46 protein-coding genes and 1 riboswitch are annotated in these 43680 nt (G+C 72.3%); of the genes, 17 read left to right on the forward strand and 29 right to left on the reverse strand.

The features are described 5' to 3' along the window. Window positions 1-49: 49 nt before the first annotated feature. The gene (locus tag AB0B01_RS24320; RefSeq protein ID WP_078904414.1) at window positions 50-502 is read right to left on the reverse strand and encodes a DUF4442 domain-containing protein; all 453 of its coding nucleotides are present in this window, start codon (window positions 500-502) and stop codon (window positions 50-52) included. A 97-nt stretch (window positions 503-599) separates the two neighbouring features. Here AB0B01_RS24320 and AB0B01_RS24325 point away from each other — a divergent pair, with 97 nt between their 5' ends. Together AB0B01_RS24325 and AB0B01_RS24330 are read left to right on the forward strand one after the other, a co-directional pair. Continuing rightward, complete coding sequence (locus AB0B01_RS24325; RefSeq protein WP_361722826.1) at window positions 600-1637, forward strand: hypothetical protein; 1038 nt, start codon at window positions 600-602, stop codon at window positions 1635-1637. A gap of 77 nt (window positions 1638-1714) precedes the next feature. Then, complete coding sequence (locus AB0B01_RS24330) at window positions 1715-3055, forward strand: MFS transporter (RefSeq protein WP_361722829.1); 1341 nt, start codon at window positions 1715-1717, stop codon at window positions 3053-3055. 54 nt (window positions 3056-3109) lie between these two features. Here AB0B01_RS24330 and AB0B01_RS24335 read toward each other — a convergent pair whose 3' ends face one another. The 3 genes from AB0B01_RS24335 to tuf form a co-directional block, all read right to left on the reverse strand. Beyond that, window positions 3110-3901, reverse strand: coding sequence for a fused MFS/spermidine synthase (locus tag AB0B01_RS24335; protein WP_361722943.1), 792 nt, complete (start codon window positions 3899-3901; stop codon window positions 3110-3112). Window positions 3902-4070: 169 nt separating this feature from the next. Then, window positions 4071-4916 (reverse strand): patatin-like phospholipase family protein, encoded by an 846-nt coding sequence (locus AB0B01_RS24340; RefSeq protein ID WP_361722832.1) that lies wholly within the window; start codon window positions 4914-4916, stop codon window positions 4071-4073. 92 nt (window positions 4917-5008) lie between these two features. Further along, the gene (gene tuf, locus AB0B01_RS24345) at window positions 5009-6187 is read right to left on the reverse strand and encodes an elongation factor Tu (protein WP_361722835.1); all 1179 of its coding nucleotides are present in this window, start codon (window positions 6185-6187) and stop codon (window positions 5009-5011) included. 489 nt (window positions 6188-6676) lie between these two features. Between tuf and AB0B01_RS24350 the strand changes: the two genes are divergently transcribed. The 5 genes from AB0B01_RS24350 (at window position 6677) to lnt (ending at window position 10869) form a co-directional block, all read left to right on the forward strand. Next, a complete protein-coding gene (locus tag AB0B01_RS24350; protein WP_361722838.1) occupies window positions 6677-7426 on the forward strand; it encodes a TVP38/TMEM64 family protein in 750 nt (249 codons plus the stop codon). A gap of 47 nt (window positions 7427-7473) precedes the next feature. Continuing rightward, on the forward strand, window positions 7474-8346 hold the full coding sequence (locus tag AB0B01_RS24355; protein ID WP_361722841.1) for an undecaprenyl-diphosphate phosphatase: 873 nt from the start codon (window positions 7474-7476) through the stop codon (window positions 8344-8346). Between the two features lie 134 nt (window positions 8347-8480). Beyond that, entirely contained in the window at window positions 8481-8657 is a 177-nt protein-coding gene (locus AB0B01_RS24360) for a hypothetical protein (protein ID WP_361722844.1), read from the forward strand. A gap of 67 nt (window positions 8658-8724) precedes the next feature. Continuing rightward, window positions 8725-9195 (forward strand): nuclear transport factor 2 family protein, encoded by a 471-nt coding sequence (locus AB0B01_RS24365; protein WP_361722847.1) that lies wholly within the window; start codon window positions 8725-8727, stop codon window positions 9193-9195. Between the two features lie 48 nt (window positions 9196-9243). Continuing rightward, window positions 9244-10869, forward strand: coding sequence for an apolipoprotein N-acyltransferase (lnt, locus tag AB0B01_RS24370; protein ID WP_361722850.1), 1626 nt, complete (start codon window positions 9244-9246; stop codon window positions 10867-10869). On the opposite strand, the gene AB0B01_RS24375 is transcribed toward lnt, so the two are convergent. Further along, window positions 10814-11719 (reverse strand): Gfo/Idh/MocA family oxidoreductase, encoded by a 906-nt coding sequence (locus AB0B01_RS24375; RefSeq protein ID WP_361722853.1) that lies wholly within the window; start codon window positions 11717-11719, stop codon window positions 10814-10816. The two genes, lnt and AB0B01_RS24375, sit on opposite strands and share 56 nt — an antisense overlap. An 84-nt stretch (window positions 11720-11803) precedes the next feature. Between AB0B01_RS24375 and AB0B01_RS24380 the strand changes: the two genes are divergently transcribed. Further along, a complete protein-coding gene (locus AB0B01_RS24380) occupies window positions 11804-12325 on the forward strand; it encodes a DinB family protein (RefSeq protein WP_361722856.1) in 522 nt (173 codons plus the stop codon). A gap of 118 nt (window positions 12326-12443) precedes the next feature. Further along, window positions 12444-12998: a hypothetical protein gene (locus tag AB0B01_RS24385; RefSeq protein WP_361722859.1), complete on the forward strand. Its 555-nt coding sequence runs from the start codon at window positions 12444-12446 to the stop codon at window positions 12996-12998. A gap of 63 nt (window positions 12999-13061) precedes the next feature. Here AB0B01_RS24385 and AB0B01_RS24390 read toward each other — a convergent pair whose 3' ends face one another. The 8 genes from AB0B01_RS24390 to AB0B01_RS24425 form a co-directional block, all read right to left on the reverse strand. Then, entirely contained in the window at window positions 13062-13631 is a 570-nt protein-coding gene (locus AB0B01_RS24390; protein ID WP_361722862.1) for a hypothetical protein, read from the reverse strand. A gap of 49 nt (window positions 13632-13680) precedes the next feature. Then, window positions 13681-14349, reverse strand: coding sequence for a uracil-DNA glycosylase (locus tag AB0B01_RS24395; RefSeq protein WP_361722946.1), 669 nt, complete (start codon window positions 14347-14349; stop codon window positions 13681-13683). A 112-nt stretch (window positions 14350-14461) separates the two neighbouring features. Next, window positions 14462-16045, reverse strand: a complete 1584-nt coding sequence (locus AB0B01_RS24400; RefSeq protein ID WP_361722865.1) for an ABC transporter substrate-binding protein — start codon at window positions 16043-16045, stop codon at window positions 14462-14464. Between the two features lie 152 nt (window positions 16046-16197). Next, window positions 16198-16959, reverse strand: a complete 762-nt coding sequence (locus AB0B01_RS24405) for an SDR family oxidoreductase (protein WP_361722868.1) — start codon at window positions 16957-16959, stop codon at window positions 16198-16200. 20 nt (window positions 16960-16979) lie between these two features. Continuing rightward, window positions 16980-17741, reverse strand: coding sequence for a 3-oxoacyl-ACP reductase FabG (fabG, locus tag AB0B01_RS24410; protein WP_361722871.1), 762 nt, complete (start codon window positions 17739-17741; stop codon window positions 16980-16982). 144 nt (window positions 17742-17885) lie between these two features. After that, the gene (locus tag AB0B01_RS24415) at window positions 17886-18269 is read right to left on the reverse strand and encodes a DUF3037 domain-containing protein (RefSeq protein WP_361722873.1); all 384 of its coding nucleotides are present in this window, start codon (window positions 18267-18269) and stop codon (window positions 17886-17888) included. Next, window positions 18266-19105: a HipA family kinase gene (locus AB0B01_RS24420; RefSeq protein ID WP_361722875.1), complete on the reverse strand. Its 840-nt coding sequence runs from the start codon at window positions 19103-19105 to the stop codon at window positions 18266-18268. Before AB0B01_RS24420 ends, AB0B01_RS24415 begins: the two co-directional genes overlap by 4 nt. 18 nt (window positions 19106-19123) lie before the next feature. Then, window positions 19124-19738, reverse strand: coding sequence for a cysteine hydrolase (locus tag AB0B01_RS24425; protein ID WP_361722877.1), 615 nt, complete (start codon window positions 19736-19738; stop codon window positions 19124-19126). Window positions 19739-19813: 75 nt separating this feature from the next. Between AB0B01_RS24425 and AB0B01_RS24430 the strand changes: the two genes are divergently transcribed. Continuing rightward, window positions 19814-20272: a pyridoxamine 5'-phosphate oxidase family protein gene (locus AB0B01_RS24430; protein WP_361722880.1), complete on the forward strand. Its 459-nt coding sequence runs from the start codon at window positions 19814-19816 to the stop codon at window positions 20270-20272. Window positions 20273-20287: 15 nt separating this feature from the next. Here the strand turns inward: AB0B01_RS24430 and AB0B01_RS24435 are convergent, their stop codons facing one another. Next, window positions 20288-21187 carry a LysR substrate-binding domain-containing protein gene (locus AB0B01_RS24435; RefSeq protein WP_361722883.1) on the reverse strand — a complete coding sequence of 300 codons (900 nt, stop codon included), beginning with the start codon at window positions 21185-21187 and terminating at the stop codon, window positions 20288-20290. Window positions 21188-21225: 38 nt separating this feature from the next. Here AB0B01_RS24435 and AB0B01_RS24440 point away from each other — a divergent pair, with 38 nt between their 5' ends. Further along, window positions 21226-22263 carry a DMT family transporter gene (locus AB0B01_RS24440; RefSeq protein WP_361722886.1) on the forward strand — a complete coding sequence of 346 codons (1038 nt, stop codon included), beginning with the start codon at window positions 21226-21228 and terminating at the stop codon, window positions 22261-22263. A gap of 85 nt (window positions 22264-22348) precedes the next feature. Here AB0B01_RS24440 and AB0B01_RS24445 read toward each other — a convergent pair whose 3' ends face one another. Further along, window positions 22349-23680 (reverse strand): aminotransferase class I/II-fold pyridoxal phosphate-dependent enzyme, encoded by a 1332-nt coding sequence (locus AB0B01_RS24445; protein WP_361722889.1) that lies wholly within the window; start codon window positions 23678-23680, stop codon window positions 22349-22351. A 37-nt stretch (window positions 23681-23717) separates the two neighbouring features. Between AB0B01_RS24445 and AB0B01_RS24450 the strand changes: the two genes are divergently transcribed. Then, window positions 23718-24428, forward strand: coding sequence for a pyridoxamine 5'-phosphate oxidase family protein (locus tag AB0B01_RS24450; RefSeq protein ID WP_361722892.1), 711 nt, complete (start codon window positions 23718-23720; stop codon window positions 24426-24428). On the opposite strand, the gene AB0B01_RS24455 is transcribed toward AB0B01_RS24450, so the two are convergent. Both AB0B01_RS24455 and AB0B01_RS24460 read right to left on the reverse strand, forming a co-directional pair. Next, window positions 24410-25453, reverse strand: coding sequence for an EamA family transporter (locus tag AB0B01_RS24455; protein ID WP_361722895.1), 1044 nt, complete (start codon window positions 25451-25453; stop codon window positions 24410-24412). The two genes, AB0B01_RS24450 and AB0B01_RS24455, sit on opposite strands and share 19 nt — an antisense overlap. A 149-nt stretch (window positions 25454-25602) precedes the next feature. Then, window positions 25603-26565 carry an EamA family transporter gene (locus tag AB0B01_RS24460; RefSeq protein ID WP_361722898.1) on the reverse strand — a complete coding sequence of 321 codons (963 nt, stop codon included), beginning with the start codon at window positions 26563-26565 and terminating at the stop codon, window positions 25603-25605. 171 nt (window positions 26566-26736) lie between these two features. Here AB0B01_RS24460 and AB0B01_RS24465 point away from each other — a divergent pair, with 171 nt between their 5' ends. Then, entirely contained in the window at window positions 26737-27165 is a 429-nt protein-coding gene (locus AB0B01_RS24465; RefSeq protein WP_361722901.1) for an SRPBCC family protein, read from the forward strand. Between the two features lie 85 nt (window positions 27166-27250). Here AB0B01_RS24465 and AB0B01_RS24470 read toward each other — a convergent pair whose 3' ends face one another. Beyond that, entirely contained in the window at window positions 27251-27871 is a 621-nt protein-coding gene (locus AB0B01_RS24470; RefSeq protein WP_361722904.1) for a PadR family transcriptional regulator, read from the reverse strand. Between the two features lie 201 nt (window positions 27872-28072). Between AB0B01_RS24470 and AB0B01_RS24475 the strand changes: the two genes are divergently transcribed. Continuing rightward, window positions 28073-28891, forward strand: a complete 819-nt coding sequence (locus tag AB0B01_RS24475; protein ID WP_361722907.1) for a PhzF family phenazine biosynthesis isomerase — start codon at window positions 28073-28075, stop codon at window positions 28889-28891. Between the two features lie 16 nt (window positions 28892-28907). Here the strand turns inward: AB0B01_RS24475 and AB0B01_RS24480 are convergent, their stop codons facing one another. Together AB0B01_RS24480 and AB0B01_RS24485 are read right to left on the reverse strand one after the other, a co-directional pair. After that, a complete protein-coding gene (locus AB0B01_RS24480; protein WP_361722910.1) occupies window positions 28908-29726 on the reverse strand; it encodes a type II CAAX endopeptidase family protein in 819 nt (272 codons plus the stop codon). 75 nt (window positions 29727-29801) lie between these two features. Further along, the gene (locus AB0B01_RS24485) at window positions 29802-31337 is read right to left on the reverse strand and encodes a glutamate-cysteine ligase family protein (RefSeq protein WP_361722913.1); all 1536 of its coding nucleotides are present in this window, start codon (window positions 31335-31337) and stop codon (window positions 29802-29804) included. Window positions 31338-31831: 494 nt separating this feature from the next. On the opposite strand from AB0B01_RS24485, the gene AB0B01_RS24490 reads away from it, so the two are divergent. Together AB0B01_RS24490 and AB0B01_RS24495 are read left to right on the forward strand one after the other, a co-directional pair. After that, window positions 31832-32452: a hypothetical protein gene (locus AB0B01_RS24490; protein WP_361722916.1), complete on the forward strand. Its 621-nt coding sequence runs from the start codon at window positions 31832-31834 to the stop codon at window positions 32450-32452. A 279-nt stretch (window positions 32453-32731) separates the two neighbouring features. Beyond that, entirely contained in the window at window positions 32732-32938 is a 207-nt protein-coding gene (locus AB0B01_RS24495) for a DUF5999 family protein (RefSeq protein WP_356852505.1), read from the forward strand. Window positions 32939-33109: 171 nt separating this feature from the next. Here AB0B01_RS24495 and gcvP read toward each other — a convergent pair whose 3' ends face one another. After that, entirely contained in the window at window positions 33110-35995 is a 2886-nt protein-coding gene (gene gcvP / locus AB0B01_RS24500; protein WP_361722920.1) for an aminomethyl-transferring glycine dehydrogenase, read from the reverse strand. A gap of 199 nt (window positions 35996-36194) precedes the next feature. Further along, window positions 36195-36293, reverse strand: a riboswitch (glycine riboswitch). A 113-nt stretch (window positions 36294-36406) separates the two neighbouring features. On the opposite strand from gcvP, the gene AB0B01_RS24505 reads away from it, so the two are divergent. After that, on the forward strand, window positions 36407-36811 hold the full coding sequence (locus AB0B01_RS24505; protein WP_361722923.1) for a PRC-barrel domain-containing protein: 405 nt from the start codon (window positions 36407-36409) through the stop codon (window positions 36809-36811). On the opposite strand, the gene AB0B01_RS24510 is transcribed toward AB0B01_RS24505, so the two are convergent. The 8 genes from AB0B01_RS24510 to AB0B01_RS24545 all read right to left on the reverse strand — a co-directional run bounded on the left by AB0B01_RS24510 (window position 36808) and on the right by AB0B01_RS24545 (window position 43554). Further along, window positions 36808-38214 (reverse strand): DNA polymerase IV, encoded by a 1407-nt coding sequence (locus AB0B01_RS24510; protein WP_361722926.1) that lies wholly within the window; start codon window positions 38212-38214, stop codon window positions 36808-36810. The two genes, AB0B01_RS24505 and AB0B01_RS24510, sit on opposite strands and share 4 nt — an antisense overlap. Before the next feature lie 79 nt (window positions 38215-38293). Further along, a complete protein-coding gene (locus tag AB0B01_RS24515; protein WP_361722929.1) occupies window positions 38294-38932 on the reverse strand; it encodes a MerR family transcriptional regulator in 639 nt (212 codons plus the stop codon). 189 nt (window positions 38933-39121) lie between these two features. Next, window positions 39122-39595, reverse strand: coding sequence for a bifunctional nuclease family protein (locus tag AB0B01_RS24520; RefSeq protein WP_030009777.1), 474 nt, complete (start codon window positions 39593-39595; stop codon window positions 39122-39124). A gap of 52 nt (window positions 39596-39647) precedes the next feature. Then, on the reverse strand, window positions 39648-40412 hold the full coding sequence (locus AB0B01_RS24525) for a MerR family transcriptional regulator (protein ID WP_361722933.1): 765 nt from the start codon (window positions 40410-40412) through the stop codon (window positions 39648-39650). Between the two features lie 68 nt (window positions 40413-40480). Continuing rightward, a complete protein-coding gene (locus tag AB0B01_RS24530) occupies window positions 40481-41422 on the reverse strand; it encodes an FHA domain-containing protein (RefSeq protein ID WP_361722949.1) in 942 nt (313 codons plus the stop codon). Between the two features lie 82 nt (window positions 41423-41504). Beyond that, window positions 41505-42314: a DUF881 domain-containing protein gene (locus AB0B01_RS24535; RefSeq protein ID WP_361722936.1), complete on the reverse strand. Its 810-nt coding sequence runs from the start codon at window positions 42312-42314 to the stop codon at window positions 41505-41507. A 5-nt stretch (window positions 42315-42319) separates the two neighbouring features. After that, on the reverse strand, window positions 42320-42652 hold the full coding sequence (locus AB0B01_RS24540) for a small basic family protein (protein WP_030158423.1): 333 nt from the start codon (window positions 42650-42652) through the stop codon (window positions 42320-42322). Further along, a complete protein-coding gene (locus AB0B01_RS24545) occupies window positions 42649-43554 on the reverse strand; it encodes a DUF881 domain-containing protein (protein ID WP_361722940.1) in 906 nt (301 codons plus the stop codon). The genes AB0B01_RS24540 and AB0B01_RS24545 overlap by 4 nt, the downstream gene beginning before the upstream one ends. Between the last annotated feature and the right edge of the window lie 126 nt (window positions 43555-43680).

A 43680-nucleotide genomic window follows, 5' to 3' on the forward strand; every position in this document is an offset into this window, starting at 1 on the left:
GCCGCGCCCGGCGGGCGCGGCCCCCACAAGTGCCGCCGGTGCGGCTCGGCTACGCGTTGGGGCGCAGCGTCCAGACCACGGTCATCTCGCCCGTCACGGCCTCGTCCTCGCGCTGGATCGCGATGGTGACGGGGAACTCGGGGCGGCCGCCCGCGTCGAGTTCGGCGACGACCTCGGCGGCCGGGCGGCCGAGGGTGGCGGTGGCCGTGACGACGCCCTTGGCGAGCTTCTTGTAGCCGATCTCGGCCTTCACCGCCAGCGGCACGGCACGCGAGAGCTGGTCGCCGAAGGCGGCGAGGACGATGGCGCCGCTCGCGGACTCGGCGAGGGTGAACATGGCGCCGGCGTGCGGGCCGCCCACGTGGTTGTGGAAGTCCGGCTGGTCCGGCAACCGGACGACCGCGCGCTCGGGGGTGGTCTCAAGGAACTGGAGGTTCAGGGTCCGGGCCATCGGCACGGTCGCGGCGAGCAGTTCGCCCACGTTCATCTGATCTGCGCTCATGAGGGGCGATGTTACCCGCGGGTAGATACGCTTGGCCAGACCCGACGCCGGGGGCGGCCGTGACCATCCGGGCCCGCTCCCACTATCGTTACCGGCCATGTGGCCAGGACAGCAGCAGCCGCCCGGGGGACAGCCGAACCCTCAGGACGCGCAACAGAACCCGTACCAGCAGCAGCCGGGACAGCCGGGGCAGCCGAACCCGTACCAGCAGCAGCCGGGCTACGGGTACCCGCAGGCGGGCTACCAGACCCCTCCGCCGGTGCAGCCGTGGGGGCAGCAGCCCCCCACCGCGCCCCTGCAGGCCGCGGCGCCGCAGGGCGGTGGCGGGAGCCCGTACGCCACCAAGACCGTGGCCATCGTCGCGGCGGCCGCCGTCGTCGTCGTGGCGGCCGCGACCGGCGCGTTCGTCCTGACCCGGGACGACAAGAAGGACGACCGGGCCGAGGACAAGCCCGCCGCCGCCTCCTCGGCGCCGGCCTCCTCCTCCGCCGCGCCCGCGTCTCCGGGCACCAACCCGCGTGCGGGCGGCGACGCCAAGCCGCTGATCCCGGGCTGGAAGGTCGTCGTCAACCCGAACCACGGCACGGCCTTCGACGTCCCGCCGGAGTGGAACGTCGCGAGCGCCGGCGTCATGACGGGCTTCGAGGACGAGAAGAAGCACGACGGGTCGACCGTCGTCATGATGTCCGCACCGGCCTACCTCAAGGAGGACTGGTGCAAGGTCGACTCCAACAAGGACGGCCGCGAGGAGACGACCTCGCTGGCCGGGACCGGCACCAAGGGCGCCCAGGGCGCCAAGGACACCGCGGAGGCGGCGACCAACGCGGCCGACTCCTGGGCGTTCGCGGCGTACGCGCAGAGGGCACCCAACCCGCGGGAGGCGGTCAAGTCCACGCCGCCCAAGGACTTCACCACCTCGTCCGGCCTGAAGGGCAGCATGGCGACGGCGACCGTGTCGGGTCTGCCGAAGGCGAGCAAGTGCGACTCGGACGGGAAGGCCGTCGCGTTCAGCTTCAAGAACGCCAAGGGTGACTTCGCGACCTGGGTCCTCTACGGCGCCGCCGGCGTCCAGGGCGAGGTCACGCAGGAGACCTACGAGAAGATCATGAGCACGGTACGCCTCAGCACCGGCTGACCGGCCCCCCTCGCCGTCCACGCCCCGGTCCGGATATCCGTTTGGATTCTCGGGCCGGGGCGTGAATAGTCCCGGGGGTGAGCCCCTCCCCCACCGCCCCGCCGCGTACGTCCGCACGCCGTGGCCGGCCCGCCTGGGCCGGCCGCAACTACACCCTGCTGACGAGCGCCGCGGTCGTCACGAACCTCGGCAGTCACGGAGCGCTCATCGCGGCGGCCTTCGCCGTCCTGGAGTCCGGCGGCTCCGGCGGGGACGTCGGCCTGGTGGCGGCGGCCCGTACGCTGCCGCTCGTCGCCTTCCTGCTGATCGGCGGCGCCCTCGCCGACCGGCTGCCGCGCCACCGCGTGATGGTCGCGGCGAACGCCCTCAACTGCCTCTCCCAGGCGGCTTTCGCGGTGCTCGTCCTCGCCGGGGACCCGCAGCTGTGGCAGATGATGCTGCTCACCGCGCTCTGCGGCACCGGTACGGCCTTCTTCAACCCGGCGGCCGAGGGCATGCTGCTCTCCAGCGTCTCCGGGGAGCACTCCAACCGCGCCTTCGCCCTGTTCCGGATGGCGATGAACGGCGCGGGCATCGGCGGGGCCGCCCTCGGCGGAGCCATGATCGCCGCGATCGGCCCCGGCTGGGTCCTGGCGGTGGACGCGGCGGCGTTCGCCCTGGCGGGCGTGCTGCGCGCCTTCCTCGACGTCGGCCACGCCGGCGACCGGGCTCCCGGCGGCGGCCTGCTGGCCGACCTGCGGGAGGGCTGGGTCGAGTTCCGGACCCGTCCCTGGCTGTGGAGCATCGTGCTCCAGTTTTCGGTGGTCGTCGCCGTCGTCGGCGCCGCCGAATCCGTCTACGGTCCGCTCGTGGCCCGCGACCAACTGGGCGGGCCCGCCCCCTGGGGCCTGGCGCTGGCCTTCTTCGGCATCGGCACGATCGCCGGAGCGGTCCTGATGATGATCTGGAAACCACGCCGCCTGCTGCTGGTCGGCACCCTGTGCGTGTTCCCCTTGGCGCTGCCGTCGGCGGGCCTGGCGGTGCCGCTGCCGGTGTGGGGCCTGTGCGCGGTGATGCTCGTGAGCGGCGCGGCCATCGAGGTGTTCGGGGTGAACTGGATGACGACCATGCACCAGGAGATCCCGGAGGAGAAGTTCTCCCGGGTCTCCGCGTACGACTGGTTCGGCTCGGTGTCGATGCTGCCGCTGGCCACCGCCGTGGCGGGTCCGGTGGAGTCGGCCTTCGGGCGCACCTCCGCCCTGTGGGGCTGCGCGACGCTGGTCGTCCTGGTCACGGCGGCGGTCCTGGCCGTGCCGGACGTCCGCCGCCTCACCCGCAGGACACCACCCCCGAAGGCCGTCTCCCTCCCCGCCGCGGCCGCTCCCCTCGCCGCTGCCCCCGCAGGTCCGGCCGTCGCCTCCGGTCCCGCCGACGGGTGAGGCCTGGTGCCGCCGGCAACGGCGGCGGGCGCGAGGGCGGGGCCCAACTCCAGCTCAACCCAGGCTGAACGCGCCCTCCGGAGGCTCCGGCGAAGCCACGGCCTGCGCGTCGGAGACGGGCACCGCACCCCGCATGAACCGGGCCAGTGCGGGCCCGTCCTCCACCCTGGCGGGGAACGCGTCCGCCGCGCACCGCCGCGCCAGGACCGCCGCCGGCAAGGGCTCGTCCGAGGCCAGCAGCACCGCGTTCCCGAACCGCCGCCCGCGCAGCACCCCCGGCTCCGCGATCAGTGCCAGCTCCGCGAACACCGTGCCGAAGTTGGCGAGCTGCGCCCGCAGGAAGCCGAAGGGGGCGCCGTCCGCCAGGTTGGCGGCGTACACCCCGCCCGGCCGCAGCACGCGCGCCGCCTCCCGTGCGTACTCCACCGACGTCAGCGGGGCCGGTACCCGCGAGCCGCCGAACACGTCGGCCACCACCAGGTCGGCGCTCGCCGGCTCCGCGCCCGCCAGCCAGGCCCGCGCATCGGCGGTGTGCACGGTGACGTCGGCCCCGGCGGGCAGCGGAAGGTGCTCCGCGACCAGCTCCACCAGTCCGGCGTCGAACTCCACCACGGTCTGCCGGGACCCCGGACGGGTCGCCGCCGCGTAGCGCGGCAGCGTCAGGGCGCCCCCGCCGAGGTGCAGCAGGTCCAGCGGGATGCCCGGTTCCGCCGCGCAGTCCAGGACGTGCGCGAGCCTGCGTGCGTACTCGAACTCCAGGTGCTCCGGATCGTCGAGGTCCACGTACGACTGCGGGGCCCCGTCCACGGTGAGCAGCCAGGCCCGCTCCCGGTCCACGTCCGGCATCAGCTTGGCGGTGCCCTGGCCCACGTCGCGGACCACAGGGATCTGTTCGTCGCTCACCGGACCATTGTCCGGCAGGCGGGACGGCCGGACCGCCGCCGCCAGGGCAACCGCCATGGTCGGGGCAACCGCCATGGTCGGGGCGACCGCCGCGTCAGGAGGACCGCCGCCGTCAGGAGGACCAGACGGCGGCCGCCTCGGCCACGTGCTCCGCCGCCTGCACGAGCCCCGCTCGCGCCGCCGGATCCCGCCGCGCCGGGTCCAGCACGTTGCGGCCGAACACCTTGCGGGCCTGGGGGGACGGGGTGATGAGCAGCACCCGCGCCCCCGCCTTGCGCAGTCGGGCCGCCTGCACGGCCGGCGAGGGAACGAGCCCGGAGCCGAGCGACATGGGGGCGAGGATGACCACCCGGGCGTAGCCGGAGGCGAGGTCGGCGTTGGTGGCGGAGCGGATCCCGCCGTCGATGAACCGCCGCTGCCCGACGGTCACGGGCGGCCACACCCCCGGCACCGCGCAGCTCGCCGACACCGCGTCGACCAGCCCGGCCCCGCTCTCCCGGTCGAAGGCGGCCAGTTCACCGCTCAGGGCGTCGACGGCGGTGACGACGAGCTTCCGCTCCGGCCAGGTGTGCGAGACGAGTCGGGCCGCCAGCACCTCGCGCCGCTCGGCCTCCGCGGCGGTCTCGGCGGCCAGCGCGAGCGCGCCGACCCGCCTGCGGTAGCTCTCCGCGTCCCGCGAGCGGATCATCGCCGCGGCGTACCGGGCGACGAGCCCCGCTCCGAGCCGGGCAGCGGTTTCCCCGGCCGGATCGCCGAGCTGGCGCTCGTACAGCTCGCGCGGGGTGAGCAGCCCGGAGGTGAGCTGGGCGCCGACGACCGAGCCCGCCGAGGTGCCGACGACGAGGTCGGCGGTGCCGAGGTCCACGCCCGCCTGCGCGAGGCCGTAGAGGATCCCGGTCTCCCATCCGATGCCGGTCAGGCCCCCGCCGCCGAGCACCAGTGCCGTGTCGCCGCCCATGCCGGCCCCTCTTCTCGCCCGTGGTGAGGGCAGTCTCGCTCAAGCGGACTGCCGACACCACGGCGGGGTGCGTCCGGCGACCCGGCGGGGGCTCAGTCGAGCACGGTCGTCACCGTTCCCGCGCCGACGGTCCGGCCGCCCTCGCGGATCGCGAAGCCGAGCCCCGCCTCCAGCGGGACGTCCCGGCCGAGCTCCACGGTCATGGTGACCGTCTCCCCCGGCCGGGCCACCCCGGCCCCGCCCAGGTCCACGTCGCCCACCACGTCGGCGGTACGGATGTAGAACTGCGGCCGGTAGCCCGACACGACCGGTGTGCTGCGCCCGCCCTCCCGCGCGGCCAGCACGTAGACCTGCGCCGTGAAGCGCCGCCTGGGCACGACGCTGCCGGGCGCGGCGACGACGTGGCCGCGGCGGACCCCGTCGCGCGGCACCCCGCGCAGCAGCAGTGCCACGTTGTCCCCGGCCTCGGCGGACTCCATCGGCTTGCCGAAGGTCTCCAGGCCGGTCACCACGGTCTCCGCGGCCTCGTCGCCGCCGAGCAGGCAGACCCGGTCGCCCAGCCGGACGCTGCCGCGCTCGACCGCGCCGGTCACGACGGTCCCGCGTCCGGTGATGGTGAGCACGTTCTCCACCGGCAGCAGGAACGGCGCGTCCGTGTACCGCACCGGCATCGGGACGTACGTGTCCACCGCGTCGAGCAGCGCCTCGATCGCCGCGGTCCACCGCGGGTCGCCCTCCAGCGCCCCGAGCCCGGAGACCCGTACGACCGGCGCGGCGTCACCGCCGTAGCCGTGGGCGGTGAGCAGCTCGCGTACCTCCAGCTCGACCAGGTCGGTCAGTTCCGGATCCCCCGCGTCGGCCTTGTTCAGGGCCACCACGATGTGGTCGACGCCGACCTGCCGGGCGAGGAGCACGTGCTCGGCGGTCTGCGGCATGACCCCGTCGAGCGCGGAGACGACGAGGATGGCCCCGTCGAGCTGGGCGGCGCCCGTGACCATGTTCTTGATGTAGTCGGCGTGGCCCGGCATGTCCACGTGGGCGTAGTGCCGGGTGTCGGTCTCGTACTCGACGTGCGTGAGGTTGATGGTGATGCCGCGCCGGGCCTCCTCGGGGGCCCGGTCGATGCGGTCGAACGGCACGAAGGAGGCGCCGCCGCGCTCGGCGAGGACCTTGGTGATGGCGGCGGTGAGAGTGGTCTTGCCGTGGTCGACGTGACCCATGGTGCCGATGTTGAGGTGCGGCTTGGTCCGCACGAAGGCCGTCTTGGCCATGATGTCTTTTCCCGTGGCTCGAAGCAGATCGGGACCCCTGGAACGAGCCGACCCTCCCCCTGCGGGGTCCGCCGGACTGTCCGGGAAGGGTCAGCTTCGTGCGCCGTCGAATGCGGCGGAGGCGTATGCCTCGAAGGGCAGGACGGCAGCCTTCGGCGCGTCCGCGACTGCGGACGGCGCTGCGGGGAAGGCGTACCGGGACATGCCGACGATCCTGCCGGACGGGCCGCTGGTCGTCGACCGAATTTCCGTCCGGGCCGGGCCTCTTGACTCCCCCGGCCACCGCGGGAGGTGCCGCGGCCGGCGGAGGGGGCGTCCCGCTGCGCTGCGCTCAGGGCGCCGGCCGCGCCCGGGTCCGCCTCGGCAGCGCCACGGCACCTGGACCGCCGCCCGCGGCCGGCGGCGACCCCGCGGCCCGCCCGCAGGCCGTGGGGCCGGGCGAGGCGGGCGTCACGGCACGCGTGCGCCTGCGTCGGTTAGTCTCCCGGAATGTCCCTCCTCCTCGCGCCGTGGACCCGGCTGTCGCTGCTGGCCGTGCTGCTCGCGGCGGCCGGCGTCTGCGTGCTGCTGTACGAGCCGCAGCGCATCCTCTCGGAGGGCTGGCCCCCGGGCCTTCCCGTGGGCACGGCGGCCTTGCTCTTCGCCGCCGCGTACGGGCTCTGCACGGCCGCGCTGGTGCCCCGCCCGCTGCTGAACCTCGCGGCGGGGGCCCTGTTCGGTGCCCCGCTCGGGCTGGCCGCGGCGGTGGCGGGCTCGGTCCTCGGCGCCGGTATCTCCTTCGGCCTGGGCCGGCTGATGGGCCGGGACGCGCTGCGGCCCCTGATGCGGGGCCGCTGGCTCAAGGCCGCGGACAACCAGCTGGCCCGGCACGGGTTCCGCTCGATGCTGGCGGTGCGGATTTTCCCCGGCCTGCCTTTCGCGGTGGCCAACTACGGCGCCGCGGTGTCGCGCTGCCGCTGGGTGCCCTTCCTGCTCGCCACCGCGATCGGCATCGTCCCGAACACGGCCGCGTACGTCGTCGCGGGTTCCAGCGCCGCCTCCCCCGGCTCCCCCGCGTTCCTGGTGTCGTTCGGGTTCATCGCCGTCTCGGCGGTGGCGGCCGCGGTGGTCGGATGGCGCAAACGGCACCGGCTGGCGCCTGCGCCGGAGCCCGTACACGCGCTCGAACCGGCGCCTGACATGCGCCGGGCGACCCCTCAGCACCCCCCTGTGGTCAGCGCCGCTTCCCACGGGCCCTAGCATCGGAGCGAACTGCCCGACGATCACAAGGACGAGCGCACCCCGACATGAGCTGGTTCGAATCCCTAATCCTCGGTCTCGTCCAGGGGCTTACGGAGTTCCTCCCGATCTCCTCCAGCGCCCACCTCCGGCTGACTGCGGCATTCGCCGGCTGGGAGGACCCGGGCGCGGCCTTCACCGCGATCACCCAGATCGGCACCGAGGCGGCCGTGCTGATCTACTTCCGCAAGGACATTGCGCGGATCATCTCCACCTGGTTCCGCTCCCTCTACACCAAGGCGCTGCGTTCCGACCAGGACGCGAAGATGGGCTGGCTGGTCATCGTCGGCTCGATCCCGATCGGTGTGCTGGGCATCACGCTCAAGGACCAGATCGAGGGCCCGTTCCGGGATCTGCGGCTGACCGCCACCATGCTCGTCGTGATGGGCGTCGTGCTCGGCATCGCCGACCGTCTGGCCGCGCGCGACGAGGAGGGCGGCCGGCACCGCGCCATCCGCGAGCGCAAGACGCTCAGGGAGCTGGGCGTCAAGGACGGTCTGATCTTCGGTCTGTGCCAGGCGATGGCGCTGGTCCCGGGCGTCTCCCGGTCCGGTGCGACGATCTCCGGCGGTCTGCTGATGGGCTTCACCCGCGAGGCGGCGGCCCGTTACTCCTTCCTGCTCGCCATTCCGGCCGTACTGGCCTCGGGCGGCATGGAGTTGAAGGACCTGGGCGAGGGCCACGTCTCCTGGGGCCCGACGATCTTCGCCACGGTCATCGCCTTCGTGGTCGGCTACGTGGTGATCGCCTGGTTCATGAAGTTCATTTCCAGCAAGAGCTTCATGCCCTTCGTGGTCTACCGGATCCTGCTCGGCATCCTGCTGTTCGTCCTGGTCGGCATGGGTGTGCTCAGCCCCCACGCCGCCGAGTCGGCCGGGTAGCCGCGCCGCCGTCACCGCTTCGCGTGAATCGGAGGCCGTTCGGGAACGTTCCCGGGCGGCCTCCGCGTCGTTGTGCCTGAAGAGACCTGTAGGAGACCTGAAGAGACCTGAAGGCGAGCAGCAGGGGGTGTCCCATGAGCCGAGTGGTGTTGGAGCGGTTCCCGGCCGGGAGTCCGAGGGGAAGCTGGCCGGCCGAGGAGTACGCCGCCCAGCAGATGCGCGACGGCGTGCCGGCCGAGGTGGTGATGGATCTGGCCACCGACGCGTTCCTGGTGGTGGTCAGACAGCGGGAGGCGCATTCCGGTCACTGACGCCCTCCGGTGGATCCGGCCGCGCACGCCCCTTGGCCTCGCGGCCCGGCGCCCCCACACTGTCCCGATGACGCAGCGTGTGGATCTCGCGACGGTCATGGACCGGATGGCGATCGACGAGGTGGTCTCGGGGTACGCGGTGGCCGTGGACGACGGCGACTGGGCGGCCTACCGCGCGCTCTTCACCGCGTCCGGGCGCGCCGACTACCGCTCGGCGGGCGGCATCGAGGGTCCGGCGGCCGAGGTCGCGGACTGGCTCGCGCAGACCATGGCGCTGTTCCCCGTGCGCCAACACCTCATCGTCAACCGGCTGGTCCGGCTGGCGGCCGGGTCCGGCTGGCCCGCCGAATCCGCGGAGGTCCGGGCGGACTTCCTGAATCCCATGCGCCTCGCGGGTCCCGAGTTCGACGGGTCGGTCACCGCACCCAATTTCGTCGCGGCCGGGCGTTACACCTTCGCGCTCGCCCGCACCGCCCGGGACGGCTGGCGGCTGAGCCGGGTCACGGTGCACGAGAAGTGGCGGCACGTGTCCGCCTGAGCGAGCCGGTGGTCCGGCCCTGTCCCACACTGGAAGCGGAGGCGCGTCATGCTGCTCGCGAAGCGGACCCCGTGGTGGCGTGCCGCGGCGGCGGTCGCCGCGGGAACTCTGCCCTGCCTGGCCTTCCCCGCCCCCGCCCTCTGGTGGTTCGCCTACGCCGCGCTCGTGCCCTGGATGCTGCTGCTGAGGTCGGCCCCCACCGGGCGGCGGGCCGCTCTGGAGGGCTGGCTCGGCGGCTGCGGGCTCATCCTCGCCGTCCACCACTGGCTGCTGCCCAGCCTGCACGTGTTCCTGGTGCCGCTGGCGGCGCTGCTGGGCCTGCTGTGGATCCCCTGGGCGCTGCTGGTGCGGGAGTTCCTCGGCGGAACGCCCGCGGGGAGCCGGGCGGGCGCCGCGCTGGTCCTCGTCCCGGCGGGCTGGCTGCTGGCGGAGCAGGCGCGCTCCTGGCAGGGGTTGGGCGGGCCGTGGGGGCTCCTGGGGGCCAGCCAGTGGCAGGTGACGCCCGCGCTGCGTCTGGCCTCGGTGGGCGGGGTGTGGCTGGTGAGCCTGGTGGTGGTGGCGGTCAACTGTGCGCTGGTCCTGCTGGTCGCCGTGCCCGGGGCCCGGGTGCCCGCCGTCGCGGGGATGACGGGGTGCGCGGTGCTGACGGGGGTGGTGTGGCTGTGGGTGCCCCGGCCGGAGGTGTCCGGGACGCTCCGTGTGGCCGTCGTGCAGCCCGGACTGGTGGCGGACGGGCCGGACAGCGCGGACCGGCGGTTCGCCGTCGGCGAGCGGCTGACGCGGGAGCTGACCGGACAGCCGGTGGACCTGGTGGTGTGGGGCGAGAGCAGCGTGGGCGCCGACCTTGTGGCGCAGCCGGACCTGGCCCGGCGGCTGGCGGCACTCTCCGCGGAGGTCGGGGCTCCGCTGATGGTGAACGTGGACGCCCGGCGCCCGGGCGGCGCGGGCGCGGGCACGAGCACGGGCCCGGAGGCGGAGGCGGCCGCGCCGGCAGGAGCGGCGGCGGGTGGCAGCGGCGGCATCTACAAGAGCTCGGTGCTCGTCGGCCCCGGCGGCCCGACCGGCGACCGGTACGACAAGATGCGGCTGGTCCCCTTCGGGGAGTACATACCGGCCCGGCCGCTGCTCGGCTGGGCCACCTCGGTCGGCCGGGCCGCCGGCGAGGACCGCCGCGGCGGTGCTAGCCCGGTCCTCATGGACCTGCCCGGACGCGCAGGCATCCGCCTGGGGCCGCTGGTCTGCTTCGAGTCGGCCTTTCCGGACATGAGCCGCCACCTCACCCGTGAGGGCGCCTCCCTGCTCCTCGCCCAGTCGGCGACCTCCACCTTCCAGAACAGCTGGGCCCCCGCACAGCACGCCTCGCTGGCCGCCCTGCGTGCCGCGGAGGACGGCCGCCCGGTGGTGCACGCGACCCTGACCGGCATCAGCGAGGTGCACGGTCCCTCGGGCGAGCGGATCGGCCCGGCGCTCGCCACCTCGGAGAGCCGGGCGCAGGTGTACGAGGTCCCGCTCGCCCGGGGAACGACCTTCTACGTGCGCTTCGGGGACTGGCCGGTGGGCGCGGCGCTCGCCCTGCTGGCGGCGTACTGCACGGCCGAGGGCTCCCGCTCGCTCGGGCTCAGGAAGCCTGCCCCAGAGCCGACAGCACCACCCGCTCGCACAGCTCGTGGGTGAGCAGCGCGTCGCGGGCGCTGAGGGTCCGCCCGGCCTCGACGGCCTCCAGGAAGGCGTCCACGACCTGTTCGATTCCGCGCTGGCGGGCGACGGAGACCCAGTCCCCGCGGCGGCGCACGGTCGGCTGGCCGCGGTGGTCGATGACCTCGGCGAGGTTGACGACCTGCCGCTTGGTGTCCTGACCGGAGACCTCCAGGATCTCCTCGGTGGAGCCGGACAGGCGGTTCATGATGCCGAGCGCGGTGAAACCGGGGCCCGAGAGCTGGAGCACCACCTGGTACATGAGGCCCTCGCGCAGCTGGGCCCGGACGTCGACGTGGTCGGCTTCGCCGGGCAGCAGGAAGCGCAGGGTGTCGACGACGTGGATGAAGTCGTCGAGGACGAAGGTCCGCGGATCCTCGGGCAGGCCGACCCGGTTCTTCTGCATGACGATCAGCTCGCGCGGGTGGTCGGCGCACTGCGAGTAGCCGGGCGCGTGGCGGCGGTTGAAGCCCACGGCGAGTGAGACCGCGCGCGCCTCGGCCAGTTCCACCAGCCGTCGGGAGTCGACGAGTTCGTAGGCGAGGGGCTTGTCCACGTACGTCGGCACACCCTCCTCCAACAGCCGCGTGACGATCTCGGGGTGCACGGTGGTCGGGGCGTGCACGAACGCCGCGTCCAGGCCCTGGGCGAGGAGCCCGTCGAGCGTGGCGTGCCGGCGGTCGGCCGGGATGTGGTGAACCTCGCCGATCCGCTCCAGCGTGGCGGGGGTGCGGGTCTGCAGGTGCAGCTCGACGCCGGGGCGGGTGGTGAGGACGGGCAGGTACGCCTTCTGGGCGATGTCGCCGAGTCCGATGACGCCGACCTTCACCGAGGGCCTCCAGGTGTGCTGCTTGCAGGACGCCCGCAGCTTAATCCCTGGTGGCGGGCGCCCGGTTCGCCGAGGATGTCGACCATGACCACTTCGGGATCACACCGCACGGAACCGTCCACCTCCGCGAACGAGCGGGACATGCTCGACGGCTGGCTCGACTACCACCGGGCCACCCTCGCCTGGAAGTGCGAGGGGCTCACCGACGAGCAGCTGCGCCGCAGCCCGCTCGCTCCCTCGGAACTGAGTCTGCTGGGCCTCGTACGGCACATGGCGGAAGTCGAACGCTACTGGTTCCGCGAGGTGATGCTGGGCGAGGAGCTGCCCGAGCTGTACTGCACGCAGGAAGACCCGGACGGGGACTTCCACTTCACCGACAAGGCCACCTGGGCCCAGGCGGAGCAGGTGTGGCAGACCGAGGTCGAGCTGGCGCGCCAGGCTGCCGCAGGCCGTTCGCTGGACCTGATGTCACGGCCCGAGAGCCACCACCGGGGCGAGGCGTTCAGCCTCCGCTGGGTCTACACGCACATGATCGAGGAGTACGCGCGCCACAACGGGCACGCGGACCTGCTGCGCGAGCAGATCGACGGCGCCACCGGCGACTGATGTCCCGGGGCGCGCGGGCGGGCGCGGGCCGGTGTCCGGCGGATCCGCGTCACCCGTGCGGGGTCAATATCGGCTCCCGGTTTTCACAAGGGGGTCCTCGCACAGCAGAGTTGCGCGGGTGCACCCAACCCGAACCACGACGAAGCTGCTGCTCGGAGTCGCCTGCGCCGTTTCGGCCGTCTCCGGCTGTGTGACTGTGACCCCCGCCCCGATGCAGCCGGCGGGCGGCCCCGGCGCTGCGGGGGCCGCGCCGCGCCACGAGCCGCGCGGCGGTCCGGGGGCCACCGCGGTGGAGGTCCGGGCGCCCGCGCTGGAGGCCCTCAAGGCGGTACCGGAGCAGAGCGGCCGGCCGGTGTCCTCCGCGGCCCCGGCCGGCCGGCCGGCCGCTGCGCAGGGCACGGCGGGGGCGGCCGGTACGGCGGCGGAAGGCGGTGGCTCGGAGGCCGTGCCTCCGGTGCCGGACATCCCGGAGCCCCGCAAGCCCGCCGGACGCGCACCGGCGGGCAGAGGCGGGCGTCACGACCCGAAGGAGGCGGGAGCCGAGGTGCCGCGCGAACTGATGCGGGAGCTGCCGGTCCGCCCGGCCGACGTGTGCGCCCTGGGCCGCCGCCACGGCCGCTGGCAGCCGGACAGCCCGGAGGCCCGGATCTGCGCGGGCGTCCACGGCGGCTGAGGCACCCCCGGCGTCCACGGGCGGCTGAGGCCCCTGTGGGCGTACGCGCCCGGTGCGGCCCCCTTACGGATACTGCTCCGGGAAGCGTCGGGGCGGCTCGGCCGGCTCTGCGGCCAGGTGCCGCTCCAGCCGGGCGATGGCGGCGCGCACGCCGTTGCCGTAGCCGTCGTCGGACAGCGCCCCGGCGGCGGCCCTGGCCCGCGCCAGGTGGGCGCGCGCCGCCTCGCCGCGCCGTAGTTTGGCGTAGTCGGCGGCCAGGTTGAGGTGCAGGGACGGGTAGAAGACGCGCACCGCCGGATGCGGCTCCTGCTGGGCGGGCCGCCCGTCCCGCCGGCCGGGCCGCAGTGTGTCGGCGGCGGCCAGGGCCCGCAGGTCCCAGGCCAGTTCGTCGGCGGGATCGTCCTGGGCGTCGGCCAGGTAGTGCGCGAGCGTGCACCGGTGGAGCATGTCGCCGTCCTCGCCGATCTCGTTCCAGAGCTCGCCGAGGCGGTTGCGGGCCTCCTCGCGGTCACCGGCGTGCAGCAGGATGACCGCCTGGCCGATCCTCGTCATGACGGCGTCCTCCGACGCCTCCTGCTGCTCGGTCACGGCGGCCTCCGGCTTGCTCTGCCAGACCTGCTCCGGTCTGATCATCAAACGCTAGCCGGAGCCACCGGCAATGGCGCCGAGGCGCGGTGGGGCGTCAGCCGAGGTCCGGGATCCGCCAGTCGATCGGCGCATGGCCCTGCGCGGCGACCGCCTCGTTGATCTGCGTGAAGGGGCGGGAGCCGAAGAACTTCTTCGCCGAGAGCGGGGACGGGTGGGCGCCCTTGACGACCGCGTGCCGCTCCTCGTCGATCAGCGGCAGCTTCTTCTGGGCGTAGGCGCCCCACAGGACGAAGACGGCCGGGTCGGGGCGCTCGGCGACCGCGCGGATCACCGCGTCGGTGAACCGCTCCCAGCCCTTGCCCTTGTGCGAGTTGGGCTCGCCCTCGCGGACGGTGAGGACCGCGTTGAGCAACAGGACGCCCTGCTCGGCCCACGGCATCAGATAACCGTTGTCCGGGATCGGCGTGCCCAGCTCGGCGTGCATCTCCTTGTAGATGTTGCGCAGGGAGGGCGGGGTCTTGATCCCGGGCCGCACGGAGAAGCACAGCCCGTGCCCCTGGCCGGCGCCGTGGTAGGGGTCCTGGCCGAGGACCAGGACCTTCACCTGGTCGAAGGGAGTGGCCTCCAGAGCCGCGAAGACCTGCTCGCGGGGCGGATAGACCGGCCCGTTCGCCCGCTCCTTCTCGACGAACTCGGTGAGCTCTTTGAAGTAGGGCTGGTCCAGCTCCCCGCCGAGGACGGGGAGCCAGGACTCGGGCAGCATCTGGGTCACGTCGACAACCTCCGGTACAAGTGTGCGCAACTGCGTGGTGCAGTGCTCAGAACCTACCGGGGGCCACTGACAGCGCCCCATCCGCCCGGCTCCGCGCGGGCGGTCACCAGCTGGTTTTGCGGTACAGCTCCCACATCTGGAAGACGGTCTGCGGGTCCAGGGCCCGCTCGCCGCCCGCGATGTCCTCCCGCGCGGCGACGTACAGCTTGCCCTGCCACAGCGGCAGCAGCCGGACGTCGTCGGCGAAGATCTGCTGCGCCCGCTCGAACTCGCGCACGCCCGCGGCACGGTCGCCCTCGCGGCGGGACTTGGGCAGCAGGTCGCCCAGGATATCGGCGTTCTCGTACGGGGTGCCGACCGCGTTCTCCTTGCCCACGAAGGGCGCGATGAAGTTGTCGGGGTCCGGGAAGTCGGGGAACCAGCCTCGGCCGAAGACGGGGTACTCGCCGTTCTTGTAGCCCTCCTGGAACGCCTTCCAGGGCTGGCCGCGCAGGGTGACCTTGAAGAGGTTGGTCTCGTCCAGCTGGCGCTTGATCTCGGTGAACTCGTCCGCGGTGGAGGCGCCGTACCGGTCCGTGGTGTACCAGAAGGTCAGCTCCACCTGCTGGGTGATGCCGGCGCTCTTGAGGATCTTCCTGGCCTTCTCGACGTCCGGCTGGCCGTAGGTGTCGTAGAAGGGCGTCTTGTGGCCGACCACGCCCTTGGGGACCATCGAGTACAGCGGCTCGGCGGTGCCCTGGTAGACCTTGGAGACGAGTGCGCCGCGGTCGAGGATCTGCGCGATGGCCTGGCGGACCGGAAGCTTGTTGACCGCCGGGTCCTTGGGGTTGAAGACGAGGTAGCGGATCTCGGCGCCGGTGTTCTCGACGACCTGGACGCCCTGCGCGTGCGAGGCGGGGGTCTGGAGGTCCTTGATCTGGGGAGCCGACAGACCGCGGTAGGTGGCGTCGATCTCCTTGTCCTTCAGCGCGGCGACCATCTTGCCGGCGTCCGCGAAGTAGCGGATGGTCACGCCGTCGTTACGGCGGTTCGCGAAGCCGTTGTAGCTGCCGTTCTTGTTGAGCACCGCCTCCTTGCCCTCGTCGTACGAGTCGAGCACGAAGGGGCCGGAGCCGGTGACCTTGCCGTCCTCGCGCACCTTGTCCGCGGGGTAGTCCTTGGGCGCGACCAGGGAGGCGGCGGGCGAGCCGAGGACGAAGGGGAAGGTCGCGTCGGGGGTCTTCAGGTGGAAGACGACCGTCAGGGGGTCCGGGGTCTCGATCTTGTCCAGGGTGCCGAAGAGGTCCTTGGGGCCGGTCTTGGAGCCGATGGTCCGGATCCGGTCGAGGGAGTGCTTGACGGCCTTGGCGTCGAGCACCTCGCCGTTGGAGAACTTGAGGCCCTTGCGCAGGGTGCAGCGGTAGGACTCGTTGGCCGAGTCGGTGAACTCGCAGTTCTGTGCGGCGTCGGGCTGGGGCTTGGTGGAGCCCGTGGGGAAGGCCAGCAGGGTCTGGTAGACGTTCCGGTACAGCTCCCAGGAGCCGTCCCAGGCCGCGGCGGGATCGAGGGTGGACGGTGCGCTCGTCGTGCCGACGACGATTCTCTTCGCGGCGTCACTGCTGTCGTCCGAAAGCAGACCGCATCCGGCGAGCAGGGATATGGACGCAAGGGCCGCAGTGATCTGCAGGCATCTGGTCCGGTTGAACACGTGCACGCTCCTCGATCAGCCAGGGGTGCGGCAGACCCTACCGCAGTGCATCACAAAACCAATGGGCAGGTTTCATGAGGCACTTGACCGATTACGTGCACATTAGGTACGCATTTGCCTCCCTTCTGGAGGCAAATGCGTCCGATTATCGGTCAGTGGACTCCGGCATTGAGGAACATTCCTCCGTCAACGACCAGGGTTTGACCGGTGATCCATTCCGCTTGTGCAGATGTAAGAAAAGCCGCAGCTCCGCCGATGTCCTCCGGGACCCCCAGCCGGCCGAGCGGATAGGCCGCCGAGGCCTCCTGCTCCCGGCCCTCGTAGAGCGCCTGGGCGAATTTGGTCTTGACCACCGCGGGGGCGATCGCATTGACCCGGACCCCGGGCGCCATCTCGTGGGCGAGCTGCAGCGTCAGATTGATCATGGCTGCCTTGCTCATCCCGTACGCCCCGATGAAGGGCGAGGCGGAGACGCCGGCGATGGAGGCGATGTTCACGATCGCCCCGCCGTTGTCCTTCTGCCAGGCGTGCCAGGTCCGCTGGGCGAAGCCGAGCGCCGAGATCACATTGGTCTCGAAGACCTTGCGCGCCACCCCCAGGTCCAGGTCCGCGATCGGCCCGAAGACCGGATTGGTGCCCGCGTTGTTGATCAGGAAGTCGACGCGCCCGAAGGCCTCCATCGTGCGCTCTACCGCAGCGGCCTGATGGCCCTCGTCGTGCGCCTTGCCCGCGACACCGATCACCCGGTCCGCGCCGAGTGCCTCGACGGCCTCCTTGAGGGCGTCCTCGCTCCTCCCGGTGATGCACACCCGGTCGCCCCGGGCGACCAGCGCCTCCGCGATGCCGTAGCCGATGCCCCGGCTCGCGCCGGTGATCAGCGCGACCTTCCCGCTGTCCGTTCCCTCGTACGCCATGACGTGGAACCTTCCTCTCGTCAGTTGAGCGGGCCGCCGGCCACGTACAGGACCTGGCCGGAGACGAAGCCGGCGGCCTCGCCCGTGAAGAAGGCGATCGCGTTCGCGATGTCGTCCGGACGGCCGACGCGCTGCACCGGGATCTGGGTGGCCGCGGCGGCCTGGAACTCCTCGAAGCCCATGCCGACGCGGGCGGCCGTCTGGGCCGTCATCTCCGTGACGATGAAGCCCGGGGCGACGGCGTTGGCGGTGACGCCGAACTTGCCCAGCTCGATGGCCAGGGTCTTGGTGAAGCCCTGGAGGCCGGCCTTGGCGGCGGAGTAGTTGACCTGGCCGCGGTTGCCCAGCGCCGAGCTGCTGGAGAGGTTGACGATGCGGCCGAACTTCGCGTCCACCATGTGCTTCTGACACGCCTTCGACATCAGGAACGCGCCGCGCAGGTGCACGTTCATGACGGTGTCCCAGTCGTTCTCGCTCATCTTGAAGAGCAGGTTGTCGCGCAGCACGCCCGCGTTGTTGACCAGGATGGTCGGCGCGCCGAGGGTGTTCGCGACCCGCTCGACGGCCGCCTCCACCTGCGCCGCGTCGGATACGTCGCAGCCGACGGCCAGGGCCGTGCCGCCGGCCGCCGTGATGGCCTCGACGGTGTCCTTGCAGGCCGCCTCGTCAAGGTCGAGTACGGCCACGGCGCGGCCCTCGGCGGCCAGGCGTACGGCGGTGGCCGCGCCGATGCCCCGGGCCGCCCCGGTCACGATCGCGACGCGCTGCTCGGTGGTGGACATGGTGGATCTCCTCGCCCTCGGAATCCTGGGTCGGCGGTGCCCGGTAGGTGAGCAACCGCTTAGTAGCTTCAGCTGAGGAGACGCTAGGAGCCCTGGCACCCGGTGTCAACGGCACCGGGCCCCAGGGCCCCCAGGTCGTACGGATCAGCGCACCAGCAGGTCGAGCAGGCGTTCCACTTCGGCCTCCGGATCGGCCGTCAGGCCGGTGTGCACCGGACCCGGCTGGACCACCGTGCTGCGCGGTGCGATCAGCCAGCGGAAGCGGCGCCCGGCGTCGTCACCCGCCGCCTGGCCCGCCTGGTCGCCGCCCGTGCACACGCCCTCCACCCCGTGCAGCGCCGCCCGTACGCCGGTCACATCGGCCTCCGGGTCCAGTGCGAGGAGCTTCGCCTCGTCGAGGTGGGTGCGCGCGGCCACGTACGAACGCGCCCGGCAGTAGACGATCACTCCCGCGTTGAAGCACTCGCCGCGCTCCACCCGGGGCACCACGCGCACCAGCGCGTACTCGAACACATCCCGCTTGGTCACTCGCTGTCGCTCTTCTTCTTCCGGGGCTGGGGGGCGAGGCGTTCGGCCAGCCAGCCGGGCGGACCGGACCGGGCCTTCACCGCGGCCTCCATCGAGATCCTCTCGTGGATCGCCGCCGCGCGCGGCAGCAGCACGTCCACGTACGCCTGGCGGAGGGCGTCCGTCGAGTCGAAGCCCGGCTCGTCCACCAGCCACTCGTCGGGTACGTCGGCGGCCACTTCGGTGAGCAGTTCCCGGGTGACCAGGGGCGCGAGCTCCTGCGCGGCCGCCGCGACGTCCGGGCCGAAGGGGGCCAGCACGTGGTCGGAGGCGTTGTAGGGCTTGGCGGCGGCGGCCTCGGCGGTGGGCCAGTTGTGGTGCCAGATCATGGTGGCGCCGTGGTCGATGAGCCAGAGGTCACCGTGCCAGACCAGCATGTTCGGGTTGCGCCAGGACCGGTCGACGTTGTTGATCAGGGCGTCGAACCAGACCACGCGCCCGGCCTCGGCCGGATCCACCTGGTACGCGAGCGGGTCGAAGCCGATCGAGCCGGGCAGGTAGTCCATCCCGAGGTTGAGCCCGCCGCTGGCCTTCAGCAGCTCCTGGACCTCCTGGTCTGGCTCACCGAGCCCGATCACGGGGTCGAGCTGCATCTGCACCAGCCTCGGCACCCGCAGGCCGAGCCGCTGGGCGAGGCGGCCGCAGATGACCTCGGCCACGAGCGTCTTGCGCCCCTGGCCGGCTCCGGTGAACTTCATGACGTAGGTACCGAGGTCGTCGGCCTCGACGATTCCCGGGAGCGAGCCGCCCTCACGCAAAGGCGTGACGTAACGGGTCGCGATCACTTCGGACAGCATCCGGCCAGGTTACGGGGGTCAGCGCGCGGAAGCCCACTGAGTAAGGAGGGCTTCGGTCGTGGTGATGGCCGCGACCAGCGCGAGGGAGTTGCGGATCACCTCGGCGGTGTAGGCGGCGGGCACACCGGTGACGGCGTCGGAGGGGACCACCACGTCGTAGCCGAGGTTCACGGCGTCGAAGACGGCGTTGGGGATCGCGATGTTCGAGGAGACCCCGGTGACGACGAGCGTGCGGATCCCGAGGTTGCGCAGCAGGGCGTCGACATCGGTGCCGGCGATCGGTGAGAGCCCGTGCAGCCGGCGGACCACCAGGTCGCGGCCGCCCACCACGATGGGCGCCGCCACCTCGACCGCCCTGCTCCCCGTCAGCTGCCGCACCGGCAGCTTCCCGGCCGCCCGGAACAGGCGCGCGTTGGCGTTCGCGCCGAGGCCGTCGGGCCGCCGCTCGGCGACCGCGTGCAGCACCTGCACGCCGGCCCGGTGCGCGGCGTCGACCAGGGCGGCCACCCGTCCGAGCATGCCCGAGTCGCGGGCCTCCTTGGCGAGTTCGGGCAGGGCGCTCTCCTCGCCGACGACACCGTTCTGGCATTCGACGGTGAGCAGCGCGGTGGTGGCGGGATCGAGGTGCGGCATGACTCCCCCTGGTGTGACGGCCCAAGAGGCCGCATGATTCCTGACACACAGTCAGATGTGAAGGGGTGCGAACGGATGGACGGCACACAGCGGCGGGGCCGCCGCATCATGATGACCGGCGAGGAAGTGGACGCCTTCCTGCGCGAGCAGCGCACCTGCCGGGTGGCCACGGTCTCCACGAACGGCGGTCCGCACGTGGGCGCCCTGTGGTTCGCCTGGGACGGCAGCTCGCTGTGGCTGTACTCGATCACCCGCAGCCGCCGCTGGTCCGATCTGCGCAAGGACCCGCGGATCTCGGTGGTCGTGGACGCGGGTGAGGCGTACGGCGAACTGCGCGGGGTCGAGCTGTCCGGCAGCGCCGTCTTCGTGGGCGAGGCGCCGCGCACGGGCGAGCCGTGCGCGGAACTGGAGGAGGTGGAGCGCCTCTTTCCGGCCAAGAACTTCGGCATCGCGGAGATGACCCACGACGGGCGGCACGCCTGGATCCGGCTGACACCCGACTCGGTCGTCTCCTGGGACTTCCGCAAGCTGTAGGAGATCCGGGCCGCTTCAGAGCTGCGCGGCGACCTGCCTGAGGGCCGTGACGGCGGCCCGGATCGAGGGCCGACGGTCGGCGTCCGCCCGCCATACGGCGTACACGTGGCGGCGGACGGCGTCGCTCACCGGCAGCAGCCGCACCCCGGCCGGCACCGGGCCGCGCCCGAGCCGCGGCGTCACGCACACCCCGAGCCCGGCCTCGACGAAGGCGAGCTGGGTGTGGTGCTCCTCCGCGATGTGCGCGATGCGGGGCTCGATGCCGATGCCGCGCAGGGTGAAGACCAGCCACTCGTGGCAGAACTGGCCCTCGTTCCAGGAAATCCATTCGTCCTCGGCGAACTCGGCCAGGGAGATCTTCTCCCGGTTGGCGAGCGGGTGCCCGTCCGGGACGGCGATGTCGCAGGAGTCGTCCAGCAGGTGCGCGCGCGTGAGCTCGACGGGCACCGGCATACGCTTGTTGTGCCAGTCGATGGCCAGCGCCAGGTCGAGGTCGCCGCGTACGACCGCCGCCATGCTCTCCTCGGGCTCCTGCTCCCGCACGTGGGGGCGCAGCTCGGGGTGTTCACCGCGCAGCGCGTTCAGCGCCTGGGGCAGCAGTCCCCGCATTGCGGTGGGGAAGGCCCCAATGCGCAGCGCACCGACCGCGCAGCCCCGCTGGGCCTCAACGTCGGCCTGGGCGAGTTCCACCTGGGAGATGATCCTGGCCGCGTGGTCGGCCAGCAGCCGGCCGGCGTCCGTGAGTCGGACGCCCCGCCCGTTCTTGGCCAGGAGGGGCTGGCCGACCTCGCGCTCCAGCTTGGCCATCTGCTGGGACACCGCGGAGGTGGTCACGTGCAGCCCGTCGGCCGCGCCGCTGACGGAGCCGTGGCGGGCGAGGGCGTCGAGGGTGCGCAGGCGCTCCAGGTTCAACATGTAAGCGATGCTACGCCGTCACCGTGAAGAAATCTCGCTTGCCCTACGAAGTCATGCGGAGCAGAGTACACCCCATGAGCGCACCCACCCTGCCCCGCACCGCCCTCCCGCCCACTGCCTCCGCCTCCCGGACGACCCGCCTCGACTGGCGGCTGCGGTTCGCCTTCCTCTCGGTGATCTGGGGCTTCAGCTTTCTTCTGATCAAGGTGGGCACGCAGGGGTACGCACCCTTCCAGGTCGCCCTGGGGCGGGTCCTGTTCGGGGCGCTCGCCCTGCTCACCGTGCTGCTGGTGCGCCGCGAGCCGCTCCCCCGCGGTCGGCGCATCTGGGGCCACCTCGCGGTGGCGGCGCTCCTGCTGAACACGGCCCCGTTCTCCCTCTTCTCGTACGCCGAACTGAGCATCCCCTCCAGCCTGGCCGGCATCTGCAACGCCACCTCGCCGCTGTGGGGCATGGCGCTGTCGCTGGTCGCGCTGTCCGAGGACCGCCCCACCCGCCGCCGGTTCGCCGGGCTGGGCCTGGGCTTCCTCGGGGTGCTGACCGTCCTCGGCGCCTGGCAGGGCTTCTCCGGCATCGACCCCAAGGGCACCGCGCTCGCCCTGCTGGCCTCGCTCTGCTACCCCGTCGGCTGGATCTACGTCCGCCGTACCCTGGCCGCGACGCCGAGCTCGCCGGTGGCGCTGACCGGCGCGCAGCTCCTGCTCTCCACGGGCCAGCTGCTCCTCGTCAGCGCGGTGTTCACCACCGCCCCCGCGTCCTTCCCGCTGTGGCCGACCCTCTCGGTCGTGGCCCTGGGCGCCCTCGGTACGGGTCTGGCCCTGCAGATGCAGTACGGACTGGTGGCGGAGGTGGGTCCGACCACGGCCCAGATGGTCACGTACTTCATCCCCGTCATCGCCACCACGGCGGGTGTCCTGCTCCTCGGCGAGCACCTCCACTGGAACACCCCGCTGGGCGCGGCGATCGTCCTGGCGGGCGCGGCCCTCAGCCAGACCCGGCCGAGCGGGTCGCCGGAGCGGCGCCGGGCGGACCGGCCGAAGCTGCCGGGCCGGTTCCGCCGGCGGGTGCAAGGCTGAGCCCCCTCCGGCTCGGGGCTCCGGGACCGGCCCCGGCCTCCGGGTTCCGGGGCCGGGCGCCGGGCGCCGGGCGCCGGGCGCCGGTTCAGTCGAAGCGGCGTCCCGGGGACGGGCGGACCGCCGCGGCCACGGCGTCGGCGAGGGAGGCCACCTCGCCGATCCCGATCCCCGACACCGTCACGCGTACGCCCGGCCCCGACTCCACGCGGAACCGGCCGCCGGGAGCCACCGCCCAGCCCGCCGCCAGCAGCCGCGTCACCACCGCCGTCTCGTCCACGACCGGCACCCACACGTTCATCCCGCTCCGCCCGTGCGCCCGCACCCCCCGCTCCCGCAGCGCTGCGACCAGCCCGTCGCGCCGTTCCCCGTAGGACCGCGCCACCGCCGCCCGGTCCACAGCGCCCGAGGTCCACAGCTCGATCACGGCGTACTGGAGCAGCCGGCTCACCCAGCCCGGGCCCAGCCGCTGCCGGCCCCGCACCCGGTCCAGCGTCACGGAGTCACCGGTCAGCACCGCGAGGCGCAGGTCCGGCCCGTACGCCTTCGCCGTCGACCGCACCAGCACCCAGTGCCGGGTCACCCCGCCCAGCGGATGCAGGGGGAGGTCGACGATGCCGTGCCCGTGGTCGTCGTCGATGACCAGCACCTCGGGATGGCGGGCGAGCACCTCCCGCAGCTCCCGCGCCCTGGGCCCGCTCACCGCCGCGCCGGTCGGGTTCTGCGCCCGCGCCGTCACCACGAGCGCCCGCGCACCCTCGTCCAACGCCCGCTCCACCGCCCCGACCAGCGGGCCGTCGTCGTCGACCGCCACCGGCAGCACGCGTAGGCCGAGCGCCGCCACCAGGTCCAGCGCGCTCCCCCACCCGGGGTCCTCGACGGCCACGGCGTCCCCCGGCCGCAGATGCGCGGCCAGCACCCGCTCGATCGCATCGAGCGCGCCGGAGGTCACCGCCAGCGGCCCGGCCGGCACCCCGTCCGCGTCCAGGTCCGCCCGGGCCAGCTCCGCGAGCTGCGGCACCACCGGGTCCTCCCCGTACAGGGTCGGCGCCTGGGCGGCACGCCGCGCGGCCGCGGCCAGGGCCCCGTCCAGCGGCGGCAGCAGCCCGAGATCCGGATTGCCCTCCTGCACGTCCCGTACGCCCGCCGGCACCGCCACCCGCAGCGCATCGCGCGGGGCCGTGGCGGGCCGGGCCAGGACCCGGCTGCCGCGCCGCCCGTCCGTCTCGATGACCCCGCGCTCGCGCAGCGTCCGGTACGCGGCGGCCACGGTGTTCGGGTTCACCCCGAGCAGTCCCGCGAGCTCGCGCATCGGCGGCAGCAGCGCCCCCGGCGCGAGGGCGCCCGATCCGACGCCCGCTTCGACGCTGGCCGCGATTTCCGATGCGCGACGTCCTACGATCCGATACTCTCCTAGCACAAAGCCAATTATGCACTAGTACAACGGAGCTCGCACCATGACCGCCACGACCGAGACGCACGAGACGAACGGGCCAGACGGGACCCCCGAGGCGGCCGCCGCCTACGAGCCCACCGACCGGACCGTCCCGACCCGCTCGCGCGAGCGGGCGAGCTACGACCGCGAGACGGTCCACGCGATACTCGACCAGGCCTACGTCTGCCACCTCGGCTTCGTCCGCGACGGCGCCCCGGTGGTCCTGCCGACCCTCTACGGCCGCGTCGGTGAGACCCTCTACGTCCACGGCTCGACAGGCTCGCGCCCCCTGCGCGCGGCGGGCCAGGCGGACCCCGGGCTGCCCGTCTGCCTGACCGTGACGCATGTCGACGGCCTGGTGCTCGCCCGCTCGGCCTTCCACCACTCGATCAACTACCGCTCGGTCGTGGTGCACGGCACGGCCTACCAGGTGACCGACGAGGACGAGCGCCGGATGGCCCTCGACGCCCTCGTCGACCACGTGGTCCCGGGCCGCTCGGCCGACTCGCGGCCCGCCAACGCCAAGGAACTCGCCGCCACCGCGGTGATCCGCCTCGACCTGGCCGAGGTGTCCGCGAAGATCCGCACCGGCGGCCCCAACGACGAGCCCGAGGACATGGACCTGCCCTACTGGTCGGGCGTGGTCCCGGTCGCGCCGGTGCACGGAACTCCGGTCCCGGCCGACGACCTGGCCCCCGGGATCGCCACGCCGGACTACCTCGCGGCGCTCTGAGCCGGCGCGGCGGCGGGCCTGTCCTCGGGCCCGCCGCCCGCAGACCCGCCGGCCGCCGGCCCGCCGGCCGCGGGCCCGCTCCCGGCCGGCCTGCCCGCCTCGGCCGCGATGAGCGCTCCGACCGAGCTCAGCAGGAGCACGGTGCCCAGCACCACCGAGCCCGTCAGTCGCTCGCCCAGCAGCAGAACGGCCAGCACCGCCGCACTGACCGGCTCGATCAGCATGATCACCGACACGGTCGCGGCCCGTACGGCGGCGGCCCCGGTGAAGTACAGCGCGTACGCCAGCGCCGTCGGGACGGTGGCGACGTACACCAGCAGCCACAGCACCCGCCCCGGTTCGGCGGTGTGCGGCAGCAGCCCCTCCAACGCGGCGAGCGGCAGCAGGCACACGGCGCCGACCGCGACCGACCAGGCGGTGGTGACCAGCGGATCGCCGCCCGCCCCGCGCCGCCCGAGCAGGCGGGCCCGCAGGGTCATCCCGGCGTACCCGGCGGCCGACAGCAGCGCCAGGCCGACCCCGAGCGGCCGCACCTCACCGCCCCCGCCGCCGAGCACCAGGACCGCGAGCCCGGCGAGCGCGCCGGCGACGGCGGTCACCCCGCCCCGGCCGAGCCGCTCGCCCATCCAGTACCGCGCCCCGAGCGCGATCAGCACGGGACCCGCCCCGAGGGTGACGACCGTGCCGACCGCGAGGCCGGTCTCGTGCACGGAGCCGAAGTACGCGGACTGGAACAGCGTGAACATGAGGCCGGTCCCGATGAGCGATCCCACCGAGGGCCGCTCCCGCTCCCGGCCCTGCCCCCCGCGCCGGCCCGGCCGGCGTACGGCGAGCACCCCGAGCAGCACCACCAGCCCGCCCGCGCAACGCCAGAACGACAGGGCGAGGGGGCCGAGGTCACTGGCCAGGAAGAGGAGGGAGGCGGCCGCCCCGGCGGTGCCCCAGGCGGCTCCGGCGACGACGAGATACAGCAGACTGCGCCCGGCAGCGGGCGAATGGTTCGACACGAGAAGTGCTCCGCGCATGCGTGTGAAGGATGAAAGAGGCAGGTCATCGCTTCGCGGGCAGCACGAACCAACCCGGGGTCCGCCCGGGCCGGGTCTTGGCTTGGTGGCAGCCGCCCGCGCTACGCGGCGGGAGGCGGAAGCACAGCGGTCGAAGGCATGCCGCCACCCTAGGCGGTGGTCGTCTCCCGGTCCAACGCGGGGGCGGCGGGGTCGCCGGCCCCCGGCGGAGTCTGCCGCGAGGACTGCGCGATGAAGGCCCCGCCCAGCACCAGCGCGCCGCCGACGATCTGCGGGGTCGAGAGGTGCTCGTTCAGCAGCACCCACGCGAACACGGTGGCCACGACCGCTTCGAGGCAGGCCACCACACCGGCGACCTGAGGCGAGAGCCTGCGCACCGAGACCACGCCGGTCAGGTACGCGAAGACGGTCGCGACCAGCACCACCCAGCCGAGCAGCAGCAGCGCGGGCACCGTCAGAGCGCCCATCCGGGCCGGACCGCCCAGCACCTGCCAGTCGATCCGCCACGGCCGGGCGATCACCGTCATCACCAGCGCGCCGACGAGCATGCCGTACGCGATGACGCCGAGCGGGTCGGGCACGTCCTCGCCGTCGGCGCCCTGGTCGGCGAAGACGAAGTAGAAGGCCTGGCAGCAGGCGGCGGCGAGGCCGAGCAGCACCCCGAGGGGGTCCAGGCTCAGCCCGGACCAGATCTCCACCACGCAGGCCAGCCCCACGACGGCCACGGCGGCCCCGGTTGCGGCCGCCCGCGTCACCGGCTTGCGCTGCACGAACCGGATCCAGCCGAGAAGGAGGGCCGGGCCGAGGTACTCCAGCAACAGGGCCACGCCGACCGGGATCCGGGACAGGGAGGCGAAGTAGAAGGCCTGCACGCCCGCGACGGCGACCAGGCCGAATCCGGCCAGCAGCAGGGGCTTGCGGAAGACGAGGTCGCGGTGGCGCCAGGCCAGCGGGGACAGCACCAGCGCCGCCCCGGCCACCCTGAGCCACACCATGTGCAGCGGATCCAGACCCGCTTCGATGAGCGGCTTGGCCGCCACTCCCGAACCGCCGAACGCGACCGCCGAGACCAGCGCGAGGCCCAGTCCGGCGTTTTTCCCTGAGGCTTGCATCCGGCCATCATGACAGGGCTCGTCAGGACCGTCACAGCGGTGACGCCTGTTGAGACGCACCCGGTACCCGCCATGACCGGGCCGACGGTTTCTGACAGGTCGTCAGTATTGAATGTTCCACCCGCCGGGGCTACGTTCCGCCGCACGTACCCGACGAGAAGGGGTGGTCGCATGGCTGAAGTCACCGCGGAATCACGCATCGAGGCGCCCGCCGCGAAGATCTGGGCCCAGCTGACGGACTGGGCGGCGTACGGACAGTGGAGCATGACCCACACCAGCTTCCCGAACGGCGGCCCCGAGACCCTCGCGGTCGGCGCCACCTTCGCGGAGAACATGAAGATGATGGGCTTCCCGGCCGAGGTCGTCTGGACCGTGTCGGAGCTGGAGGACGAGCGGCTCTTCGCCATCACGGGCAAGGGCCCGATGGGCGTGGCCGTCCTCACCCGCTACACCCTGGTTCCCGACGGCGCCGCCACCACCGTGCGCATCGACGGGGAGTTCACCGGGGCGGCCGTCTCCCTGATGGCGGGCAAGCTCAAGGACTCGGCCACCGCCGCACTGAACGAGTCGCTGCGCAAGCTGGCCGGCCTGGTCGCCTGACCCCTCCGAGCGCGTCCGTACGTACGCCGGCGTGCCCCGCGGGATGACTCGCGGGGCGCGCTGCGACGCGGTGGGAGCGGCCGGCTCAGTGCTCGTCGGCCAGGATCAGGTAGAGCTTCTTGCGGGCGTCGTTGATGACGGCGAGGGCCTTCTCGCGCTGCTCGGGCGAGCCGGTCTTGAAGACCTGCCCGAAGGCCTCCATCAGGCCGAACCCGGCCGTCCGGATCTCGTGCATCGCCTCGAAGTCGAAGCCGCGGCCGGCCTCGGCCCACGGGGCACCGGAGCCCGACTCGGCCTCCGTGCGGCCCGCGTCCGTGAGCGTGAACAGCTTCTTGCCGCCCTCGCTCTCGCTGGTGATCAGACCCTCGTCCTCCAGCAGCTGGAGGGTGGGGTACACCGAGCCGGGGCTGGGCTTCCAGGCCCCGCCACTGCGTTCGCCGATCTCCTGGATCATCTCGTAGCCGTGCATCGGGCGGTCCTTGAGCAGCGCCAGGATCGAGGCGCGCACATCGCCTCGCCGGGCCCGGCCGCGCGGTCCGCCGCGTCCGCCCCGCCCGCCGAAGGGTCCGCCTCCGAAGGGCGGCCCGAAGGGGCCGAAGGCGGCACGCAGCCCCCTGAACTCCTCCCGACGATCGGGCCCGCAGTGGCCGTGGCCCCGTCCGTGCTCATGTCCGTGGCCGTGTCCGTGCTGTCCGTGTGAACGCATGACTGCGCTCCTTTCGCCTGTGTCGTCTCGTCTGTGGTGGTCGTCGCCCCGGCGGTCGCCGTTGCGATGCCTCAACTATCGTTGATCCATCGCGATGCGTCAACGATATATCGGAAACTCGTACCGAACACAGGGCTGACCAGGCCAGTCCTCACGCATTGGCCTTTGTCGACAATCACAACCGGCCCCTACGGTCGGGGCATGCGCCTCCGAATCGTCGACGCCTTCACCGACCGCCCCTTCGGCGGCAACCCCGCCGGAGTCCTCCTCCTCGACGGCGCGTTCCCGCCGGACGCCTGGCTGCGACAGGTCGCAGCCGAGGTCAACCTCTCCGAGACGGCCTTCGCGCTTCCCCTGCCGGCCGGCGAGGACGCCGACTGGGCGCTGCGCTGGTTCACCCCGACCGCCGAGGTCGACATGTGCGGCCACGCGACCCTCGCCACCGCCCACGTCCTCACGGCCGCCGGCCTGGCCCGGGGCCTCATCCGGTTCAGGGCGCGGTGCGGCATCCTCACGGCGGAGGCCGCCGCGGACGGCACGATCACCCTGGACTTCCCGACGTCCTCCCTGACGCCGGTGGCGACGGTCCCTGCGGTGCAGCACGCCCTGGGCGCCGACATCGTGTCCGTCCACGACACCTCGGCGCACATCGGCGACCTGGTGGTCGAGCTGGCGGACGAGCGGACCGTACGGGAGCTGCGCCCCGACTTCGCCGCCCTGCGCGGCTACGCCCGGCGCGGGGTGATCGTCACGGCGGCCGCCGAGGACCCCTCCCGCGGGTACGACTTCGTCTCCCGCGGCTTCTTCCCGGCCCTCGGGATCGACGAGGACCCGGTCACCGGCAGCGCCCACACGGCGCTCGCCCCGTTCTGGGCTGCCCGCCTGGGCCGTACCGGGCTGACGGGCCTGCAGGGCGGGGACCGTACGGGCCTGGTCCGGGTCACCCTGTCCGGCGAGCGCACCCTGCTGACCGGCCACGCGGTCACGGTCGTCGACGGGGAACTCCTGGCGCGTCCCTGAGCCGGACGGCCCGCCTCTAGGGGGTCGGGAGCCAGCCCACCTTGCCCGCGAGCAGCGCGTACCCGCCGAAGGCCACGATGTCGAGCAGGGCGTGCGCGACGACGAGGGGTCCGACCCGGCCCCAGCGGCGGTAGGCCAGCACGAAGACGACGCCCATCACCACGTTGCCCAGGAACCCTCCGATCCCCTGGTAGAGGTGGTAGGAGCCGCGCAGCACCGAGCTGGCCACCAGCGCTCCCGTCGGCGACCAGCCCAGCTGGTCGAGCCGGCGCAGCAGGTAGGCCAGCACGATGACCTCCTCCACCACGGAGTTCTGCACCGCGGAGAGGACCAGTACGGGGAACTTCCACCACACGTCGGGCAGCGCCTCCGGCACCACCGTCAGGTTGAAGCCGCCCGCCCGCGCCGCCAGGTAGAAGGCCAGCCCCGCGCTGCCGATCCCGGCCGCGACCACGGCGCCCCGGCCCAGGTCCCAGGCCCGCCGGGTCCGGTCGAGGCCGAGGACCCGCAGGCCCGGCGCCCCCTCCCGGGTCAGCAGGTGGGCGACCAGCAGCACCGGAACCAGCGCGGTGGCGATCCCGAACAGCTGCCAGGCCAGGTCCAGCCAGGGCCGGCCCGGGGCGTACGAACCGTTCAGCGTGGCGGCCTGGTCCTTGAGGCCGCCGGGCTTGGTCAGCGAGCCGGTGAAGCTGATCAGCGCGGAGACGGCGCTCGCGCCCAGCGACAGCGCCAGCACGAGCAGCGTCTCGGCGCGCAGTACCCCTCGCCCGCTGCCTGGCGCCGCCTCGACCACCGGCTCCGGCTCAGCCCGCACGTCCGCCTCCCGTCCCGCCATCCCGTTCCGACCACCCCATACTGCCTCTTCACCGGGGGAACGGGATCACGGGCCTCGCGCGCCGGGCGGCCCGGCTCAGCGCCGGAGCGGCAGCGGGGCGTCCACCTCCTCCTCCACCAGCCCGACGGGCCAGGTGTGCACCGGTTCGCCCCGGTGGCTGAGCTCGCTGTAGCGGCGGGTGATCGCGGCCAGCGCGGCGTCCCGCTCCATCCCTGACGCGAGCGCCCGGTGATAGGTGTCCACCTGCCAGGTCGCCCCGTTCACCCGCCGCTGGCAGCGCTCCTCGATGATGCCGAGGTAGCGGTCCCGGTCGGCGGGCTCGATGCCCCAGGCGTCCAGCCCGGCCGCCGCCATCGGCAGCAGCTCGTCCAGGACGAGGCGTACGGCGGACACGCCGGCCAGCCCGCCGCCCCGGCCGCGGCGCGGCCACCTCAGCCGCGCGTCGATCCCGTACCGGCACGCCGCGTCGAAGTTGGCCTCCGCCTCGGCGAACGGCAGCCGGGTCCACACCGGCCGCGGCTCGTCGGCGAGGGTGCGGACGAGCCCGTAGTAGAACGCGGCGTTCGCCACCACGTCGGCGACGGTCGGCCCCGCCGGCAGCACCCGGTTCTCCACCCGCAGGTGCGGCACCCCGTCGGCGACCCCGTACACGGGCCGGTTCCAGCGGTAGACGGTGCCGTTGTGCAGGACCAGCTCCTGCAGGCTCGGCACCCCGCCCTCCGCCAGGACGCGCAGCGGCTCCTCCTCGTCGCAGATCGGCAGGAGCGCGGGGAAGTAGCGGACGTTCTCCGCGAAGAGCTCGTACGCCGACTCCACCCAGCGCTCACCGAACCAGGTCCGCGGCCGCACCCCCTGCGCCTGCAGTTCCGGCGGGCGGGTGTCGGTGGCCTGGGTGAACAGCGGCGGCCGCGACTCCCGCCAGAGCTCGCGCCCGAACAGGAACGGCGAATTGGCGCCGACGGCTATCTGCACGGCGGTCACCGCCTGCGCCGCGTTCCACACGTCGGCGAAGCGGCCCGGTGTCACCTGCAGGTGCAGTTGTACGGAGGTGCACGCGGCCTCGGGGACGATCGAGCCGGTGCTCCACGTCAGCCGCTCGACGCCGTCGATGTCCAGCCGGAAGTCCTCGCCGCGCATCATCAGGATCTGCTCGTTCAGCAGCGAGTAGCGGTCCACCGCCGACAGGTTGGCGGTGACGAGGTCGGAGCGGGTGATCGTCGGCAGGATGCCGATCATCACCACTCCGGCGTCGATGTCCGCGGCCTGCCGGTGAGCATAGGCGAGCCCCGTGCTCAGCTCCTCGGCGAGCTGGTCGAATACGCGGCCGCCGAGCCGGTGCGGAAGTACGTTTACCTCCAGGTTGAACATTCCGAGTTCGGTTTGGAAATCAGTGCTCGCAATCCTCTCCAGCACCTGCGCATTCACCATGCGCGGCAACCCGTCGGCGCCCGCGAGATTCAGCTCGATCTCCAACCCCATCATGTTCTTGGGTCGATCGAACCTCTTCTCTGCCAGAAGCCGCTCCAGCCCCTCCAGGCACTCGTGGAGCTTCCTGCGGTACCGATGCCGATCGGACAGGTCGAATCCGCCCGCCACGACCTTCTCCCCCATCGAAGCGTCCCCTCCTCAAGTGGCCTGGCCCCGCACACCCAGGCCCGCGTGTACGGTCGATGATGCCCCGCGGTCGTGATCCATAACGCCGGGGCGGCGTGCGTGGCGGGGAGCGTGCGCCGGTTTGGCCGACGGGCGCTATGGCACATTCACCTGGCATGCCGTCGACTGCAAATTCCGCGTCGGTTTTGCCGGTTCCGGATTATGGGCGCTTTCCAGCCGAGCCCCTTTCCGGTAGCCTCCGAGGTCAGCGCGACTTGTTCGCGGCTATCCGACATGAAAGCCATCGCAGCGGGACCGGTAAGCGCCTTGTCCGCAATAGGTGGGACAGCTAGCCGAAACACTGGGTGAACACATGTCGTATAAACTCCGCAAACGAGGCAGAGAGTTGGCGCGCGGCCATTGCCCCTCAGCCCCCCTCTGGCCCCAGAATGCGACAGCGCCGTCCGCACCTGCCCCGTTCCACAGGTCTCCCAAGTGAGAGGCGACCCACCATGCCGCTGCATGTCCCTCCGGCTCCCGCGCCCGCCCTGCGCAGCGTCCTCGCGGCACTCGGTTCCCCCACCGCCGTGCACGAGGCGCACACCCCGTCCCTGCGCGCGCTGCAGGGGCCGCTGACCGCCGAACTGCCCTTGCCGGTCCACGTCCTCGACCGGCTGAACATCTCCCAGCTCGCTGCGGGAGGCCGCCCGCCCCGCACCCGGCTGACCGGCTGGCGGTTCCTGATCCGCAGCGGCGACCGCTACGTCGCCGCCGCGGACACCCGGCTGACGCCGGACGGGTGGGCCTTCTCCCATTTCTTCGAGGGCCCCTATGTGGCAGCCACCGAACGCGCCCTGCGCCAGGCGGAGTCGCTCGGCAAGAGCTACCAGCCGCGGCTGCTGTCCGTACCCGAGCTGTACATGCTGACCCTGTGGCTGCACGGGGCGGTGGGCGCGGACGCCTCCGCCGGCCTGCCGGCCGCCGCGGATCTGCTGGTGCCGCTGGCGCCGGCGCCGCCCGGCATCGCCGCGTACCGGCCGCATCCCGTGTCCGAACTGCTGCCGGTGCTGACCCACCGGCTGACTCCGCCCGCCCCGCCGCTCCCGCCGTCGGTGGCCGCACCGGCCGCCTGAGCAGGCCTGATACGGGCACTGACCCGAACGACCCATTCGGTCTAGCCCACTCGGGCCACCTGCGAACCACCCGAAATGACAGGGGAGTTGACCTGAACCGCCCGCACGAGTGATGCGTCATCAATCTATGAGGACAGCTGCCGGGAAATCCCTGCGGACTCCGGTCCGGAGGGCAACACTGGGATCCTGACCAAACCAAGACGTTGAAAACGGGGGGCGGCCATGAACAAGGCATCGAGCCGCAGCACACAGACCACACCGCAGCGAAAGAACGCATCCATGTGCCAGCACCAGCCAGCATGCCCGTCAGCCGACTCCGCCGACCGGGAGGCCGCCAAGCCGGTGGCAAACCACCCGGAGCAGGGCTGGAGCCTGCTGTGCAACGGTGTCCTGCTCTTCGAGGACACCGGTGAGCTGCTGCCGGACGGCCAGATCATCGCACCGCACCGTCCGCTCGCGGCGGCGCACGTGGTGAAGGCGGCCTGATCGGCGACCGCACGCAAGAGCACCACGCAACCGCACGGAACCGCAGGGAACAGCACGGAACCGAGAAGGGGCCGGCCCGGGATTCATCATCCCGGACCGGCCCCTTCTTCATACGGTCATGTCATACGAATATGTCAGGTCGCCGTACGGCAACCCGCTCCGGCATGCCGCTCAGTTGTCGTACTCGTCCAGCGGCGGGCAGGAGCAGACCAGGTTGCGGTCGCCGAAGGCACCGTCGATACGGCGCACCGGCGGCCAGTACTTCTCCGCGGCCGTGACCCCGCCGGGGAAGACGGCCTCGTCACGGGTGTACGGGTGCTTCCACTCCCCGCCCAGCGCGGCCGCCGTGTGGGGGGCGTTCGCCAGCGGGTTGTCGTCCACCGGCCACTCGCCGCCCGCGACCCGCTCGATCTCGCCGCGGATCGCGATCATCGCGTCGCAGAAGCGGTCGATCTCGGTGAGGTCCTCCGACTCGGTCGGCTCGATCATCAGCGTGCCGGCCACCGGGAAGGACATGGTCGGCGCGTGGAAGCCGTAGTCGATCAGACGCTTGGCGATGTCGTCCACGCTCACGCCCGTCGCCTTCGACAGCGGGCGCAGGTCGATGATGCACTCGTGCGCGACCAGGTTGCCCGGGCCGGTGTAGAGCACCGGGTAGTGCGGCTCCAGGCGCTTGGCGATGTAGTTCGCGCCGAGCACCGCCACCTGCGTGGCGCGCTTGAGGCCCTCGCCGCCCATGAGGCGCACGTACGACCAGGAGATCGGCAGGATGCCGGCCGAACCCCACGGCGCGGCCGAGATCGGGCCCACGCCCGTCTCGGGACCGGCCGTCGGCTGCAGCGGGTGGTTCGGCAGGTACGGGGCCAGGTGCGCCCGGACACCGACCGGGCCGACGCCCGGACCGCCGCCGCCGTGCGGGATGCAGAAGGTCTTGTGCAGGTTCAGGTGCGAGACGTCGCCGCCGAAGTGACCCGGCTTGGCCAGGCCCACCAGGGCGTTGAGGTTGGCGCCGTCCACGTAGACCTGGCCGCCGGCCTCGTGCACCTGGGCGCAGATGTCGGCGACGTGCTCCTCGAACACGCCGTGCGTCGAGGGGTACGTGATCATCAGCACCGCGAGCTCGTCGCGGTACTGCTCGATCTTGGCGCGCAGGTCGTCGGTGTCGACCTCGCCGTCGTCGGCGGTCTTCACCACGACCACCTTCATGCCGGCCATCACGGCGCTGGCGGCGTTGGTGCCGTGCGCGGAGGACGGGATGAGGCAGACGGTGCGCTGCTCGTCGCCGTTCGCCCGGTGGTAGGCGCGCACGGCCAGCAGACCGGCGAGCTCGCCCTGGGAGCCGGCGTTCGGCTGGATGGAGACCTTGTCGTAGCCCGTGACCTCGCAGAGACGTTCCTCCAGCTCGGTGATGAGCGTGAGGTACCCCTCGGCCTGGTCGACCGGGGCGAACGGGTGCAGCTGGCCGAACTCGGGCCAGGTGACCGGCTCCATCTCGGTGGTCGCGTTGAGCTTCATGGTGCAGGAGCCCAGCGGGATCATGCCGCGGTCCAGCGCGTAGTCCTTGTCCGCGAGCTTGCGCAGGTAGCGCAGCATCGCGGTCTCGGAGCGGTGCTGGTGGAAGACCGGGTGCGCGAGGTAGTCGTCGGAGCGCAGCAGGCCCTCGGGCAGCGCGTCGGCGGTGGTCCCGTCCAGGGCCTCGATGTCGGCGCTGACGCCGAAGGCGGCCCAGACGGCCTCGATGTCGGCGCGCAGCGTCGTCTCGTCGCAGGACAGGGAGACGTGGTCGGCGTCGACCTGGAAGAGGTTGACCCCGCCCTCGCGGGCGGCGGCGACGACCTCGGCGGCCTTGCCGGGAACCCGCGCGGTGAGGGTGTCGAAGTACGAGCCGTGGACGATCTCGACCCCGCCGGCCGTCAGACCGGCCGCGAGCAGCGCCGCGTAGCGGTGGGTGCGGCGGGCGATCGTCCGCAGACCGTCCGGGCCGTGGTAGACGGCGTACATGCCGGCCATGACGGCGAGCAGCACCTGCGCGGTACAGATGTTGCTGGTGGCCTTCTCACGGCGGATGTGCTGCTCACGGGTCTGCAGCGCCAGCCGGTAGGCCTTGTTGCCGTCCGCGTCCACGGACACGCCGACGAGGCGGCCCGGCAGCGAGCGGGCGTGCTTGTCCTGGACGGCCATGTAGCCGGCGTGCGGGCCGCCGAAGCCCATCGGGACGCCGAAGCGCTGGGTCGTGCCCACGGCGATGTCCGCGCCCAGCGAGCCCGGGGAGGCCAGCAGGGTGAGGGCGAGCAGGTCGGCGGAGACGGCGACGATCGCGCCGAGCTCGTGCGCCTGGTCGATGACCGGCTTGATCTCGCGTACGGCACCGGAGGCGCCCGGGTACTGGAGCAGCACACCGAAGACGCCGCGCTCGGCGACCTCAGCCGGGATGCCGGCGGACAGGTCGGCGACGACGACCTCGATGCCGATCGGCTCGGCGCGGGTCTCGATCACGGCGATGGTCTGCGGCAGCGCGTCGGCGTCGACGAGGAAGACGTTGCCCTTGGCCTTGCCCACGCGGCGGGCCAGGGTCATGGCCTCGGCGGCGGCCGTGCCCTCGTCGAGCAGGGAGGCGCCGGAGGTCGGCAGGCCGGTCAGGTCGGCGACGACGGTCTGGAAGTTGAGCAGCGCCTCCAGGCGGCCCTGCGAGATCTCCGGCTGGTAGGGCGTGTACGCCGTGTACCAGGCCGGGTTCTCCATGACGTTGCGCAGGATCACCGGCGGCGTGAAGGTCCCGTAGTAGCCGAGACCGATCATGGAGGTCAGAACCTGGTTGCGGTCGGCGAGCCGACGCAGCTCGGCCAGCACCTCGGCCTCGGTCCGTGCCCCGGGCAGATCGAGCGCCTCGGCGCTCTTGATCACGTCCGGCACGGCGGCGGCGGTCAGGTCGTCCAGCGAGCCGTAGCCCACGTGGGCGAGCATCTTGGCCTGCGCCTCGGCGTCCGGGCCGATGTGGCGCTGCTCGAAGGGGATGCCTCGCTCCAGCTGGGAGAGCGGAATGCGGTTGGCGGTCATGTACGGAGGCCTCCTGGGTCGTACGACCTGCGAGGGGCACCACGGCGCGGGCACCCGGACGGCCTCCCCCTCTGTCATCTCAACCTGAGAGCTTCACCGGGCCCTGCGGGATGTCTTCCGCACGATCCGGCTTTCACCGTCGGTGAGGAGGGGAACCGGCACTGCGCGCCCGGTACCCGCCCCTGCTTTCCAGAGTGGCCTCGTCCGTGCGGTACGTATGCCTGAGAGATTCCGGGGAGGATTTGCTCCTTCGGCGCCTCCGTCGAACTCACTCGGAGGACTCTCCCGCACAGGGTCAACAGCCGGTACCCAGCCTACCAGCGAGGTTCCGGGACCTCTTTCGAGTGGCCCCCTCCCCGGAAATGCACTTTTGTAGTCATTACGGAGCAGTTGCGATCACATGGAGGTACCGTGCAGACCGACATCGATCCGCGCAGCCTGATCGGCCGCAAGGCGTTCGACCGCAACGGCACCAAGATCGGAACCATCGACGAGGTCTACCTCGACGATGCCACAGGCGTGCCGGAATGGGCGGCCGTACGCACAGGGCTCTTCAGCCGCGACGCCTTCGTGCCCCTGGAACCGAGCGAGTTGGTCGGCGACGGCCTCCGGGTCCCCTTCGAACGCTCCCTGATCAGGGACGCCCCGGACTTCGGCGTCGGCCGCCACCTCTCCCCCGAGCAGGAACTCCAGCTGTACCACCACTACGGCCTGGACGTCTCCCTCCCCTCCGACTTCCGTCCCGCGCCGCAGGACCCCGGGGCCGAGAACCGCGATTTCGGGCGGCTCGCCGGCGACGAGAACCACCCCGGCTAGCCGGCCGCCCCGCCCACCAGCGGCAGCGGATCGGTCGGTTCCAGCTCGGGATCGTCCACCCGGAACGTGCGCACCCGCCCCGGCGGCGATCCCGGCTGCTCGAACCGCACGGTCACCCGGCCGACCCCGCTGCCCTGCACCCAGCCCGGTCCGTAGACCGCATGCCGCACATCGCTTCCGGCCGCCCAGTGCCGCTGCCGGGCGGGCCCGGTGCCGGGCTCCGCGGGCGGCTCCGCCGCCTCCCGGTCACCCTCGGACCCCCCGGGACCACCGGACTCGGCGGCGGCATCCGGCTCGCCGGTGCCCGCAGCGCCCGGCTCCGGCCCGGCCGCCAGCGACTGCGCGAACAGGTCCTCCTGCGTGTAGTCCGCCAGCCCGCTCACCCCCACCCCCAGCAGCCGCACCCCGCCCGTGGTGTCCACGCCCTCCAGCAGCCGCCCCGCCGCCTCCCGCACCACCGCCGGATCATCGGTGGGCCCCCGCAGCGTCTCGGAGCGCGTCAGCGTCGAGAAGTCGTAGCGCCGGACCTTCAGCACGATCGTGCGCCCCGAGTGCCCGGACGCCCGCAGCCGCTGCACGCACCGTTCGGCGAGGCGCTGCACCTCGCCCCGGATCCGCACCCGGTCGTGCAGGTCGACGTCGAAGGTGTCCTCCACCGACACGGACTTCGCGTCGCGCTCCGCGACCACCGGCCGGTCGTCCAGCCCCAGCGCCATCCGGTACAGGCCCACCCCGTGCGAACGCCCGACCATCCGGACCAGCTCGTCCTCACCGGCCTCCGCCAGCTCCCCCACGGTGGTGATCCCGGCCCGCCGCAGGTGCTCCCCGGTGGCCGGCCCCACTCCGGGCAGGGTCCGTACCGACATCGGCGCGAGCAGCTCCCGCTCCGTGCCGACCTCGATCAGCAGCAGGCCGTCGGGCTTGGCCTCTTCGGAGGCCACCTTGGCCAGCATCTTCGAGCCGGCGAGCCCCACGGAGGCGCTCAGCCCGGTCGCGGCCAGGATCTCGGCCCGCAGCCGCTCACCGGCCGCACGGGCGCTCACCGCGTCGAAGGCGGCGCCGCCCGCCTCCAGGTCCACGAAGGCCTCGTCCAGGCTCAGCGGCTCCACCAGCGGCGACAGCTGCCGCAGCAGGGCCATGACCACATCGCTGACCGCCCGGTACAGGGTGAAGCGCGGGATCAGGTAGGCCCCGTTCGGACACAACCTCCTGGCCTGGGCCATCGGCATCGCCGAGTGCACCCCGAAGCGCCTGGCCTCGTACGAGGCGGTGGCGACGACCCCGCGCGGCCCCAGCCCGCCGACGATCACGGCCTTCCCGCGCAGGCTCGGCTTCGACGCCTGCTCCACGGAGGCGTAGAAGGCGTCCATGTCCAGGTGGAGGATGGTCGGCGCGGATCTCACAGCACCGATGCTGCCTCACACCACTGACAATGCGGGAGTCCGTACGGGTGCGGGCCGGCCGGCGTCGGCCGGACGCCGGTTAGCCGGCCCGGTTGCGCCGCGCTGCCAGCTCGTCGGTCGGGTTGTGTCCGACGACCGTCTCGCCGGTGTCGACCCGCTCCCCGTGGAGCTGCGACAGCGCCTTCTCCACGTCGCGCCAGACCACCCCCACGGCGATGCCGAAGATGCCCTGGCCGCCCTCCAGCAGGCTCACCACCTGGTCCGGTGAGGTGCACTCGTACACGGTGGCGCCGTCGCTCATCAGCGTCATGCGCTCCAGGTCCGAGAAACCCCGGTCGCGCAGGTGCTGCACGGCGGTGCGGATGTTCTGCAGCGCCACCCCGGTGTCCAGGAAGCGCTTGACGATCTTGAGGACGACGACGTCGCGGAAGCTGTAGAGGCGCTGGGTGCCGGAGCCGAACGCGGGGCGCACCGTGGGCTCCACCAGCCCGGTGCGCGCCCAGTAGTCCAGCTGCCGGTACGTGATGCCCGCCGCGGCACATGCCGTCGGTCCGCGGTAGCCGACCTGCTCGGGTGCCGGATCGCCACCCGCCGGACCGGCCGGGGCCGCCTCCGGCTGACGGCGCGCGGGTTTGGCCGCACTGCCGTGGAGCGGGTACGGCCCACTGTCACTCCGTGCGGGGATGCCCCCGGTCGTACCGTCGCCCGTGACTCTCACGCCGACCCTCCGTCCTTGACCTGCCCCCTCGAAGGTAGGCAGTCACCAGGGGTGCGTCAACGATCGCCACACTCGGCACGCCGAGTGATAATCACCCTGAGAGTGGTTTCCCGTGCCCCGTACCGGGGAAAGGCTACTCGAATGGGCTGCAGCGCTTCGGGGCGACCGCCGGACGGCACGGCCGAGGTTCTACTGCGGGCCGGTTCCGAAGTCCTCGGGGGAGATCTGGTCGAGGAACTCGCGGAACTTCTCCACCTCGTCCTCCTGCTCGTCGGGAATCGCGATACCGGCGTCGTCCAGCACGCCGTCGCTGCCGTAGATCGGCGTTCCCGTGCGCAGGGCCAACGCTATGGCATCCGAAGGCCGCGCGCTCACCTCCACCCCACTGGCGAAGACCAGCTCCGCGTAGAAGACGCCCTCCCGCAGGTCCGTGATCCGGACCTCGGTGAGCTCCTCGCCGATCGCCTCCAGCACGTCCTTGAAAAGGTCGTGCGTCAGCGGCCGGGCAGGGGCCATGCCCTGCTGCGCGAAGGCAATGGCGGTCGCCTCCCCAGGTCCGATCCAGATGGGGAGGTACCGGTCGCCTCCCACTTCACGCAGGAGCACGATCGGTTGGTTGGAGGGCATTTCCACCCGGACACCCACAACGTCGAGCTCGTTCACACAGCAACCCTAGGACCTGCCCGGCAGGTTTGGGTAGTCGGGCCCTCGCCGCTCAGCGCAGACGGACCCCGAGAGCGGTCTCCACGAGGGCCTCGTGCAGCCGTACGGAGAGCCCCGCGAGCTCCTTCATGGTGGCCTCGGCATGGGCCCGGGTCTGCGGATTGCGGTGCCGCCGCAGCGGCGCCACGACCTGCTCCACCAGGCCCGCCTCCCGGTCCGCGGCGGCCTTCATCGCCCTCAGGTGCCGGGGTTCCAGCCCGAACCGGCCCAGATCGGCCACCAGGCGGGCCACCGTGACCGTCTCGCCGTCGAATCCGCCGCCGGGATCCTCCGCGATCAGCCCGTACGACTCCCACTCGGCCAGCTGCGCCTCGTCCACCTCGGCCGCGGCGATCAGCTCCGCCCGGCCCACCCGGGCCACGGCGGGCCGTTCCCGGGCCGCCTCCGGGTATCCCGCGGAGGCCGCCGACGGGTCGGCTGCGTCCCCGTGCGCCGTGGGCGCCGGGATGCGGATCTGCTCACCGCGGTCGAGCGCGTCCAGCTGCTCGCGGATCACCTTCAACGGCAGGTAGTGGTCGCGCTGCAGCCGCAGGATGCGGGCGAGGCGCTCCACGTCCTCCGTGCTGAACTTGCGATATCCCGAAGGCGTGCGCCGCGGCTCGACGAGCCCCTCCGCCTCCAGGAAACGAATCTTCGAAATCGTGACTTCGGGGAACTCGTCGCGCAGCATCGTGAGCACCGTGCCGATGCTCACCAGCCGCCCGGCCGAGCCGGCGGTGCCGTTCTTCTCGGCACCGCCGGTCGTGGTACGCAGCATGGGACCTTCCCTGGTGGGTCCCCCCTGGGACACCTCCCGGCATGCCGGGGGCGGGGTCTGGGGGAGGGTCAGATACCCCGCAGACTCGCGTAGAAGACCAGTCGGTACTTGCCGATCTGCACCTCGTCGCCGTTGTGCAGGGCGACGGAGTCGATCGGCTCGCGGTTCACGTACGTGCCGTTGAGGCTGCCGACGTCGGAGACGGTGAAACCGCCGTCCTGGCTCCTGCGGAACTCGACATGCCGCCGGGAGACGGTGACGTCGTCCAGGAAGATGTCGCTCTGCGGGTGCCGGCCCGCCGTGGTCAGCTCACCGTCCAGCAGGAAGCGGCTGCCGGAGTTGGGACCGCGCCGCACGATCAGCAGGGCGGAACCCGGGGGCAGTGCCTCCACCGCGGCCTGGGCCTCGGGGGACAGGGAGGACGACACGTGCTGTCCCGACGCCTCGGCCTCGTAGGCCTCAAGGCCCGAGATCGAGATCGTGGACGTGGTCTCCGAGGCACGCTCCGGCGTCAGGCCCGCCCGCAGCGGCGCCCCGCAGTTCGAGCAGAACCGGCTCGCCGCATCGCTGCGGTGCCCACACCTGCTGCACACCTGCTCGGCCGACATGGACGGCTCCTCGCGCCGCGGCTGCCCCGCGGAGGCATTGGTGGCGTACGGGTCGGGGGCAAACCCTCCACCCGTGGTTGAGGTCGATGGTTCACCGAAACCTATGCGGCCGGAACCGGCAGGGTCAACAGCCGACCCACCCTGCGCACCCGGAACATCACCCGGGCCGGCGACCTCGTCCCGGAAGAGCGGCCGGTCGCCCTGCCCTTCCACCTCCCCCTGCCCCGCACGGTGCCTGGCCGCACCGCTTTCCTCACGGCTCTTCTTGCCGAACAACTTCTCAAACAACTTCACGGGCGATTCCCCTTGACCGAAACAGACCCGCCCGTGGGGCAGGACGAACTCCGAATGCACACACCTGCCGACCCGGACATTCTCACAACGTCCGTAACCACCAGACAGTTTCCACCACGCACCGCGACTTCGGCGCGTCGACCCCCCGCAGGCACCCGCCCGCGTGGGCCCATCCGCTCTCCGTCCCGCATCACGACGATGACGACCGAGCGTAGTCAGGCTGCTTCGCAGGCCGCAAGGCATCCACAACGATCTTCGCCGACCGTGTGACGGCGACGGTGGCCTGCTCCTTCTCCAGCGTCTGCACGACACCTCCCGGGATGTTCAGCGCCGGCTCCAGATCCTGCGGCTTGCCGATCACCCTGAACTCGTAGGGTTGTGTGATCTTCTTACCGTCGATGCCGATGCCGCCGCCCTCGTCCGAGAAATACGAGCCCGCCACGATGCGCACCCCGTTGACCTGGATCGCCTCGGCCCCGGCCGCCCGCAGCTCCTGGAGCGTGTCCAGCAACTGGTCGGACTGCACCTGGTTCCCGGGATCGGTGATCCGCAGCGTGATGCCGGGCCCCTGCGCAGCCACCGTACCGGCCAGGATGCCGAGTTGGCGCTCCTTCTCCACGGTCTGCCTGCGCGCCTCCTCGGCCTGGTTCGAGCTGCTCTCCAGCTCCCTGCGCTGATCCTCCAACCGCTGCTTCTCGTCCTCCAGACGCTTCGTCCGCCCGTCCAGCTCGTCCAGGATCCGTACGAGGTCCTCCTGGCGGGCCCCCCGCAGGGAGCTGTTGTCACTGTTGGACCGCACCTGGATGGCCAGCCCCAGACCGAGGACGAACAGCAGCAACGCGACGATCAGTTGGGCCCGGCTCACCCGCGGCGGCCACAGACCCGCCGCCAGCCGCTGCCGACCTGTCTGCGGAGGCTCGGCGACCTGCGACGCCTTCCCCTCTTCCAGAGGCTGCTCGGGGACGTTCGGTTCCTCGGGCGGGGTGTCATTCGTACTCATCGGCCTCACGCCCGGAACACGTGCCGGCGGATGGCCGCGGCGTTGGAGAAGATGCGGATGCCCAGGACGACGACCACACCGGTCGACAGCTGGGAGCCCACGCCCAGCTTGTCACCGAGGAAGACGATCAGCGCGGCCACCACCACGTTCGACAGGAACGACACCACGAAGACCTTGTCCACGAAGATGCCGTCCAGCATCGCGCGCAGACCGCCGAACACCGCGTCCAGCGCCGCCACCACGGCGATCGGCAGATAAGGCTCCACCACGGCCGGCACCTCGGGCCGGACGAGAAGTCCGACCACCACTCCGGCCACGAGGCCCAGTACCGCGATCACGATGCACCCTTCTTCGGCTCTTCTGCTGTAGCTGTACGTACGGTCAGGCTCGACGCGGCAGGCAGCCGCACCTCGTCCACGGCGGACAGCGTGTAACGAATCCCGTAGCTCTCCTGCAGCACGTGCAGGTACTGGCCGTCCGCCGAGTCCTGGAACGCGGTCCCCAGCCGCTTCTTGTCCCCCACCGCCAGCACCTCGTACGGCGGGACCAACGGCCGGTTGTCGACCAGTATCGCGTCACCCGCGGCGCGGATCGCCGACAGTGCCGTCAGCCGTTGTCCGTTGATCGAGATCGCCTCCGCCCCGGACTGCCACAGCCCGTTGACGATCTTCTGCATGTCCCGGTCCCGGAGCCGGCCGGTGTCGGAGAAGCCGGCGTTCTCCCGCGGCTTGCCCCCGCCGCCCGTGGAGGAGCCCTTGGCGTCGTCCACCACCAGCTTGACCCCCGGACCCCGTACCTCCGTGGCACCCGACAACAGCGCCACCAGCTGCCCCTGGTCGCCGCCGTGCTGTTTGAGCGCCTCGCGCTGGCGGCTCGCGACGTTCTCCCGCAGCCGCTCGATGTCCTGCTCCAGGCCGTCCGCGTGCTCGTCGGCCCGCTGCACCCGGTCGATCAGCTCCTGGCGCTCCTTGGCCAGCACGGGCGCAGCCACGCGCGCCTGGGCGGCACCGAGCGTGACCACCATGGCCGCGAGGACGAGGCCGGCGGCGAGCGCCAGCCTGGCCTTGAGGGTCCGCGGCAGTCCCGCCGTGCCCTCGGCCTCCCGCCGGGCCGACGCCTCCGCATAGCCCTCGTCGAGACTGTGGTCCATTACATGCGTCAGCAGCGACATGGACGCGTCCGGGCGCGCGGGCGGCGAGACCGAACCCCGGTGGTTGAACGGCTGCGACATGCCGCTCATCGTCGCATGACGCCCCCGCCCCGACCGAATGCACCCGTCCGGCGGGCCGGGAGCCACGGCCGCCTTCGTGTCGGCGGTGAAGCAGAACTGGACGGGGGCCGCGGCTCCCGGCGTACGGCTGCTGCC

Origin of the sequence: Streptomyces sp. NPDC044571 (assembly GCF_040647115.1) — a bacterium.
Lineage (GTDB): Bacteria > Actinomycetota > Actinomycetes > Streptomycetales > Streptomycetaceae > Streptomyces.

Excerpts from the sequence above, each read along its gene's own strand:
- AB0B01_RS24360 (WP_361722844.1), top strand. The coding sequence starts at position 8,481 with ATGAGCCGAGTGGTGTTGGAGCGGTTCCCGGCCGGGAGTCCGAGGGGA.
- AB0B01_RS24525 (WP_361722933.1), bottom strand. The coding sequence starts at position 40,412 with ATGCTGCGTACCACGACCGGCGGTGCCGAGAAGAACGGCACCGCCGGC.
- AB0B01_RS24495 (WP_356852505.1), top strand. The coding sequence starts at position 32,732 with ATGTGCCAGCACCAGCCAGCATGCCCGTCAGCCGACTCCGCCGACCGG.
- AB0B01_RS24380 (WP_361722856.1), top strand. The coding sequence starts at position 11,804 with ATGACCACTTCGGGATCACACCGCACGGAACCGTCCACCTCCGCGAAC.
- AB0B01_RS24420 (WP_361722875.1), bottom strand. The coding sequence starts at position 19,105 with ATGCTGTCCGAAGTGATCGCGACCCGTTACGTCACGCCTTTGCGTGAG.
- AB0B01_RS24435 (WP_361722883.1), bottom strand. The coding sequence starts at position 21,187 with ATGTTGAACCTGGAGCGCCTGCGCACCCTCGACGCCCTCGCCCGCCAC.
- AB0B01_RS24325 (WP_361722826.1), top strand. The coding sequence starts at position 600 with ATGTGGCCAGGACAGCAGCAGCCGCCCGGGGGACAGCCGAACCCTCAG.
- AB0B01_RS24545 (WP_361722940.1), bottom strand. The coding sequence starts at position 43,554 with ATGAGCGGCATGTCGCAGCCGTTCAACCACCGGGGTTCGGTCTCGCCG.
- AB0B01_RS24460 (WP_361722898.1), bottom strand. The coding sequence starts at position 26,565 with ATGCAAGCCTCAGGGAAAAACGCCGGACTGGGCCTCGCGCTGGTCTCG.
- AB0B01_RS24365 (WP_361722847.1), top strand. The coding sequence starts at position 8,725 with ATGACGCAGCGTGTGGATCTCGCGACGGTCATGGACCGGATGGCGATC.
- fabG (WP_361722871.1), bottom strand. The coding sequence starts at position 17,741 with ATGTCCACCACCGAGCAGCGCGTCGCGATCGTGACCGGGGCGGCCCGG.
- gcvP (WP_361722920.1), bottom strand. The coding sequence starts at position 35,995 with ATGACCGCCAACCGCATTCCGCTCTCCCAGCTGGAGCGAGGCATCCCC.
- lnt (WP_361722850.1), top strand. The coding sequence starts at position 9,244 with ATGCTGCTCGCGAAGCGGACCCCGTGGTGGCGTGCCGCGGCGGCGGTC.
- AB0B01_RS24455 (WP_361722895.1), bottom strand. The coding sequence starts at position 25,453 with ATGCGCGGAGCACTTCTCGTGTCGAACCATTCGCCCGCTGCCGGGCGC.
- AB0B01_RS24425 (WP_361722877.1), bottom strand. The coding sequence starts at position 19,738 with ATGCCGCACCTCGATCCCGCCACCACCGCGCTGCTCACCGTCGAATGC.
- AB0B01_RS24475 (WP_361722907.1), top strand. The coding sequence starts at position 28,073 with ATGCGCCTCCGAATCGTCGACGCCTTCACCGACCGCCCCTTCGGCGGC.
- AB0B01_RS24480 (WP_361722910.1), bottom strand. The coding sequence starts at position 29,726 with ATGGCGGGACGGGAGGCGGACGTGCGGGCTGAGCCGGAGCCGGTGGTC.
- AB0B01_RS24485 (WP_361722913.1), bottom strand. The coding sequence starts at position 31,337 with ATGGGGGAGAAGGTCGTGGCGGGCGGATTCGACCTGTCCGATCGGCAT.
- AB0B01_RS24490 (WP_361722916.1), top strand. The coding sequence starts at position 31,832 with ATGCCGCTGCATGTCCCTCCGGCTCCCGCGCCCGCCCTGCGCAGCGTC.
- AB0B01_RS24430 (WP_361722880.1), top strand. The coding sequence starts at position 19,814 with ATGGACGGCACACAGCGGCGGGGCCGCCGCATCATGATGACCGGCGAG.
- AB0B01_RS24470 (WP_361722904.1), bottom strand. The coding sequence starts at position 27,871 with ATGCGTTCACACGGACAGCACGGACACGGCCACGGACATGAGCACGGA.
- tuf (WP_361722835.1), bottom strand. The coding sequence starts at position 6,187 with ATGGCCAAGACGGCCTTCGTGCGGACCAAGCCGCACCTCAACATCGGC.
- AB0B01_RS24355 (WP_361722841.1), top strand. The coding sequence starts at position 7,474 with ATGAGCTGGTTCGAATCCCTAATCCTCGGTCTCGTCCAGGGGCTTACG.
- AB0B01_RS24465 (WP_361722901.1), top strand. The coding sequence starts at position 26,737 with ATGGCTGAAGTCACCGCGGAATCACGCATCGAGGCGCCCGCCGCGAAG.
- AB0B01_RS24405 (WP_361722868.1), bottom strand. The coding sequence starts at position 16,959 with ATGGCGTACGAGGGAACGGACAGCGGGAAGGTCGCGCTGATCACCGGC.
- AB0B01_RS24535 (WP_361722936.1), bottom strand. The coding sequence starts at position 42,314 with ATGAGTACGAATGACACCCCGCCCGAGGAACCGAACGTCCCCGAGCAG.
- AB0B01_RS24390 (WP_361722862.1), bottom strand. The coding sequence starts at position 13,631 with ATGATCAGACCGGAGCAGGTCTGGCAGAGCAAGCCGGAGGCCGCCGTG.
- AB0B01_RS24395 (WP_361722946.1), bottom strand. The coding sequence starts at position 14,349 with ATGCTGCCCGAGTCCTGGCTCCCCGTCCTCGGCGGGGAGCTGGACCAG.
- AB0B01_RS24450 (WP_361722892.1), top strand. The coding sequence starts at position 23,718 with ATGACCGCCACGACCGAGACGCACGAGACGAACGGGCCAGACGGGACC.
- AB0B01_RS24340 (WP_361722832.1), bottom strand. The coding sequence starts at position 4,916 with ATGGGCGGCGACACGGCACTGGTGCTCGGCGGCGGGGGCCTGACCGGC.
- AB0B01_RS24335 (WP_361722943.1), bottom strand. The coding sequence starts at position 3,901 with ATGCCGGACGTGGACCGGGAGCGGGCCTGGCTGCTCACCGTGGACGGG.
- AB0B01_RS24320 (WP_078904414.1), bottom strand. The coding sequence starts at position 502 with ATGAGCGCAGATCAGATGAACGTGGGCGAACTGCTCGCCGCGACCGTG.
- AB0B01_RS24350 (WP_361722838.1), top strand. The coding sequence starts at position 6,677 with ATGTCCCTCCTCCTCGCGCCGTGGACCCGGCTGTCGCTGCTGGCCGTG.